A 57671-nucleotide genomic window follows, 5' to 3' on the forward strand; every position below is an offset into this window, starting at 1 on the left:
CGACACCCACCCCATACGACAACGTCGGCTCCCAAGACCACAACCAGGTCTTGGGAGCCGACGTCACGCACGGGCCCGAATTAACCAACAGCGTCCGGTCGCCGGTCCGGGCCCTCAGCCGTGACTTGGCGGGTTACGGCCGTGCGGAGCGGCTCCGTACGACCGCGAAGGCGGCTGCCGCGAGGCCGAGGACACCGGCGACCAGTCCGGCGATGCCGAGCCCGCGGGCCGTGGAGTCGGCGGCGCCGGCGGCCTTGGCGGTGGCGGCAGCGGTCTTGGCCGACGACGGAGCGCCGCTCGCGTCACCGGCCGCCAGCTTGAGCACCGGGGCCGGGTTCTCGGGCTCGCCGCCGCCGGCCGGCTCCTCGATCCAGCGCACGACCTTGCCGTCGGAGTAGGTCTGCAGGGTCTTGAAAACCAACTGACCGGTGTCATCGGGCAGTTGACCGAAGGCTACGTTGAAGTCCTCGTACTGCCCGGCGCCGATCCTGCCACCGCTGAAGGTGATCTCGGACGCGGCCTCGGTGATGGTTCCGTCGTCGGTCTTGACCGGAGTCTTGAGCTTGGTGGTGGTGACCTTGGCGGTCCAGCCGTCCTGCGGGTGCACGAGCACGCCGAGCACGGGGTGGTCGGTGGGCAGGAAGACCTGCACCTTGGTCGTGGAGGCCGTGTCCTCCTCGTTGGGGACACGGAAGGTCAGCACGCCGTCGGTGGCTCCCTTGGCGTAGCTGTCGGGGTGGACGGTGACGTGCGCGGAGGCGGCACCGGCGGCGAACAGGACTGTCGCGGCGGCGAGGGCGGCAACAGCGCCGACGCGGCGCGCGGTGAGACGTGATGCGGACATGGGTGAGTCGATCTCCGTACGAGTGACAGGTGAACCGTGCGGACAGGTGTCAGAGCGAGTACGGGATCGGGGTCGGGGGTCCGCGTCTGCTGACCGCGTGCCGCAGGAGGGTCAGGCAGGGCGGTCGGGGGGCCGTCGGCACGCGTGGGGCGTGATCGACAGGGGCGGGCAGGGGGGTATCACGCCACCAGGCGACGAGGCCGGGGACGAGCGCGCCGGCGCGACGCAGCAAGGACCACAACGCGGCCTCGCCCCGCCGCAGCCACCAGGAGGCGGCCAGCGCGGCGAGGAAATGGGCGGCGGTGGCGTGGGCGGTGAGGTGCGCGTGCGCGCTCGCGTGGACGTCACTCATGGTCGCCGCGTGGGCGTGCATCGAGGCCATGCTGCGGCCGGGCATGGCCGCGCGCCCGGCAGCGGGGTGGGCGGCGTCGAAGCCGAGGTGCAGCCCGGCCTGGGTGAGCAGCATGGCCACGCCGATACCGGCCTGCGACCGCTCCCGTGCGCCGAGCACCCAGCCGAGCGCAACCACGGCGGCGAAGGCGGCCGCATCCGCCCACAGCGGCGGCATGTCCCCCATGGCGAGCCCGTGCCCGGCGGCGGCGAGCAGCACACACACCGCGGCGAACACCACGGCACGCAGACCTCTCACCGCCGGGGACGCGCTCACGGTGAGGGATCCTGCCACGGTTGGGTGATACGTGGGCAGGCGGTGCCCGGTTCATTCACATCGCTCTGGGCCGGGAACCTCAGCTCCTCACCCGCGGCGCGACGCACGTACGCGGGGTGACAGGAGTTTCACGGAGGTGTGTGAGCCGACCATCCACGGCCTCGCGCTCAGTAGAGGCGTACCGTTGGCCCCGCTGACGGGAGCCACCGGCACGCCTCAAGTCCGCTTCAGCGCGCGGCCGCGTATCGCACGAACCGCGCCCAGCCGTCCCGGCCGACGGCGAAGTCGGGGCGCGTGACGTCCTTGGAGTCGCGCACGTGCACGGCCTGCTCGGTGACGGCGACCTCGATGCAGCTGTCCCCCTGTGCGCTGCTGTAGCTGGACTTGAACCAGTCGAGTTCGGACGTGGTCATAGCGCTCCTCGCATCCGCTCCAGTAGGCCCACGGAGTCCTTCGGGGAGAGGGCCTGCGAGCGCAGTCTTGCATAGCGCATGTGCAGTCGGCTGACCTGTTTTGGGTCAGCGATCAAGCGGCCGTTCTCTTGCCCTTCGGAGTACCCACGCCAACTGCCGTCAGCGGTCTCCAACAGCTGGATCGGCCCAGCCATGCATGCGTGGTGCTCGGCGTTCGCAGGCATGATCTGAAGCGTAACGTTCCTCGGCGCAATGGCCTCCAGGACGTGGTTGATCAGGTTGCGGGTCACGTCCAAGCCGCCGAGACGGCGCATGAACACTGCCTCTTCAACGATGAAGTCAAAGGCGGTGTTCGGGCGCTCTGCCAGCAACCGTTGCCGCTCCAACCGCGCCTGAACTGTCGTCTCCAACGCGTCATCCGAGAGAGGTGGGATGTCGTTCTCGCAGAGAGCACGCATGTACCCCTCCGACTGCAAAAGCCCCGGCACCAACCGGCACTCATACGTACACAGACTCACCGCCACCTTCTCCAGCCTCGCCCACCGCCGGAACCAGGCCGCCAGCCCCGCCTCCCCCCCGCGTCAGGAACTTCGCCGCCCTCCTCAGCGCCCCGGTGTTGCCCAGCGCCTCCTCCGCCCGCTCCACGAAGGACTCGTCCGGCATCCGCCTCCCCAACTCCACGGACTCCACCGTGTGTTTGGAGAACCGGACCAGCTCCGCGAACTCCGCCCTACTGAGCCCCGCATGCTCCCTCAGGGCCTGGACGACCGCCCCGAACGTGCGCAGACTGTCGGAGGGGTCCGGCTCCCGCTCCGCCTCGCAGACCGCGACGTCCTCGACCTCACTCGCGCCAACAGCCATCCCCGGCCACCTCCAGGTGCGTACGTACCGTGCTGCGCCCCGCGCCCGACAGCACCCAGAGTGACGGCATGATCCCCGTACCGTCCACCGATCGTGCCCGTACGCTGACGCACCGTACGGGCCGCACCCCTGGCTCACACACCCGCGCGCCCGTCACGGTGGCCCCATGAAGACCCCCGTGCCCCAACTCCCGGCGGCCCTGCACACGTTCTCCCAGTTGTTGTCGTCCACCCGCAGAGGCGCACGCCTGGCCCGGCTGCTCGCCACCGAACAGCTCCGCGCCTGGGAGGTATCACCCACCGTCATGCAACGCGCCGAGCAGATCGTCGCCGAGTTCGCCGCCAACGCGGCCCTTCACGGCAGGGTCCAGGGCCGGGACTTCCGCCTCGCCCTCACCCTCGACGCCGCCGCCGGAATGCTGCGCATCGCGGTCAGCGACGCACGCGGCGACCAACTCCCCGCACCTACCACGGCAGTCCGGCCGGAGGAGGAGGCCGAGTCGGGCCGCGGCCTCCTCCTCGTCACCGCCCTCGCCGACCGCTGGGGCACGGAACCGTACCCGCCCGCCGGCAAGACGGTCTGGGCGGAACTCGACCTCCGCCGACCAGGCTGTCCCGGCGTCCGGTGACTGCATCTCCACCCTGTTCAGCCCCCAGCTGTTCCACAACTACGTGGCGACCTACACCTTCAACGCGGCGAAGTACCCGCAGGCCGCGTCACACGCCTGGCTGATCCAGCACAAGCTGGCCAACCACCCCGGCAGCCAGGCCGACAGCAAGCCGCTGTGCTTCCTGCCCGACGGCGACATCAGCGGCAACCGGACCGTGATCTGCCCCACCGGATGGGCGGCGGCCAACGGCGACACCAGCGCCCTCAACGGTACGACGGACAAGCCGAACTGCGATGAGTACGCGTTCAACTCCACCTACAACACCCTTGCGAGCAAGCAGGACGGCGCCGTGCACCTGTTCAACATCGACGGCCTCGTGCCGACCTGGAAGGAGGTCTGCGGACGTTCCGCGATCTCCGGAAGCGACAACAGCGGTTCGATGGCCGGGTTCGCGACCTTCAACGCGAACCAGCGTCTGCTCGACCGGGACCCGTACTGGCTGAACACGAACATGAGCGCGGCGTGCTCCGATGACAGCACGACCGTGAAGTGCACCATGACCGCGAACAACCAATAGCATCGCTTTGCTGAGAGTGGGCCGCCGCGCCGAGAGGGCGCGGCGGCCCCGCCGCTACCGGTTCACAGGGGCGAGGGCAGGTGCACCGCGGGCAGCAGCCCCTGCTCGATCTCCCGACGCGGCAGCGACAGCCCGAGATGTTCGCCCACCGCACCGAACAGCCGCCTCGCCAACTCCTCGTCCTCGTCCTCGTCCTCGGGGTCCTCGCAGCCGGGGAAGGTCTCCCGCACCGCCCCGGCCTGGCGCATGGCCGCATCCAGTGCGGCGAACGCCCCGAGCCGGTCCGTGAGCGGGAACGCGGTCTCCAGCAGGCTCTCGCCGGGCTCGATGGACCTCATTTCGCCGGCTGCGTCGCCGTAGTACACCCACGGGGACTCGTGCAGAAAGCGATCCAGGCAGATGAGTTCGTCCCCCTGACCCACCAGGGTGTCCTGGCCCAGCCGGTCGAGGACGATGAGGTGCCAGGTGGACCGCTCGACCTCCAGGACGTACGCCCACTCGCCGCTGCGGCCGAACATCGCCACACTGTCGCCCGGGTCCACGCTCAGCCTGTCGAAGTCCTTGAAGAGTGCGGGCCGTTCGGCCGTGCGGCGGTCCGCGCCGAGGCGGACCACGAAGTCCACCGGGTCCACGCCCCGCACCGTCGTGAGGCAGATGTCCGAGAGCATCCCGTCCTTGACGATCGCACCGCTGTACCAGTGCTCGCCGATCCACCCCAAGCCGTCCGTCATCGCGCCGACCCCTCTCCTCACTCCTGGCCCACACGCTACCGAGCCTCGGAACGGCTCGTGCGGGTTGAGCCGGGCCGGCGAGGAAACCGACCGTGAGCCGTACCGGCCGCCCAGGCATTCGGGCGGCCGGTACCGTGCCCACCGGCCCGTCGGCCGGGCCCGGCTCAGGCGGCCCGGCGGGTCTGGCCGCGGTGGGTGCGGACGAGGTCGGCGTACCGGTGGCCGCTGCCCTTGATCGTGCGCACCTGGGTGCGGTAGTCGACGTGGACCAGGCCGAAGCGCTTGTCGTAGCCGTAGGCCCACTCGAAGTTGTCCAGCAGGGACCAGGCGAAGTAGCCGGCGAGGGGGGCGCCCTTGCGGGCGGCGGAGGCGCAGGCGGCGAGGTGGCGCTCCAGGTAGTCCTGGCGTTCGGGATCGTCGATGCTGCCGTCGGGGCGGACCACGTCCGGGAAGGCGGAACCATTTTCGGTGACGTGGATCTTCCGGGCGCCGTAGTCCTCGGTGAGCCGCAGCAGCAGCGTCTCGATGCCGTTCGCGTCGATCTCCCAGTCCATGCCGGTGCGCGGTACGCCCTCGCGGCGCACAGCGCGGACGTACGGCGCCGGGGCGTCGGGGGCGTCGGCGACGTGCGCGGGGAAGTAGTAGTTCAGGCCGAGCCAGTCCAGCGGGGTCGCGATGGTCGCCAAGTCGCCCGAGTAGAGCGGGAGTTCGGTGCCGTACGTCTCCACCATGTCGGCCGGGAAACCGCGGCCGTGCACCGGGTCGAGCCACCAGCGGTTGACATGGCCGTCGTGGCGGCGGGCGGCCGCGATGTCCTCGGGGCGGTCGGTGGCCGCGTGCACGGTGGAGAGGTTGTTGACGATGCCGACCTGGGCGCCGGGCGCGGCGGCACGGATCGCCTGGGTGGCGAGGCCGTGGCCCAGCAGCAGATGGACGGATGCGCGTACGGCGGCGGTGAGGTCCGTCCAGCCCGGGGCCATCTTGCCCTCCAGGTGGCCGATCCAGGCCGAGCAGCTGGGCTCGTTGAGGGTCGTCCAGAGCTTCACGCGGTCGCCGAGGCGGGCGGCGACGGCCGAGGCGTACTCGGCGAGCGCGAAGGCGGTGTCCCGCTCGGGCCAGCCGCCGCGGTCCTGGAGGACCTGCGGCAGGTCCCAGTGGTAGAGGGTGACGGACGGGGTGATGCCGGCCTCCAGCAGGGCGTCCACGAGCTCGTCGTAGAAGGCCAGGCCCTTGGGGTTCACCGGGCCCGTGCCGCCGGGGACGACGCGCGGCCAGGCCACCGACAACCGGTAGGCGTTGACGCCGAGTTGCCGCATCAGGCCGATGTCCTCGCGCCAGCGGTGGTAGTGGTCGCAGGCGACGTCTCCGGTGTCGCCGTTCGCGATCTTCCCCGGGGTGTGCGAGAAGGTGTCCCAGATCGAGGGCGTACGGCCGTCCTCGGCGACGGCCCCCTCGATCTGGTACGCCGCGGTGGCCGTGCCCCACAGGAAGTCGTGCGGGAGTGCGGCGAGGTCGATGCGTTCGGACACGGAAGTCCCTTCGGAATGCGGGGTGTTGGTCACTCGGGTCACTTGACGGCGCCTGCCGTCAGACCGGCGACGAGATAGCGCTGCAGGAGGAGGAACCCGGCGACCACGGGCACGCTGACGACCAGCGAGGCGGCCATGATCTGGTTCCAGTAGACGTCGTTGAGGGTGGAGTAGCCCTGGAGGCCGACGGCGAGGGTGCGGGTGGTGTCGTTGGTCATGACGGACGCGAAGAGCACCTCGCCCCAGGCGGTCATGAAGGCGTAGACGGCGACCGCGACGATGCCGGGGACCGCCGCCGGTACGACGATCCTGAGCAGCGCGCCGAGCGGGCCGCAGCCGTCCACCAGGGCCGCCTCGTCCAGGTCGCGCGGCACCGAGTCGAAGTACCCGATCAGCATCCAGATGGAGAAGGGGAGGGAGAAGGTGAGGTAGGTGAGGATCAGGCCGCCGCGGGAGCCGAACAGGGCGATGCCGGTGGCGTTGCCGATGTCGACGTAGATCAGGAACAGCGGGAGGAGGAAGAGGATGCCCGGGAACATCTGCGTCGACAGGACCGTCACCGTGAAGACCCGCTTGCCGCGGAAGTCGTAGCGGCTGACGGCGTAGGCCGCGAACACGGCGATGACCACCGAGCAGACCGTCGCCGCGCCCGCCACGATCAGCGAGTTCACGAAGTACTTCGCGAGCGGGACCGTCGACCAGATGTCGATGTACGGCCGGATGGTGAGCCCGCTGGGCAGCCAGCGGAACCTGCCGGTGACGTCCGCGAGCGGCTTCAGCGAGCTGGAGACCATCACGTACACCGGGACCAGCACGAATCCGGTGAGCAGGGTGAGGAAGATCCGGCGGGACCAGATGAAGGAACGCGGGGGCGCCATGGGCGAGTTGCGCGTCGGTGAGGCGAGGGGCGGGCTAGACATCGGCGGCGGCCCTCCGTCCGCGCGAGGTGAACAGCAGGTACCCGCCCGTCACGACGAGCAGGAAGAGCAGCAGCAGGACGGACATGGCGGAACCGGTGCCGAAGTTCCAGGTGACGAAGGACGCCTGGTAGATGTGGACCGAGATGAGGTCGGCGGCCTCGGGGGCGGACTTGCCGAACAGCACGTACGGCGTGTTGAAGTCGTTGAACGTCCACAGGAAGAGGACCAGCACCAGGACCTGGTTGACCGGGCGCAGGGACGGCAGGGTGATGCGGCGGACCTGCTGCCACATCCCGGCGCCGTCCAGCGCGGCGGCCTCGTACAGCTCCCGGGGGATGTTCTGCAGTCCGGCCATCACGATGAGGAAGGCGAACGGCCAGCCCTTCCACACCGACACGGTGAGCAGGGCGTAGAAGCTGTTGTCGCCGATCAGCCAGAACGACGGTTTGCCGGTGAGGTGCAGCTGGTCGTGCAGGACGTGGTTCACCAGGCCGTTGTCGTGCTGGAACATGAACACCCAGGTGATGACGGCCGCGTAGACCGGCAGGGCGTACGGCACCAGGAACAGGGCCCGGAGCAGGCCGCGGCCGCGGAAGGTGTCCTGCATGAAGACCGCGGCGGCGGTGCCGATCAGCCAGCACAGGCCGACCGACAGCAGGGTGAAGCCGACGGTGACGAAGAACGAGTGCAGCAGGGCCTGGCCGACGGGCGCGTCGAAGTTCACCGACGCCTTGTAGTTGCCGAGGCCGGACCAGGGGGCGGTGCTCCAGTCGCGGATGTAGAACTGGGTGAGCTCCTTGAAGCTCATCACGATGCCGATGACCATCGGCACCAGGTGGACGAGGAGTTCGAGCAGCAGGGCGGGCAGGAGCAGCAGATACGGCAGGGAGACGCGGCGCAGCCGCCCGGTACGGCGGCGCGGTCCGCGCGCCGCCGTACCGGGGGTGGTGTGCCGCACCGGCTCCTTGAAGGCGGTGGTCGTCGTCATGGTCCCGCTCACGCCGCCGGCATCTGCTGCTGGGCCTTCTGCAGCGCGGCCTTGACCGAGTCGGTGGTCACCGCGCGCCCGGCGGCGGCGTCGGCGAACAGGTCCTTGACGGCCGTACCGACCGCCGTCTCGAACTGCGACTCGGACGCGACCTGCGGCAGTGCGGCCGCGCTGGTGGTGAAGGTGTTCTTCAGCACGGTGTTGGCAGGTGTGCTGAAGGCCGCGTCCGCCTGTGCGGACTTCACGGGCGGGATGGTGCTGTAGGCCTTGTTGAGGATCTTCTGCTCCTCGTCGGAGGTCATGAACTTCACGAACTTCGTGGCGCCGTCGAGGTTGTGGGTGTTCTTGAAGACGGCGAGGTTGATGCCGGCGACCATCGAGTCGACCTGGGTACCGGGGCCGGGGGTGCCGGAGATCACCGGGACGGGCGCGATGCCGTAGGCGTCCTCGCTCATGCCCTGGGACTTGAGGTTGGCGGAGGCGGACTGCCACAGCAGCATGGCCTGCTTGCCCTTGGCGAAGTCGCTGACGGACTGGTTCTGCGCGTACTCGGCGTCGCCGGTCGGGATGACCTTGTCCTTGGCCATGAGGTCGACGTAACTCTGCACCGCGTCCACCACCTTGGGGGCGGTGAAGTCCGGCTTGCCGTCGGCGGTGAAGAAGTCGGCGCCGCGCTGCTTGGCGAAGACGAAGACGTGGTGGATGTTCTCCGCCGGGTTCGAGCCCTCGGCGCCGAGCGCGGACTTGCCCTTGGCCTGTATCTTCTTGCCGTCGGCGATCAACTCGGCCCAGGTGGCCGGTGGTTGCGTGATCCCGGCGTCGGCGAAGATCTTCTTGTTGTAGTAGAGGGCGTACGCCATCGAGTAGAGCGGGACCGCGGCGGGGTCCTTGCCCGCCGCGCCGGTCGAGCCGAGCGCGGAGTCGACGAACCGGTCCTTGCCGCCGATCTTGGCGAAGTTCCCCGTGTCCCAGGGCAGCAGGGCGCCGGTCGCCTGCAGGGAGGCGCTCCAGGTGTTGCCGATGTTCAGCACGTCCGGGCCCTGACCCGAGGTGGTCGCGGTGAGGATCCGGTTGAGCAGGTCGGTCCAGGGCACGACCTCCAGCTTCACCTTGATCCCGGTCTGCTTCTGGAACTTGTCGAGTTCGGGCTGGAGGACCTGCTGGTCGACGGCGATGCTGGCGCCCTGGTTGGAGGCCCAGTACGTCAGCGTCTTCGGCGAGTCGTTGGACCCACCGCCGCTGGACGAGCCGCCTCCGCAGGCCGTGGCCGCGAGGACGAGAGACAGGGTGACGGCGCCTGTGGCCGCGGCTCGGATGCTGCGCATGGCTCCTGGTGTCCCTTTCCGGGAGTCGAGAACCTCGAGGTCGCTCACGGAAGCCGACGCCCGCGCCGGTCCTCGACGACCCGCGCGGACCGGCGAGGGCCGGCGAGGGCCGGCGAGGACCCGTTCGGCCCCCGAAGCCCCTCATGGCTTAATTTAGGACGTGAGTTAAACCTCCCGGGAAACGCTCGTCAAGAGATCCGGCAGCGTCGAAGGGCCGAACAGGCCGGAAAAGCACGGAGAAACGCCGGAGAACAGGGGGGCCGGGTGGCGGCGTTGGGCAGTCGTACGGCGCCTGACCTGCGGCGGGAGAGCCGGAGCGCCGTTCTGCAACGGTTGTGTGCCGACGGGCCGATGAGGCGGCACGCGCTGGGCCGGCGACCGGCCGGCCTGCGCCGGCTGGGCGATCACCGGCACCCGGTTCCCACCGGCCGAAGCCGACAGCACCATCGCGCGCCGGCAGCGCACCGATCTGGTGCTGCCCCGGCGCACGACGTGCTGCAGTTTCTGCCTCTCCTGATCGGTCAGTCCGCGTACGGGCCGCGGCGGCCGCACTCGGGCGGGAAGGACGGCCCGTCAGGCTGCGGGGACGGGCAGCAGCCGGTAGGCGTCCCCTGCTGTGATCACGCGGCCGGCTGTGGGAGGCGCGAAGTGGGTGCCGAGGACGAGGGTGTCCGTGTCGGCCAGGGAGCCGAGCAGTCGGCGGCGCGTGGCCTCGGACTGCTGCGGGTCGATGTCGACACAGGCCCCGATGGCGGGGTGGGCGAGCTGGACCGGGTGGTGGATGCAGTCGCCGGTGATCAGCGCCTTCTCGCCCCGGCTGGTCAGCTCGACGGCGACGTGGCCGGGGGTGTGGCCGGGCGTCGGCGTCAGGCGTAGGCCCGGGGCGATTTCCACGCCCGCGGCCGGGACGTCGACGAGGTCCAGCAGACCCGCCTGCTCGACCGGGATCACGGAGTCGCGGAACATCTGTGCGCGCGGCTCGTCCATGTCGTACGTGGCCCAGAACTCCCGCTCGGTGCGGGAGGTGAGGTAGCGGGCGTCGGGGAAGGAGGGGACCCATTCGCCGTCGACCTCCCGCGTGTTCCAGCCGACGTGGTCGGCGTGCAGGTGGGTGAGGATCACCAGGTCGACGGAGTCCGGGGCGAAACCGCCGTCGGTGAGGCGCTCAAGGAAGTCGGTGTGCAGGTTGTGCCAGGCCGGGTTGGCCCGCTCCTTGCCGTTGCCGATGCCGGTGTCGACGAGAACACGCAGCCCGTCGACGACGAACGCGAAGCTGTGGCTGTCGAGGCGCAGGATGCCTTCGTGGTCGGCGAATTGAGGCTGCAGCCAGTCCTGGCCGGCCACCACCTCGGGGGTGGCGTCGGGCAGCAGCCACGGTCCGGTAGCGGGCGGCAGGAGAGTCTCGTCGATGCGGTGGACGGTGATGTCGCCCACGGTCCAGGACGGGACAGGGGCGGGGGAAGTCCGCATATTTTCGTCGTTCCTCTGTTCTCTCCGGAGAAGGAGTTCGTTCTCGTCAACGAAGATGTTCGTCTGCTCGACGCATTCGGCGTCGCCTTGTTCGGGTCCGCGACCGTTACGGTCACGTGGCGTCACCGTCCACGCAATCGCCGCAGCGCCGTTCACACCCCGGCACCGCTTCCGGCCTTCAGGCCGAACTCGGCGTCTTCGACGTGGCCGTCGCAGCCCAGGCCATCGAACGCGTCGCCCAGCCCGATGATCTCGCGGGCGCGACTCCAGGCAGCTGATGGCGCGCCGCCACTCCTCGATCTGGCCGGTCGGGAACGTACAGCGCCCCGCGCGAGGTCACGCCGTCGGGCGCCGTGAACTCACGCGTCTCCCGAGGGGCCCGCACCACCCGCCGCGTCGGCTGGTGGTGCGGGCCCCAACCCGCTAGTGGACCTGGACCGGTCGCGGCGCCGGGGCATAACCGGCCGGGCGGGTCGTGAAGGTGCCGCGGCCCTGGGTGCGGCTGCGCAACCGGGTGGCGTAGCCGAACAGTTCGGCCAGTGGCACGGTCGCGGTCAGTACGGCCGCGCCGCCACGGGTCTCGGAGCCGCCGACCCGGGCACGCCGGGCCGCCAGGTCGCCGAGGACCGAGCCGACGGCATCCTCCGGCACGGTCACCGTGACCTCGGCGACCGGTTCCAGCAGGGCCGTCGCGCAGGCGCGCAGGGCCTGGCGGAGCCCGAGCCGGCCGGCGGTGCGGAAGGCCGTGTCGGAGGAGTCCTTCACATGGGTGGAGCCGTCGGTGAGCGTGACCCGCAGCCCGGTCACCGGGTGCCCGTCCAGCGGCCCCTCGGCGAGCGCGTCCCGGCACCCGGCCTCGACGGCGCGCACGTACTCCTGCGGCACATGGCCGCCGACCACGAAGGAGCGGAACTCGAAGCCGGTGGCGCCGACTTCGGGCCCGAGAGGTTCCACGTCCAGCACGACATGGGCGAACTGCCCCGCCCCGCCGTCCTGTTTGACGTGCCGGTACACGAACCCGGTGACCGTCTCGACGACCGTCTCCCGGTAGGCGACCCGCGGCCGGCCCACGGTGACCTCCGGTCCCCCGTCGCGGCGGATCTTCTCCACCGCGACCTCCAGGTGCAGTTCGCCCATCCCGGACAGCACGGTCTGCCCGGTCTCGGCGTCGGTGCGCACCACCAGCGAGGGGTCCTCCTCGGCCAGCCGCGCCAGCGCCGTCGCCAGCCGGCCGGTGTCCGTGGCGCGCCGGGCCTCGACCGCGACCGACACCACGGGCTCGGCGGACACGGGCGGTTCCAGGAGCAGCGGGGCTCCGGGATCGCACAGCGTGGAGCCGGCCCGCGCCGACTTCACCCCCGCGAGCGCGACGATGTCACCGGCGACCGCCCTCTCCAGCTGGGCGTGCCGGTCCGCCATGACCCGCAGGATGCGCGCCACGCGCTCGGTGCGCCCGGTGCCCGGGTCCCACACGGTGTCTCCCTTCTCGACGGTGCCCGAGTACACGCGCACGTAGGCCAGCCGCCCGGTGGCGCCCGCGTTCACCTTGAACACGAGCCCCGAGAACGGCACTTCGGGGTCGGCGGCGCGCTCCTGCTCCGAGCCCTCGTGGACACCCCGTACGGCGGGGACGTCCAGCGGTGAGGGCAGATAGGCCACGACCGCGTCGAGCAGCGGCTCGACGCCGCGGTTGCGGTAGGCGGAGCCGCACAGGACGACCACGCCGTCCCCGGTGCGGGTGAGGTCCCGCAGGGTGGCGGCGAGGGTGTCGGCGCCGAGCGTCTCCCGGTCGTAGAACTCCTCCAGGGCGGCCGGGTGCAGCTCCGCCACGGTCTCCTCCAGCGCCCGTCGCCGCCGTACCGCCTCCTCGCTCAGCGACTCGGGCACGGGCCCCTCCACGGCCGTACCCGAGCCGTCGGCCCAGACCAGCGCACGCATCCGTACGAGGTCCACGACACCCGTGAACCCGTCCTCCGCGCCGATGGGAAGCTGGACGACGAGCGGTACGGGGTGCAGTCGCTGCCGGATGGACTCGACGGCCCGGTCCAGGTCGGCGCCCGCCCGGTCCATCTTGTTGACGAACGCGATGCGCGGCACGCCGTGCCGGTCCGCCTGCCGCCACACCGACTCGCTCTGCGGCTCGACGCCGGCGACGGCGTCGAACACGGCGACCGCACCGTCCAGGACGCGCAGTGAGCGCTCGACCTCGTCGGCGAAGTCGACGTGGCCGGGGGTGTCGATGAGGTTGATCCGGTGTCCGTCCCAGGCGCAGCTGACGGCGGCGGCGAAGATGGTGATGCCGCGGTCGCGTTCCTGCGGGTCGAAGTCGGTGACGGTGGTGCCGTCGTGCACCTCGCCCCGCTTGTGGGTGGTGCCCGTCGCGTACAGGATCCGCTCGGTGACGGTGGTCTTGCCCGCGTCGACGTGGGCGAGGATGCCGAGGTTGCGGATCGCGGCGAGGGTGGTGGTGTTCGTGCGCACGGCCCAGGGCCTTTCTGCGGATCAGGCCTGACGTAGAGGCCTGGATCGGGGAAAAGGGCAGCGCGATCACCCGTGCGTCCGGGGTTCAGCGGGGCGTCACGGGTCTCCGGTGCCGGCCGCGCAGCGGGCACCGGCCGACAGAGGACACGAGGATCACCTCGTACCGGGAACGGGGAGCGACGACAGCGGTGCGTGCGTGCACGGCCGGGCTCCCCTCTGTGTCGGACGACAGCGCCGCCGTACGGTCCTGGCGGCGCTCGGTACGGCATGAAGGTACGAGACGGACGCGGCCGGGGCACGTGATTTTCGCGGTACGTCAGCGCGCATGGGGTATCGGAGGCGTGTGGAAGGCTCGTTCCCCGGTGAGCGGAGGCAGTGCCCCGGCCAGGCGGCGGAGCCAGTCCTCCGCCGTTCCCCGCACGGCGGGGTGCCGCTCCTGGAACGCGGTCCAGTCCACGTCCCACCGGAGCACCGCGGCCGGGTCGAGGGCATGCGGGTCCGCGGCGGTCGCCGCCCCGTCGAAGACCTTCCGCAGCAGGCGCGGCGGAAGCGGCAGGGTGTCCTGGGCCTCGGCGAGGAGGACCGCGTCGTACAGGTCCTTGCCCTGTGCGCGGCGTCCGTCCCGGCTGTCGGTGTGCAGCCACAGCAGCTTCCAGGCCAGGGACAGCTCACGGCTCGCCGTGCGCACCGGGACGGGGCTTCCGCCGTCGCCGCGCGGTATCAGCGTCCACACCGGGGGCTCGGGCAGTCGTTCGTCGCGGGCGAAGTCCAGGCGCGCCTCGCCGGGTGGCAGGCCGTCCGCGCGCCAGGGGATGAGCAGGCGCACACCCGGCGTGTCGTACTCGGCGTAGGTCCAGGTGCCGTCGACGCGTGCGTTGTCCGCGTCGAGGAGGAGACCGGGGGCGGCCTCGGGGTGCCGGGCCACGCGTTCGAGCAGGTCGGCGTACGGGGGTCCGGTGTCCGCCGCGTCCTCCTCAGACAGCCAGTGCAGCCCTTCGGGCGGGAGCACGGGCCGCTGTCCGCCGGTGTCGAACTCCTCGTACGTCCACATCTCGTAGCGTGCGGCGCCGTCGGCGGCCTCGGGCCACTGCTGCACGACGTCGATCCGGTCGACGTACGGAAAAGGGTCCAGCGCGTCGACCCCGGCGGGCTCCTCCAGCACCACCCAGTCCAGATCGGCCGGTTGGCGCGCCGCGTCCCCCAGCCAGGCCGGCATGACCATGCTGCCGCGCAGGACCAGGGTTCCGCTCCACGGCGCGTCCGCGACCAGTCGCAGGACGTGGTCCAGCGCCGCGCGTCGGGGATGCGTCGTCCGGTCGGGCCCGCCCTGGCGTCGGTCTGGAGTCACATGGGAGACCGTAACGCTCGCCACTGACAAGACGTTTCCGGGCCCAGGTTGACCCTCGACCTTGTCGAGGCCTCAGAGTTCGGGGTGTGGAGAGCGAGATGCGCGGCATCGGAGAGATGGCCCGGGACAGCGGACTGAGCGTGAGCGCGCTTCGGTTCTACGACCGTGCCGGTGTACTGGTTCCGGCTTGGGTGGACCCGGTCAGCGGCTACCGCTGGTACGAGCCGGAGCAGTTCGAGGAAGCCCGGTTGCTGGCCCGTCTGCGCCGGGCCGGCATGCCCCTCGCGGACATCCGGCTGGTCCTGGCCGGCTGGTCCGGGGCGGACACGGACCTGGTCCGCGGGCTCTTCCAGGCGCACCTGCGCCGCCTCGAACTGGGCCTGGCCGACGCCCGCAGCGAGCTCTCCACACTCCGAGACCTCCTCGACCGCAGGGAGAACCCCATGACCGCACTCCGCAGCACCACCGCCCGGCCGTCCGTCCCCGCGCAGGAGCTGGCCGCCGCGCTGGACGCGGTCCGTTTCGCGGCCGGTACGGACCCGGATCTGCCGATGCTCGGCGGAATCCTGTTCGACCTGGAGGGAGGCGAACTGACCCTGGCGGCCACCGACCGCTACCGGATGGCGGTCGCGCGGGCCGCTGCGACGGGGCACGACGGGCCGCGCGTGCAGGCCCTCGTGCCGCTGCCGCTCGCCGATGCGATGCGGGCACTGCTGCGGGGCGAGGAGCCGGCGCGGCTCACCGTGGACGGTGGCCGCGTGTCGCTGGAGTCCGCCGACCGTCAGGCGGCCGGCCCCTGCCTCGACCACGACTTCCCCGACTACCGCCGCCTGGTTCGCCCGCCGGCCGGCCGCCGGGCGCTCGTCGATGTCGCCGCTTTCCGCAGGGCACTGGAGACCGGGCCGGTCCGCGCGAGCCAGATGCGCGAGCAGGACGGCGAGTCCTACGACGTCAGCGTGCTCAGGTTCGCGGACGACGGCACGGTGACCCTCTGCGAGGACGGCCAGGACGACCAGGAAAACGTCGGCGTCAACCGGGAGTTCCTGCTGGACGCGCTCGCCGCCGGTGCCCGCAGCGAGCTGGTCCTGGAAGTCGGCGCCCCCACGGCACCGCTGGCGATCCGCCGGCCCGACGACGAGCACACGTTCTCGATCCTCATGCCGGTCCGTCTCGAGGACTAGAACGTGTCCTCGGCCGGGGAGCGCCCGGCGGAAAAGCCGACGACAACTTCCCTGCCGTGATGCAGGGTTGGCGCATGTTGGATCACATCGCCATCCAGGTGCACGACATCGCCGACGTGTCCGCCCTGCAGAGCCGCGGCATACCGGTGGTCGCGGTGGACCGCCGCCCCCGCGGGGCCGGGGTGGACGCCGTACTGGTGGACAACGAGGAGGGCGGTGCGGCCGCCACGAAACACCTGCTGGCCCGCGGCTACCGGCGGATCGCCTGCATCACCGGCCCGCGGGGCGCCTCCACCGCCGAGGAACGGCTCGCCGGCTACCGCAGGGCACTCCAGGAGTTCCTGGACGACGACCCGGGTACTCCCGCCAAGGAAATGAATCTGTTGCGCGACTACACCCGGCACGCCGACTTCAAGTCCGAGGGCGGGCGCACGGCCATGGCCGATCTGCTCGCGTTGCCGCAGCGGCCGGACGCGGTCTTCGCGGCCAACAACCTGATGGCCGTCGGGGCCCTGCAGGCGGTGCGCGAGGCAGGCCTGCGACCCCCGCGGATCGGTGTCGTGTCGTTCGGCGAGGTGCCCTGGGCGCCGCTGGTCCAGCCCGGCCTGACCACGGTCCAGGTGCCCTCGTACGACCTGGGGCGGACGGCGGCCGGACTGCTGCTGGACCGGATCGCCGGGCAGGAGCGGCCGTTGCGCACCGTGGTGCTGCGCAGTTCCCTCCAGGTGGGGCAGACCACGGCGGGGCCGGTGTGAGCCGAGAGCACCGTGCCGTCAGCTCCGCGGTCCCGGTCGGGGCACGCCCGCGGGGCCGGCGAACGGGTGCACACCGCCGTCGGCCCGGGTCCCTACTCCCCGAGCAGCAGCCGCTCCAGCGCCGCCCGTGCCCGCGCGTCGGACTGTGCGCGGGCCGCGACCGCGACCGCGAGCTCCCGTATCCACTCGTCGAGCGCCACCGGGCGCCGCGAGAGCACCGTGCCGTCAGCTCCGCGGTCCCGGCCGGGGCACGCCCGCGGGGCCGGCGAACGGGTGCCCCCCGTCGGCCCGGGTCCCTACTCCCCGAGCAGCAGCCGCTCCAGCGCCGCCCGTGCCCGCGCGTCGGACTGTGCGCGGGCCGCGACCGCGACCGCGAGCTCCCGTATCCACTCGTCGAGCGCCACCGGGCGCCGCGAGAGCACCACGCCGCGGACCTCCTTGCACACCTCGCCCCGAGGATGCGTCCCCGCCAGGTCGAGCACGAGACGCTGCTCGCCGAGGAAGACCTCGACGCGCTCGATGCGACCGTCGCGCCCCGCGAGCCGGTCGGCCAAGCGCCGTTTGCGCTCCACGGCGACGGAACCCGGCGGCAGCGCCTCCGAAAGGGTCCCGGTGAGCACCTGGGCGTAGACCTCGATGTCGGCGGCGTCCCTGCGCAGCGCGGCCGTCAGCAGGTCGATGGAGTCCGGCTCCCCGTCGGGCTCGAACGGGACGGGGTCGTGTGGCGAGGTCATCGCGGGGCCTCTCGTGGTGTGCGGTCGTGCCGGGTCTGCTGGGCCGGGCGCTCAGCCGTCCAGGCTGAGCACCATCGTCGGGCGTTCGATGACGTGGTCCTCGCGCAGTGGCCGCACGGCCGTGCCGATCGCGAAGAACTCGGTGGTGTGACCGCCCCACCGGTGGTTGTGCGCGTTGAGCTGTACGCCGACGACGCCCTCCGCCCGCAGCTCCTCCGCCTCGTGCTGCATCCGCGTCATCGCCAGCTCCCGCGCGTCGTACAGCGCCTGCGTGAACTGCTCGATCTCCACGTTCTTGCCGATGTTGGAGAACATCTGCCCCATCCGCTGGTGCGCGATGTGGTAGACGCAGGTGCCCATCACCATGCCCAGCGGGGCGTAGCCGGCCCGGATGAGCGTCCAGAAGTCCTGGCCGTTGAGGTCCGAGGTGAACGGCTGCCCCTTGGGGTTGCGCCAGCTGCCGCCGTTGCCGCCCGGCGCCGGGTGGTCGGCCTTGACGGCGGTACCGATCGCGATGAACTCGGCGATGTCGGTGCCGAATTCACGGGCCTCGACGCTCAGCCGCACGCCGACGATGCCGTCCGCGCCCAGCTGGGCCGCCTCCGCCTCCATGCGGGTCATCGCCAGCTCACGGGCGTGGTACATCGCCTGGCTGAGCGTCGTCAGCTCCTGGTTTTTGCCCCAGCGGCCCAGCTGGATGCCCACGTGGTAGATCGAGCTGCCCAGGACGAGGCCGATGGGCCGGAATCCCGCCTCGCGCACCAGCAGGAACTCATTGACCGACAGGTCGCTGGTGAAGATCGAACCCGGCTTGCCCGGCTGCAGCTCGGCCAGCCGCCGCATCGCGTCGGCGGGCACGCCCTGGGCGGATGCGGCGCCGGGGGTGCCATCGGCGGGGTTGAAGACGGTCATGAACAGGTTCCCCTCATCGCATTTCGGTGGCGGTGCGGCGCATGGTCCGCCGGCGTCGTTCCGGGTCGAGCGGCATCACGGTGAGTGTGCGGGGCGGCTCCTGGCGTGCCGTGAAGCGGGCGACGGTGGTGCCCAGCAGCGTCGCCTCGGCCACATGGTCCTCCTGGTCGTTGTTGCCGCTGCGCATGCAGGGTTCGCCCCAGATGCGCAGACGGCCCGCGGAGAGGATCACACCGTCGCCGCCCCGCCGCCCCGTCTGGCCCTCCAGGTGCGCACGGGCATCGGAGCGCACCGCCTGAACCAGGTCGCTCCAGCCGCTGACCTCGGTGTTGCTCCACGAGCGCGTCTGTGCGCGGGTGGTGTAGTCGTCGTGGCACACGCCGACGGACATCCCGTACAGCAGCTCGACGGGGACCCACCCGGCCGTCACCAGCTTCGCGAACCCCTGGCCGTCGAGGTGGCAGGTGAACGGCTGCGGCGCCCGAACCGTTCCGGCCGCGCGCACGGCGGTCCCGACCACCTTGAACTCCAGGCAGTGGGGCTGCGCCGCGAAGGGCGCGACCGTCAGCTGCGCCGCGACGACGCCGTCACCGCCGAGGGCCGAACACTCCGCGGTCATCCGGTCCAGGGCCGAGCGACGGGCGCGGTCGAGCACCTCCACGAGACCGGCGGACGGGGCGCCGCGCCCGGAGAGGGCGACGCGCGCGCAGGTGCGGCCGGGGGCGTACCACACGCCCGCGTAAAGGCAGTCGTGATAGCCCCAGTACCGGCCGCTGCGGCCCACGTGGTAGACGGCCGAGCCCATGACCTGGCCCACCGGCTCGAACCCCACGGCGCGCAGTGCGGCGAACTCACCGGTGGACAGAGCCGAGGACCATGTTCCGCTGCTCCGCACCTCCGCGATGCGTGCGGCTGCCGCCGGGGGCAGCCCGGCCCCCGTCCATTCCCCGCTCATGGACACCAACTCCCCGCTCCGTGCCCTGTCCAAGGGCATAGCGGTTCGAGTCTATGCCCGGCCCCCGGGGCGCCGGACCCGCCGGGTGGCGGCTACGTCGCGGGCTTGGTCAGCAGCAGTTCCGTGTTGTGGTCGCCGGCTGTCCCGATGCGGGTGGCGGGGGTGGCGTAGGGGTCGTTGTAGGCGAGCTCGCGGTAGAGGGCGGCCAGACCGCGGTCGGAGGTGTCGGTGAAGTCGGTCGCGTAGGGTGCCGCGGACTCGATGAGCGTGGTGAACAGCGACAACGTGCCGTCCTGGTTGTCCGCGATCTCGATGATCCGGGCGTGGTGCGGGTAGTCGACGTGGGAGGCGGTGTTGATCTCCCAGAAGGCGCGCTCGGGGACGGTGTGGCCGTGCGGGATGATCTGGTTGGTGTGGGTGTGGCCGTTCACCCAGGCCACGACGTTCGGGAAGCGCTGGAGCAGCGCGACCAGTTCGTCGCCGCTGTGGCGGCCCTCGAAGAGGTTGTACGGGTCGGGCAGCAGGTTGCCCATCGTGCCGCTGGTGTGGTGGCTGAAGACGACGACGAGGCGGCCGCCGGACCCGCCGCGCACCACGCTGCCGTCGCTGTCGTACCAGTGGCCGCTGTGCGCCTTGAGGACCGACTCCAGCCAGTTCAGCTGCCCGGTGCCGAGTGAACCGTCGGCGAATCCGGCCCGGTTGGTGGTGTCGAGGCTGATACCGAGGACGCCGTCGGCGAGGTCGAAGGTGTAGTAGAGGTGTCCGCTGCCGGCCGAGTCCTGGGTGAAGCCGTGGCCGACGGGCCCGGCGCCGGTGTACGCGGGGTTCAGATGGGCCTTGGCGAACTCGGTGGGCGTGAACGGGTGGCGGCGCTCGTCGGGGGTGACCATGCGCAGGGAGCCGCCGTTGGTCAGCAGCCGGCTCAGCAGGATCACGGCCTTGCCGGGGTCGTGCAGCAGGGCGTCCGCGAGCTGGGCGGCGGTCGCGTCGTCGCAGCCCTCGACCTTGCGCGAGCCGGTGTACAGATCGTTCAGCAGGCCGAGGTCGGGCAGGCTGCCCTCGGTGCTGTCGTCGTGGTTGCCGACCGTGGTGTACCAGGGGACGGTCAGGCCGGGCGCGTCGAAGGGGCGTATCGCGCCGGACAGGAGACCGGGGATCTGCGGCAGCCCCTTGGCCTTGTAGGCGTCCTGGAGGGACGACTCGGGGTTCCAGTACTGCGCGCTGCCGGAGTTCTGCACGCCCTCGTAGCGCGCGAGGTCGCCGCTGTTCGGGGTGATGCGGCCGCCGCTCATGACGGTCAGGTACCAGTCGAGTTCGATCCGCTCGTGGTTGTCGGTGTTGTCGCCGGTGGCCATGACCAGGCTGAACGGCAGCCCGGTGTAGGGGCCCTGGCCCACCGCGTTGACGCGCTCGACGAGCGATGCGGCGCCCCGCACGGTCAGCGTCTCCTGCGGGCGATGCGCGCTGTCGATGAACCGCGCCAGGTACTCGAACCGGACCGGTGACTCGGTGTCCGTCAGGTGCAGGTCGGTGAACTGCACGAAGGAGGCGAGCCCGGTACGGCGGTCGTCGCGCCCGGATGCGGCGCCGGCCAGTTCGGCGCGCACCGCCAGGGGCCAGCCGGGGCCGGCCACGAGCCGCTTGTACGCCCCGTCGCCGACGGGCGTGGCGGCCTGTTCGAGGGTGGTGCCGTCGATGCGTACGGCTCGCGCCGCCGTGGCCGCCAGGGCCTGGTCCTGCGCCAGCGCCCGGCCCGGTGTCAGCACCGGCCACAGCGCGGCCGTCGCGGCCGCCGAAGACATCCCTGTCACGAACCGACGCCGACTGATCCCGCTCATGAATCCCCCTGTCGCTGACGGCACTTGAGCCTCGCGTCCGACCGCCGGACGCGTCCGCCGCGACAGCCTTACCGACGAGTAGGCGTGTGTCCAGAGTGTGGTGGGAAACGGAGGGGAAACAGAAGAGACGAGGTTAGCCCGCCGGGATGATTCACCGGTGCCGGAGGGTGAACCCTGCACGGTGGGTCCGCGTCAACGGCGGTCGTCGGCGTTCGGCCGTTAGCGTCGGCTCCTGTGCCGTTGAGCTATGCATTCGTGAACCTCAAACCGGGTGTGGGGAAGACGACCAGCGCCGTCTGGTTGGCCCACGCGCTGCACGCGTCGGGCCTGTCACCGCTGCTCGTGGACAGCGACCCCGCCTCTTCCGCGCTGCGTTGGAGCGAACTGGCGGGCGGCTTTCCGTTCCCCGTGCTCGCTCTTCCGGTGGGCGACGTACACCGGCGGGTGAACGACTTTCTCGACAGCCGACGGGCCGTGGTGTTCGACGCCCCGCAGCTGGAGGACCACGCCCCCATCGCCCGGGGCGTCATGCGGTACGCGAGCGAGTGGATCGTGCCCGTGACCCCGGCCCCGATCGAACTGGACCGCATGGCGCCCATCGACCGCGAAATGGACGACATGCAGTCCCTGCGCTCCCGCCCGGCCCGCGCCGCAGTCCTGCTGAACCGCACGAATCGTCCCGACGCCACGCGTACTGGTCCCGATGCCGACGCCCGCGAAGCCCTCACCGAGCGGGGCTTCGACGTGCTGTCCACGCATATCCCACGGCTCGACCTGTACTCCCAGTCCTTCGGCAGCCCCGTCGAGGTGAAGGGCACCGCGTACATGGATCTCGCCGAGGAGCTCATCAGCCGTCAGGACACGGTGTGAACCAGCGCAAGGACGCCTATCGAGCCGCGCTGCAGCGCCGACCGGACACCACCGCCCCCGCTTCCGCTCCCACCAGAGTCACCCGGCTGGACACCCGCTACGTGAAGGTGACCATCGAGCTCGACCTCGCCTTCGCCCGTGACCTCACCGGCTGGGCCGGACAACCGCTGTCCGCGCTCGTGCGCGCCGGCGAGGCAGTCCTGCGACCGCTGAGGCAGGACCGGTAGCCCGGGTTCGCCGCGTCAGGCCTCCTCCTGAGGCGGGGACCGGTCGGGGCCGTGGGGCGCGGAGTCCGGGAGGAAGAAGTCCCGGAGGGCCTCGCGGACGGGGTGGTGCTGGCGGGGCCGGACCGACGCCGCGAAGTCCTGCGCGCGTGGTCGGGGCGCTGAGCCGGCCGCGGTGGGCGGCTGCTCCGGCGTGGTCTCCGGGGACGGGTGCGGGGCCGGAGCCGGGAACGCCTCGTCTGCAGCCGGGGCGGAGGGAGACGCGATCGACATCGACAGGACCTCCCGGACGATCTCCTCGGCGCGCTCGTGGCGCGGGCGCATGTCGGAGACGGAGATGCCGTAGGGGGCCAGGACGCGCGGGAGGAGGGAGTCCTCCCACTGCCCGATGCGGCGAGGGCCCGGGCAGGACTTGGGGATGGGAGTCCAGGGGCCCGGCGAGCCGAGAAGGGTGTGGTGGGCCAGGCCCGGGTCGGCGGGGGTGCGGCAGGCTCGGTGGGCGATGGCCGGGTGAGTGCGCATCAGCCACCAGTGGAGGCGGACCAGGGCGTCCAGCTGGGCCTCCGTCCAGGGGTCGGCGACGTGCCCCTCCGTCGTGATGGTGACCGCGCCGGTGCCGTCGGAACGGAGGTTCGCGCGGTACGCGGAATCGGCGGGGGTGCTCGTGTCCAGCCACTGGGTGATCTTTCCGGTGGCGGACACGCCGAAATGGCTCCAGCCGCGGGCGCCGGGCCGACGGAAGCGTACGTCCGCGGCGGGGAGGCTGGCGTTCGCCGTATGGACGATGATCTGGGTCGGCTGGAGGGGTGAAGGCGCCTCGGCCCGGGCGAGGAGCCGGACCGAGGCGAAGGGGCAGAGGGGCACGTCAGTTCTCCTCAGTTCTCCTGGGGGTCCGCGTTCGCGTCCGAGAGCGGCGCGGCCAGGGGGCGGAAGACGCGGCGGAGCTCGGTGAGGGAGTTCTCGCCGGTGATCCAGGCCAGCGGGGCGTAGTGGACGTCGATGCCCAGCGGGAGCTCGAGGACGGGGTCGCCGGCGGAATTCTCCGGCCACTCGACGGCGCCGGTGACGGTGCGGGTCGGGACCAGCCAGAAGTCGCCGGAGCGGTAGGAGCCGCCGGGGTTGAAGTAGACCTGGAGGCCGTCCTCCAGTTCCGTCCAGGTGCCCTCCTCGACGGGCAGGGCGCCGCCGTCGGTGCGCGGGCGGTGGCCGGGGGTGCCGGTGGAGGCGTGGTCCCAGCGGCGGAGGAAGGGGTGGCGCTCGGGCAGCGCGCCGACGCCGGGAAGGGGCTCGGCGGAGAGGCGGACCCGGCGGCCGGGGAGGTCGATCTCCTCGACGCTCAGCAGGGGCGCCGGCTCGCCGCGGCTGAGGTAGGCGGAGTCGCAGACCTCGACGCGGTCCCCGACGTCCAGGGTGAGCTTGTCGTCATCGCCGAGGGTGGACAACGCGACCCAGGTGCCGGCGAGTTCGGCGATAGGGAAGGCGACACTGCCGTTCTCCCTCGACCACTTGAAGGTCGCGCCCCGCTCGGCCGTCCCGCCCTGGTGGATCTCGATGCGGTAGAGCTGGTTCTCCGGGCCGCGGTAGCGGGCGTCGGGCCGGACCAGGCAGGGCTCGTCCGCGGCTCCCTCCGGCCGCTCGGCACGGGCGGCCAGGCGGGCGGTGGAGCGCTGGGCGGCGACCCACTTCTCGAAGGCGTCGCGGACCGTGGCCGCGCCCCCGTCGCCGACGTCCAGGTCCTGGGCGGGGAGGGTGAGTACCTGCCAGACGGTCTTGACGCGGGCGGCCGTGTCCGGCATGGCGGCGCCGAGCGCGACCTCACGGATCTCGGGGTCCTCGACGGCGGTGACGCTGCGGTCCCAGACCTTGAGGTAGGCCAGGAAGGGGAAGGAGGTGGGGAGTTGGTCGCTCAGCAGCTCGGGGTCGCGGTAGGCGTCGGGCTGGTTCCAGTAGGTCCAGGTGGCGGGGGTGGGGGACGGGATGACGCCGTCGCTGTCCGCGCCGGCCGAACCACCCTCCAGCGGCAGCCCGCCGTCGGCGGGGACGGCCGGGGCCGGCTGGGGGCGGGTGGCGTCGAGCTGGATGCCGTCGACGTAGTAGCGGCCGGCACCGATGATGAGGTCGTTCTCGGGGGCGCTCTTGACGTAGGCGATGCCGAAGCCGGGGTCCTTGCCGGGTTCCCCGGGTCCCCCGTCGCGGCCGATCAGGTCACGGGCCAGGGTGCGGGAGCGGAAGAGCTCGATCGCCGCCTGCTCATTGGCGTCGGCGTCCAGTTGGACGCGGCCCTGCTGGGCGAGCACCGCGGAGTAGTGCTTTCCGGGCTGGTGGGTCAGGCGCGAGAAGTCGCCGTACATGGTCCCCCTCAACTTTCTTGTGCTGGTGCGCCGGTGGGAGGTCTGCGTCTGGAGATGGAGGGGCGTCAGGTCAGGAAGAAGACGCCCGCGTCGGTGCCGGCCGGGGCGAACTCCGCCAGGCGGGCGCGGAGGTTGTCCGTGCGCTGTGGCTGGAAGAGGTCGTGGAAGGCGCCCTGCTCGGAGCGGTCGGCGGCGCCTCGGGCGATCTCCGGGGCGCAGCCGTGGGCGAGCTGGCCGTAGGCCGGGGTGCCGTAGCGGAGGCTGGTGAAGCGTGGGCGGACCCGGTCGGTCTCGGCGGCGGCCAGTGCGGGGGCGTCCGCGCGGGCCGTCCGGCCGCTCTCGACGAGTTCCTGGACGGCCTCGCGGACCAGGTCCGGCTGGCAGCGGTAGCGGCGCGGGGTGCGCGAGCCGGGCGGCACGTAGCTGAAGCGGAGACAGCCGGCCGAGCGGCGGGCGACGTTCATCCGGCCGGTGAAGATGCAGTCCTCCGCGGTCTCGACCGCGTGCGTGTGCACCTCGCCGATCACGGTGGTGCGGTAGGCGTGCAGGACGGCGTGGGCGTGGCGGCAGTCGGGGGCGGAGAGCGCCTCGAGGTCGGAGGCGGTGGCGTCCAGGATGCTGTCCGCGATGTGGATCGGCAGCGGGTCGTCGTCAACCTCGTCGCCGACGACCAGGATGGTGCCGAGGATCGACCGCTCGATCTGGACGCAGGCCGTGGTGCGGTCGAGGACCAGGCTGGGTTCCTCGGGTGAGTGCGGTGCGCAGTGGTCGGTGAGCGACCAGCCCGGGACCAGGGTGCAGTGCCGGATGACCAGCTCGCCCAGCGGACCGGTGACGTTGACGCCGCGGCCGGTGATGAGGAGGCCGTCCAGGACCATACGGCCGCCCGGTCTGCCCGAAGTGCCGCCGGTGCCGCGGACGTTGAGGGCGTCGGGGCGGTTGCCGTACCAGTCGAGCAGGCGGATCACCGGGCGGCTGCCCTCGGCGGCGCGCAGTTCGAGGCGGTCCTCGGGGTCGAGGGCGAAGTCCAGCTGCTCCTGGTAGGCGCCGCTGTGGCTGATCTGGATGATCGCCTCGGACCCGGCCGTGCCCGCGGACTTGTCGGTGCGCCACTGCTCGTAGGCGTCGGTGATCCGCTCGAAGCGGCGGCCCGGGCCGACCCGGTAGACGGCGGCCTCGGGCGGGGTGACGCGGTCGCGCGGGTACTGGCCGCCCCCCATGTCGTCGGAGAACGCGTAGTGATAGCTGACCCAGACGCCGCGCGTGGGCGCCGAGCGGGCGCCGAAGGCGATCCGCCCGAGCTCGGGGTCGACGGCGACCTGGCCGTACCTGGGCCGGTAGTGCCAGCCGGAGAGGTCGGCCACCACGATGTCGGACAGCGGGACGGGGGTGAAGTCGTCGTCCCGCCAGATGGCGAAGCTCTTGCCCGGGCCGTAGAAGTCGCTGAGCCGGTCGGCGAGTTGACGGCGCGTGATGGAGCCCGGGACGTTGTCGATGGTGGCGATGTGTGTCGCCGAGGGCTCCGGCTCGGGGAGGGTGACGAGCGGGGTGTCGTTGCCGAGGATGGAGAAGGTGTAGTGGTTGCGGGCCCGGTCGAGGCAGTAGGCCGGGCCGCGGGAGATCGCGTACGGCTTGAGGCGCCAGACGAAGAGACCCACGCCGGCCGGGGTGACCCCGCCCTGACGTCGGGTGGAGGCGGCGCGGCGTACGTCGGCGGTGCGGGCCGAGGTGTCGAAGGGGCTGCCGAGCAGGTCGAGGGCGGCGCCGTCGCGGAGGTCGGCGAGGCGGCCACGGCGCAGGCGGCGCCGGTCGGCGGACGTCTCGTCGGCCCGGAAGAGGCGCACCGGCTGGGTGGTGGCCAGGAGCCGGGAGAACTCCACCGCGCGGGCCGGCCAGTCGGCGGTGGCCGCGCAGATCTCCTCCAGCACGGCCAGGGTGCCCTTGCGGCGGCGGTTCGCGACCGTGTCGGCCACGTCGCGGCGCGGGGCGAGGCGGGCGGCGAGGCCGGGGTCGGTGCTCAGCGTGTCCTGGTAGCCGGGGAGCACCTGGTAGCCGACGAGGTCGCCCAGGTAGGGCAGGACCCAGTCGGCGGCGGTCTCCACGAACCAGTCGTCGTACTGCTGCTCGACGGTGGTGCGGATCAGGTCGATCTGCTCGGAGATGACCGCGAGCAGCGCCCGCAGCGGCTCGCCGGACTCGGCGTCGCGGATGCGGTACCAGTCCGGGAGCAGGTCGAGCAGGCCGTCGGGGTCCCGGCTCATGCGGAGGCCTCCTTGAGGATCAGGGTGTCCGGCAGGTCCGGGGAGATCACGGCGAGCTGTGCCGGGCGGATCCCGCGGAAGACGACCACACTGCTGCCCGGCTTCAGGGGCTGGGTTCCGGTGAGGTCGGGGTTGAGGCGGAGCAGTTCGACGAGGGAGATGCCGTACCGGGCCGCGATGTCGGTCAGGGTCTCGTCCGCCGGGCCGGTCACCCGGTGGCGTTCGACCTGGTGGCGGGCGGGCTGCGCCGCCACCACGTCCTGGGGTACGGCGAGTCGGTCGCCGAGCCGCTCCAGTCCCTGCGGGGAGAGGTCGCCCGGGACCCCGGTGAAGGCGGTGACCTCGACGTGGTCGACGCCGGGCACGGAGTGGGCGGTGGCCAGCACCTCCGACAGGTGGGCGGGCTGGGCGAGTTCGCGCGCGTCGAAGCCGAAGCGGGCGAGGAGGGCGGCGCGCAGGCGGGGTTCCACCTGCTCCCAGTCGTGGTCCCGGCCGACCGTCACCTGTGCGGCGAGGAGCAGCAGGACCTTTTCGCGTACCGCGACCTCCACCGGCAGCCGGAGGTCCCCGTACTCGGCGAGCGAGGCGCGCAGAGAGGTCAGCAGACCGGAGTCGGGGGCGACCGGGATGTCGTCCACGCCGGCGACCGTGACGTGCACCAACTGGCGTCGTCCGTCGAAGAGTTGGGCTGCCCTGGCGCGGCCGATGCCGGCCCGGGCCCGGGTGAAGTCCTCGTAGTCGGGGACGGAGACCAGGCGGTCCAGGGCCGAGACGGCCAGCGGGACCTGGCGGCGCCGCGGGGTGAAGCCGGGGGTGAGGGCGCGCGTGTCGGTGGCGCGCGCCGCGCCCTCGGGGTCGGCTCCGCCGGTGGCCGGGAGCGGGTTGGTCACCCCGGTCACGCCGAGCGGGCGCGTGGCCAGCTGGGTGATCTTGCCTGCGGCGACGTTGGCGGACCTGCCGATGCCGGTCCGGTAGGTGGCCCGGACGTTCTCGTGGCCGCTGGGCAGGCGGCGCCCGTGGACGCCGTCGCCGAAGGTGACCCGGATCCGGCCGTCCTCGGTGGTGCTCGTGGTGTAGACACGGTCGTGCGGGCCGGCCGCGGCCAGGGTGTCCACCTCGTGCCAGATGACTCCGTCGACGCGGATGCGGAGGGTGCTCGCCGCGCCCTCCGGGGTGTCGGACGCCAGCCAGGTGAGCGGGGCCTGCCAGAGGACGAAGCTCTGGCCGGCCTGGCTCGCGTCGCCGCTGCCGATCGGCTCGTCGCGGGTGGCGCCCTGGGTGGCGCGGACCACGTTGCCGTGGATCGTCACCGTGGAGCGCCGGTAGCGGTAGGCGAGCGGGGCGGTGAGCATGAGGGTGGTGCGGACGGTGTCGCCGGGCAGGGCCGGGTCCACGGCCTGGACCGCCTGGGAGATCATGGCCAGCTCGCTGCCGTGTACGCCCGGGGTGCCGGGGATGTCGGTCCGTTCGCCGGAGACGACGATCCAGCGGCCGGGGGCCAGGCCGTGGTAGAGCTGGGCGAGGTCGATCAGGTCGCCGCCGACGTCGTCGGTGAGGGGCTCGTCGGCCAGCTGGAAGCTCTCGCCGCGGGCGTAGACGCTCGTGTCGCGGATGTGCGAGAGCAGGGTGTCCTTGTCGTCCAGCCACGGGTCCTCGAGGGTCAGCTCGGTGACCTTGCCGGTGATGCCGAAGTCGGCGCGGGAGAGCACGCGGACTCCGCTCACCCGGGTGATGACCCTGGAGAGCTTGGGGTCACCGGGGACGCCGCCGGTGACGCCCTTGCGGGGGCGGTCGACGGCGACCCAGCTGCCGGGGGCGATGCCCTCGTAGACCGCGTCGAGGGCGAGCACGTTGCGTGCGGTCAGGCCGAGCCGGGCGGTGAGGGTGATCTCGACGGAGGCCGGCCCGTCGTCCGCGGTTCGCTTCACCGTGATCTGGTACGCGCCCTGCGTGCCCGTCAGCTGGTCGCCGGGGGCGAGGCGGAGGTCGAGCGGCGCGGGCAGCGGCGGGTTGGGGCCGTTGCCGTCGCCCTCGTCGGTGGTGCCGGTCGCGGTGATGGTGACGTGGATGCGGCCGTCGTCGCCGGGGCGGGAGACGAAGAGGTCGCGCTCCGGGAGGTGGGCCTGCAGGCGTGCGGTGACACCCTGCTCCTGGCCGGACTCGAGGGCCCGGCGCAGCGCCGACTCGTTGCCGTTGGTGGTGAGTTCGATCCGGCCGGGGCCGAAGTCGTGCGTGCCGTCGTCGCCGGGGAGGGTGAAGTTGATGCTCACCGATCCGCCGGCCTCGACGTAGCTGAACTCCGCCCGGCGGGGCGTGGCGCCGTCCGTGTCGTAGTCGACGCGCATGCTGGTGAGCTTGGAGCCGGTGAGCGGCCAGTCGGTGTAGCGGACGACGCGGCCCGTGGCGTCGTAGACCGGCTTGAGCGGGGCGGTGGCACCGAAGGGCGTCCCGGTGACCCGCATGGCCTGGGCGTCGAGCAGGGCGAGGGGTGCGCCGAGGTCGACGTTGGCCCAGGCGGCGTAGAGGCCGTCACCCAGCCGCGGGTCGAGCGCGGTGAGCAGCCCGGCGCCGAGGTCGGAGCCGGGGGCGTAGCTGCGCTCCGGATCGCGGGACAGGGCGCGGGCGTCCGAGGGGAGGGCGGCCGGCGGGGTGCGCAGGGCGGAGAGCAGCGGGCCCAGCCCGGAGAGGGCCGGGTCGATCACATCGCCGGGGCAGTCCCCCGGCTCGCTGCCGGGAACCCCAGGACCTGACGCCACGCCTGGCATGGCCGCCGCCGCGGCGGTGTGTGCGCCCGTCCCGGCGGCGGGCTGCGGCGGTTGCAGGCCGAGGGCCTGCGCGCGCAGCCGGGTCAGTTCGGTGTCCAGGGCCTCGAACCAGTCGGACACGTCCCGGTAGTCCTGTCCGTAGGCCTTGGCCTCGCGCAGCCGGGCGAGGGTCCGGGTCAGCCGGTCGGCGAGCTTCGGCGGGGTGTCGAGGGTGTCCAGCTCGCTGCGGAGCGGGGCCAGCACCTGGTCGTCGAAGTCGCTGACGATACGGCTGTGTTCGGGCCAGGGGTTGGGGTTGTGCTCCCCGCCGGGGGTGATCCAGCGGGTGAGCTCGCTCTTGATCCCCTGGAGGGAGGGCAGCGAGGCCTGCGGCAGGCCGATGGCCGTGGTGCCGCTCTCCCGGTCGACGCTGACGCCGGGGACCGTGAGCAGTACGCGCTGGCGGCGGTCGGCGGCGCGGTCGGCGCTGAAGATGAAGAGCAGCTGGTCGCCCTGCTTGATGTTGTTGGTCGTACCGGCGGCGAACAGCCGGCTGCGCTTGGCGAGTTGGTCCACCGACAGCTGGTAGGGGCGGCGCTGGAGCACCCTGAGCTCGTTCCAGGCCCAGCGGGCGGTGAGGTCCTCGGCGGTCTCGAAGGACTGCGGCTCCTCGCCCTGGCCCGGGACGCTCTGCGAGCGCGTGCCGCGCGGGACGACGACCGCGGTCTCCTGGCCGCTGCGCGGATCGCGGTCGACGGTGTACGCCAGATAGGTCTCGGCGGCGACGCCCGGGCGGGGCTTGTGGCCGACCAGGCCGCCGAGCAGGGCGAGCGATCCCTCCTCGGTGGCGGTGCGCAGATAGCCCTCGTTGGCGATCCGCTCCGAGTAGAAGGTGAGCACGTCGCCGACCACGGCGGCGGCGTCGACCAGCGCGATCGCCGGGTCGTCCGGGGTGCGCACGGTGAGGCCCCGCAGGGCGGGGTAGGCCGGGCCGGAGAGCCGGTCCAGCATCGCGGAGACGAAGCGCCCGTACTCCCCCACCCGGTAGCGGACCGCGTCCAGGCCGGGCGGGTTGAACACCTCGACCGGCGTCGCCGGGTCGGCTCCGCCGCCGGTGCAACCGCAGTGGCACGGGGTGCCGGTCATCGGCCGCCTCCGATCTCGATGGTGAGCCGGCCGTTCTCGGGCCGGGCGGAGTCGTTGTCGCAAGCGGCGACCTCCAGCGCGCCGACCGGGAGGATCCCGGCCGCCAACTCGCCCTGGTCGCTGCGGAAGAGGCGCCGCAGACGGGTCACCTTGGCGCTGAGGACGCCGGGTACGGCCGCCACGGCGGCGACCAGGCGGCTGACCCGGACCGGCTCGCCGAAGGTCAGGGCGTCCGGGTGGAAGAAGCCGAGCCTGCCGTCGGGCAGACGGCGGTTGCCCAGCACCCTGCGTACCTCGGCCAGCACGTGGCCGAGCTGGTGGGCCTGGTCCACGCAGACGGACAGTGCGAGGTCGACCGGGACCTGCAGCGCGGGGCGCACCACCAGCTCGTGCCCGATGCGGCGGTAGGGCAGCAGGCTGTGCTCGACGGCCTGCAGCAGAGCCTCGCCGGGCTCGGGGAAGTCGACGGCTCCGGCGGGCCCTCCCGCCACGATGGCCGTCGGGCGCTGCACCGCCTCGACGGCGATGTGCATCTCCTGGCCGCTGCCGGTCCAGCGCAGTTCGGCCGCGGCCCGGCGCACGCCCGGAACCCGTGCGGCCAGGGTCGCGTAGTCGCCGGGGGTGACGGCGCGCCTGAGCTCGCGGTGCGGGGCGAGCGGGGCGAGTCGGCGGACCTCGTCGACCGCCTCGGGCTGGGTGCCGCCGACGGCGGGGAGCGGGTTGCGGACGGCCGTGACCGCCTCGAAGGCGGCCCGGCGGGAGCGCGCGCCGCGGCCGCTGTCGTCGCTGCGGCGGCAGACGACGAGGTGGTTGATCGCCTCGGCGCCGACGTTGCCCGACGCTCCGTTGCCGACGCGGTAGGCGACCTCCAGCGTGGCACCGGGCGGGGGCGGCGCGCCGTGCCTGCCGTCGCCGAAGCGGAGGGCCAGGCGTCCGTCGTCCTCGACCTCGCCGACCATGTGGTGGCCGCGCCGGCCGTCGGCGAGCAGGTCGCGGCGGGGAGTCCACACTCCGTCACCGGCCTGGGCGCGGACGGCGGGCAGCGCGGAGCGCGGGTCCTGGCGCAGGCCGTCGGCGGCCGGTCCGGCGAGGACCGGGTCGCCCGGCTCCAGCTCGGCGGCGTAGCGCTCACCCCAGCTCTGGGCGATCTCCCAGGCCACGTAGCGGTTGAGCACCGTGCCCGCGTGGGCGCGGGCGATGAGCACCTCCAGGCGGCGGAGCTTGCCGGCGAGGAGGCGGGTCCGGCGGTCGTAGAGCTCGCGCAGGGCCCGGCCGGGGTGCTCGTCGATGCGCAGGCGCTGGATCGTACGGGCGCCGAACACCACGGTCAGCTCGTCGATCTCGCCCTCGGTGGGCGGCTCGCCCTCCTCGGCGCGGCGCCACAGCTCCTCGATCCGCTCGCGCAGGCCGGTGGGTATGGCTGCCAGACGGGCGGCCTGGCCTGCGGCGATACGAGCGGGGTCGGGGTAGGGGGTGGCCTGGGTGACGGGGGTGTGGCGCAGGACCGGGCGGAAGCGGGGGGCGATCGACGGGTAGGTGGACTGGGCGAGCAGCGTCTCCAGGGCCGTGGCCTGGGCGTCCGCGGTGGAGGGCTGGACGCGTTCCTCGACCGTGGTGCCGGGGGCGAGGACGACGGATATGCCGGCGCGGGCGACGGCGTCCGCCCCCAGGAGCGGTTCCAGTTCGCGCACCTGGTCCGGTGTCATCGGCCGTCCCCGGCGGGTCTGGTCGAGCAGGGCGTGGACCGCCTCGCCCGCGGGGCTGCCCTGGGTGCGCTCGTCGGAGCAGCCGAAGGCAGTGGGGCCGCAGGGCCTGAGTTCGGCGGGCGCGGGCGGGACGGCGAAGCGCTCGGGGGCGCCGTTGCAGAAGGTGAGCGAACGGCCGTGGTCGACCAGGACGACGTTGCCGCGGGCGACGCTGACGTCCGTGATGAGTGCGCAGTCCAGTCCGCCGCGGGCGGACAGAGACAACGGGAAGGTCAGGGCGTCCCCGGGATCCCAGGTCACGTCGAGGATCGGCTGCTCGTAGAGCTCGTCCTCACCGGGCGTGACCGAGGTGAGGCGGACGACCTGGCGGTGCGTGGGGTCGGCGCCGGCGGGCGTACCGGTGCGCGGGCCGAGGACCTCCTCCAGGACGAGCAGATCGCCGGGCCTGAGCTTCAGCCCGCGCTTCGGGGTGTCCATGAGCGTCGCCGAGGTGGCGCCCTTGGGCAGCACGCACTCCTCCTCGCCCCAGGTCCAGAAGCGGATCTCGTTGTGCTCGGGGCGGAGACCGAGGTCGGCACCCGGGTTCAGCGGCTCGAAGACCTCCAGGCCGACGGGAAGGTCGGCGAGGGCGTCCAGGTCCTCGTCGGCGATGACGGTGCCGAAGTCGGGCCGCTCCTGCGGGCCGAGACGGGACAGGTCGATGGCCGCGAAGCGGAACTCACCCTTGGACAGCGTCAGTTGGCGGTCGGTGCGAAGCGCCACGAAGGTACGGGCATTGCAGCCGTCGTGCATCGCGTAGTCGGTCAGGCGGACATGACGGCGGACCGAGACGCGGCGGCGGGCAGTGGCGAGGTACGCCTCGGTGGCCACCGCGTCCTGGTGATAGGAGAGCTGGTCGCCGGTGTAGGCCAGCAGTTCGACGAGGGCCGTGCCGACGTCCGGGGCGTGGCGCTCGACCCAGCCGGGGGCGGTCAGGCTCATCCGGTCCAGGATCAGGCGGCGCAGGCTGTCGTAGTCGCGCGCGGTGTAGTCGATGACCGGGCGGCGGGCGTACCGCGGGGCACAGTCCTCCTCGTCCTCCTCGCAGTCGTACGGGCTGGGCCCGCCCTGGGTGAAGGTGAACCCGGCGGCGGCGTACCGGACGTCGAAGCCCCGGCGCGGCCGCGTCCCCGGCCGGCCGAAGGCGTCGGTCTCGACGACGCGGAGGCGGTAGGGCGCGGTGTCCCCCACCTTGTCCAGGGTCACGAACATCCGGTCATCGAGCTCGGGGTCGTCCTCGCGGACGATCTCGACCGCCAGGGCGTGGATGTCCCGGATGCGGCGGCCGCCCTCGATGCGGATGTGGTGGTGTGTCAGGTGGCTCGGTGCCTTGCCGAGGAAGGTGACGACGAGCGTACGGCCGTCGTCGCCCGGCTCCACCTCGTCCACGCCGTGCAGGCGCGCGGCGCGGACGGCGCCCCGGCGCTGGTCGGTTCGGCAGTCTGGGCTGCTCACGCGGCTCCCCCGCTCCCCTCGAACACATCGGTACGGCGCGTTCCGGTACGCCGGACCGTATAGGCCAGGTGCACCCGCACCACGTTCTCCTCGCTGACCACGTCGAGCGCGTCCACCTCGATCACGTCGCCGAGCCAGCGCTGCAGGGCGGCCTGGACGGAGAGTTGGAGCGCCGAGGCCAGCTCGGGGCTGTTGGGCGCGAAGACCAGGTCGAGCAGCCCGCAGCCGAAGTCGGGGCGCATGACCCGCTCCCCCGGGCTGGTGAAGAGCAGCTGCTCGATCATGTCACGGACGTGCCCGTCGTAGTCGGTGTCCGCGGTGCGGCCGCGGTTGTCGACGTGGAAGGGGAAGGCGATGTCCGTACGGGGCGGGTACGGCTGCGGAGCGGGCAGCTGGATGACGCGCTCGGCGTGGGCTCCGGCCGAGGCGGCTGCCGCGGTTCGGCGGTTGCGCGGGCTCATCGTCCCACCACCCGTTGCTGCACGATGGTGACGTTCGGCGGGCCCTGCGGCGCGCCGACGGCCGTGCCGCACAGCGCCGTCGAGTCCTGGAGCAGGGCGGGCGAGCCGTTGATGCGGATGCGCGCGGAGCTCCCCGTCCAGCGGATCGTCGTGCAGGGATGGGGATTTCCGCCGGCGGCGAAGGTGCAGCCGGTCACCGTGTAGACGTCGGCCTCGGTGGCGGCCGGGCTGCCGTCGACGAGTACCCGCGACTGGGCGGGCAGGACGTTCGCCTGACCGCCGTGCGGGCACATCACCGTGGCACCGATGGTGACAAGATTTCCGGACACGTGAACTTGGCCTTCCCCCGTCGGAGTTCAGGTGACGCTGAGCGCGTCGTTGTTGATGGTCACGGTCGGCCCCACGAGCGAGATCACCGCGCCCTGGCCGTTGCTGATGTGCACCCCCGTGTCGTCGATGACGATCGACGCGCCGGAGGGGTGTTTGAGGGTGATGCCCTTGCCGCCGGGTTCGTCGGAGAGGACGATCTGGCGCCGGCCGGGCGTCTGGAGCACCACGTTCGGGTTGTTGGCGGCGGTGACCGCGTCCTCGGGCACCTCGTGCGCCGCTCCGTACCAGCACCCCGTCCAGATCGGGTAGCTGGGGTCGCCCTGCTCGAACTCCACCCACACACCGGAGCCCACCGGCGGCAGATGGAACTGCCCCATTCCGGGGCCGGCCAGCGGGAAGCACGGCATGGCCCAGGTCGAGGGCACGTCACCGAGCACGTCCGGGACCTGGACCTGCAGTCGGCCCACGACCATGGGGTCGGCATTGCTCACCACGGTGCCCCGGTACTTGCCGAGGTAGCGGGTGGGTTCAGCAGCCATTCTCTGTCTCCTAGGGGACGACCGTCGGCTCGAGCGCGATCAGCCCCTCGCGTGCAAGGGTGAAGTTCTGCGTGTACGAGCCCCGTTGCAGGTTGTGGGTCACGGACTTGACGTAGTACCGGCCGTCGTAGGTGATGCCGGCACCGCGGACGCCGACCAGCTCACGGGCGCGCAACAGGTATCCGTACCGGACGACATCCAGCTGACCGGAACCGGTGACGGCGTCGGCGGACTCCGCCGCCTTGGCGAGTGCCTCGGCGATGCCCTGCCCGCTGTCCTTCTTGGCGGTGTCCGCGATCACCGTCTTCTTCAGCGCGGGCGCCGGGCGCTGCGCCAACTGCGGCCGCAGGATACTCACTTCGGGCACCGGCAGGATGGACGAGACGCGGGTGGCCGGCAACTGAATACGCGCCTCCGGCTGCTCCCGCGCCGTCCCGTCGAAGGCGAAGGTCAGCTGGTCGACGTTGGACAGCCCGTCCATGTTGACGTTCAGCGCGTGCTGCGGTTCACCGAGGCGGACCTCGGGCCCCCAGTAGGCTCGGCTCTGCCCGGGGACCGGGCCGGGGTCGAGGTAGAAGGCGTAACCGTTCGCCTGCGCCAGCTGGTTGACGTAGGCGAGGTCCGTCCCCTTCTGGAAGTCCACACGCTGCGTCGGCATCGGCGTCTGCGGGATCAGCTCAGGGACGACCAGCGGGCTGATCCCGTACTGGGCGTACTGGGCGATGATCGCGTGCACGCGGGCGGCCGGGGACATCGCCGGGTACGGGACGGCGGCGCGCTCCTCCAGGTCCATCAGGACGGTGAGGTCCTCCCCGGTGACGGTGAGCGTCGACTGGCCGGGCTGGTTGGATATCCCGACCTCCTGACGGATGATCACACCGTCCATCAGCACGGTGGGGGTGCCCTGGACCGTGACCGTGAGGATGACGCGCGTCTTGGGATCGAAGGAGCCGCCCGGCAGCAGACTGTTGCTGATCAGACCGTCCTTCGCCAGGTCGAACGCCAGCTGGAAGCCGCTGCGCTGCCCCGAAGCCATCGTCACCTGCACGGACAGGAGCGAGTCCGCGACCTCCTGCGCGACGGGCACGGCCAGTTGCGGGCCCATCATCAGCGTCAGGTGGATCGGCCCGGTCGTGATCGGACCGTTCTCAGCCATTCGCCCCTCCGGGCACGCCCGAGGGGAGCGTGATACGGATCCGACGACCCGGCTCGCTGGTCAACTCCCGGGGATCCAGCACCGGGTTGGCGTCCGCGATCCGCCACCACTGCTCGGCGTTGCCCAGGTAGCGGGCGCCGAGGAGGTCGGGGCGGTCGCCGGTGCTGACGGTGTGGGTGGTCAGGTCCGCCATGCCCTCCGGGTCGGGAAGGAGGCGGCGACGCAGATACGTGATGTCATGACCGTCCGCTTCCGTGAACCGGGCGGTGCCCAGCCCGTAGTAGCGGCTCGACCGCGGATAGGCGGTGGTCGCCTGCGTGAGCGCGATCGCGTCCAGCGGGTTCTCCAGCGACGACATGGTGATCAGATCCCTCCCAGTCCGCTTCCGCTCAGCCCCAGCGTGCTGAGCCGCCGGGGCGCGGCGGGACCCGCCAGCCGCTCCTTCTGCGCCAGGTACGCGAGGTAGAGCTCGTACCCCCGGTTGGTCACCGGCAGGTCACTGACCGTCAGGACTCGCAGAGTGATGGCCACTTGCGCCCTGATCGGGTTGAGCTCGACGTCGAACGCCTCCTCGGTGATCGAGAACTCCGTGAGCCTGACGGGTACGACCCGCTTGTTGCCCCACGTGAAGAGCGTCAGCGGGGCTTCGACCGGGGTGATCTCCAACGTGCCGCGGGCGGCAAGCGCCTCGAGCTGGCGCAGGCTGGCGCTCGACGGGCTGACCAGCATCTCCAGCACGGCGAGCTGCGGATGAATCCCGTTCGGCGCCGCCACGTCCAACTGATCGGTCGCGTCGATCTCCGCGGTCAGCTTCCATGTCTCGACGGCCGGCCCCTTGAGCCGCAACGCCTCCGTCCGGTCCCCCGACTGGTTGTCGGCCCCGGCCGCCTGCGGCGCGATGCTCCGCTCCAGGCTGTCCGGGTTGAACTGGAGAACGATGATCTCCTTGGGGGTTCCGCGCTGGGGGTCGATGATGACGAGGCCGGAGCGGATGGGTTTGGGTATGTCTGCGTAACCAGTCATCGTCCGCTTCTCCACATGACTTGCTTCCCCTGCCTCGGATCGCACCCCATCAGCTACTCCGTTCCATGAAGACGGATCCCCTCAAGCAGGATCCTGGCGTTCTCCCGCACCCTCGGCTCGGGATCACTCCGCTGGATCTCTCGCACGATCTCCACCAAGGCTGGGCGCGGCCAGTAACCGGTTGCGATCACCACGGACTGACGAATCCCCGGATCCGGGTCGGCAGCCACATGTCGCAGTTGCTCGGCCACGGCTTCCTCACGCTGTCGCTGCTCCTCTGGATTCTCTGCGGCGGTAAGCACCGTCGCATAAACAGCGACAAGCCGCGCGTCCCGGTCGACCGCCCCGGTGAGCGCATCGACAACCTCGTCGAACGACCAGCAGGCAAGCGACTCCCTGATTCGCTGTTCATAGGCTTGGGCAGCTGCACCGCGAAGGGTCATGTAGGCCAGACCGATAGGACGATCCTCCACATAGTGGACCTCCGTCGACTCGTCGTCGGACCGCCAGATGTCCACGTAAACGTCCGCCTCTTCGTCGCCCATCTCGAAGAGGTTCAAATCCATTTCCCAAACAGCGAGTTCAACGTCGTCCCGACTGACCTCCGGCTTGAGCACGCATCGCCTGTCGAATCCCGTCATCAACACGCCACCTCTCCCTAGTGCAGCCCGTAGGACCTTAGCAGAAAGTCGGATATCAGCTTGCGCCCGGCTTGTTCTGCACCAGCTTCGGTAGCGCCCACGATGCCCTCGTTCTCGGTGACGGCGAGCACCCACTGTTCCGCCATTTGTTCCTCACGGCGCCTCAATTCGGCTCGCTCCTCCGGAGTTCCGCCGTACGCCTGCGTCCCTGGACTCTGGCCTGCGTCTTCCGCTTCGTTGCCCCGAGTGGCTCGCATCGCCTTGAGCATGGACATCGGAAATCTGCCGCGTTGGCCGGTCACTTCCGTGCCCTCGTACTCGGCGAAGGCCTGATGCAGCGTCATACCACCGCGCCCCGGACCGCGTTGCACGAGGTCCATTGTCATCGCCGCGTAGCCCAGGTTCGCCGGGTTGCGTGTGGACTCGCGGATGTATATCAGGAAGTGGGCATTGCGGAACAGCGCCTGTTGCCCCTCAGTGAGGGATCCGGGGAATCGACCGGTCTTGTGGTAGGCCCGCAGGATGCTCGCGATCCGCGCGTCGCTGAGCTGCGTGGCGCGCAGGGCCTCCGCAATTTTCGGATAGCTATCCACCCCTCGGGTGAACGCATTCAGTTGGCCGGGCGTATTCCATTCCTTGGCAATGGACCGTTCGCTGCCCACCCGATAGAACTCGTCCTTCCACAGCGGCGGCCGATACGGCGATATCGTTCGCTCGTCACCCTTCGGCGTTGAGATGTTCAATTCGTTTCCACGCTCGCGCAGGTACTGCACGGCGGCAGGAACGTCGCTCGGCCCCGTCAGCTCCAGCGGTTGCGCTCCGCTGCCCGCCTTGGACACCCGCATCCGCTGGGCTCCGGCTCGTACGTCGGCACGGCTCAGAAGTTCACCGGCGATTTCCTGAACCAGCTTCCGCAAATCTGCGCCGGTCAGCCGGAATCCCCCGCCAGCGAGCGCCTCGGGGTTGAGTACCGCCGTGATCGAGAAGTTCCGACCCGCGTTGGCGAACAGATTCGTCAGGCGATACCACAGGCGCATGCCCTGCAGAACCCCACGCAGCACGAACCCGGGGAGCCCACGACCGAGCAGTCGCTCGAGAATCGGCCTGATGCGCGCCACGACTTGGGCCAGCCGCTCAGCCTTCGCCTGCGGCGAGTTCTCCTTCTTGTGGCGCTCCTCGTGCTTGCGCCGGCGATCTTCCTTGCGCTTGTTCCACCAGTCGCGCAACTGGTCGCGCTTGCGCTTGTAAGCGTCGTAGACCTTGTGCGCACCGTTGCGGATGGCGCGGCCCAGCTTGCTGTTCTTGAGTTTGCGGCCCAGGGCGCGGGCCGCGTTGCGGGCCTTGGCCAGGGCACCCTTGACAGCGCTCTTGGCGCGATTGAGGACGCGGCCTGCGCGGGAGACCGGGCGCTTGGGGCGGGCGGGTTCCTTCGGCTTTTCGGGCTCGCGAGCCTTCTTGGGCTGCTCCGGCTCGTGCGGCTTGGTGGACCTGGCGTCGTGCTCCGGCTCGTGAGGCTTCGTGGACGTGGGCTCCTCGTGCTCGGCGGGTCGCCTGGTGTCGGTCGGCCGCTCGTCGGGGTGGTGCGTCTGAGGACGCTCCTCCTCGGGATGACGGGGCGTCGCATGGGGCTCGCCCGGACGCTCGTGGGGATGCTCGCCGAGGGTGGACTCGGCGGGGCGGCGGCGGGACGGGAAGCGTTCGCGGACGGACGAGAGGGCGTTGCGCAGGCCCGTGCGGGCGCGGTTGACGGCGGTGCCGACGGCCTTCCTGGCGCCCTTGCCGGCCTTCGCGAGCGCCTTCATGATCTTCTGGGCGAGGGCCTTGAGCTTGGAACCGACCGCCTTTCCGGCGCCCTTGAGCTTGGAGAGGAGGTACTGAGAGACGAACTCGAGGAGGGCGACGACACCGGCAGCGACCGCCTCGGCGAAGAGGCAGGCGGCCGGGCCCGCCTTCACCGCCTTCAGGAAGGCGAAGAACTTGCCGAAGGCGGCGATGATCTTGCTGATGGTGCCCCAGGCGGCCATGAGGCCCTGGATGATCGTCAGGATGGCCCCGGCGGCGGGCACGATCATCGAGATGACCTTCTCGATGATGATCTGCGCGAGCATCATCGGGAGGGCGGAGATGATCGCCTTCCAGGCCATCTGGCCGATCTTCTTGAGGGAGATGCAGCCCTTGATGAGGATGTTGAGGAGCGTGGAGGTCAGCCCGACGATGGATTCGACCTTCTGGTCGAACCAGGCCTTCACCGCCGTCTTGATCGCGCCCCAGAGGTGGTGCTGGATGCCGTCCATCGCGGCGGCGCCCATCTTGTGCAGCCAGCCGCCCGGGTCCGGGGCGATGTCCGCGATCAGCGCCGCGAGTTGGCCGAGCGCGGCGATGGCCGCCTTGACGAAGTTGATCGCGGCCTCGACCGCCGCCCGCACCTGGTTGATGATGGCCTTGAGGGTGGCCTCGGCCAGTTTCAGCAGCGCGTTGAGCGCGGCGCCCAACGCGTCGAGGAGCGCGTTGACCGCTGCCTTGAGGGCGTCGGCCAGGGCGTTGACCGCCGCGATGGCGGCGTCGCGCAGGGCCTCGATGGCCTTGCGGAACTTGTCACGCAACGCCGGGAACGCGGCGAGCAGGACGTCGCAGATCTTGATCAGCGCGTCGGCGACGGCCTTGATCAGTGCCACGGCAAGCTTGCGGCAGGTGTCGATGACCGAGTCCGCGAACTTCTTGAAGCCGTCGATGATGTCGTTGACCAGCTTGCGGAAGAAGTCGAAGATCTTCGTCACCGCGGACAGCAGGGCGTTGAAGGCATCCTTGATCTTGGACGTGATCCAGCCGAACCAGCCCGAGGACTCGTGCTTCTTCTTCTCCTTCTCGTCCTGGGCCTTCTTCTGCGCCTGCTCACGGTTGTCCTGGATCTTCTTGTTGTCGCTGGTCTGCCGGTCCTTGACCTGCTTGTTGCTGTCGTCGCGCTTGGAGAGGATCTTCTGGTTGTTCTCCGTGTGCGACTGATCCGCCTGCTTGTCGGAGTCGGCGATCTGCTTGTCCTGCTCGGAGCGCCACTGGTCCCGCGCCTGCTTGGCCTGGACGCCCACCTCACCGCGCTTGTCGGTCTGCCTCCTGGCGTTGTCCGCGGTCTCCTTGTCGATGTCCGACTGGTTCTTCCTGCGCGCCTCGACCTGCTGCTGCCGGTTCTTGGCCTGGGCGCTGCCCACCTGGCCCTGGCCCTGACCGATCGCCTGCTTGATCTGCGGGCCGCGCTGCTGCTGGACGACGGTCGCCTCGCCGGGCTTCAGCTGCGCACCGGCCCTGCCCTGGCCACCGCCGCCCTGGCCGCCGGCTCCCCCGGGGACGTTGCCCTTCAGGGTCTCCTGGGGAACGTCCGGGTAGATCTGGTCCTCTCCCAGCGGCTTGGCCGCGTCCTGGCGGCCGGTGTCCTGGATCGCGGACGTCTTGTCGTTGTACTTGCCGGCCTGCTGGTCCGTCAGCTTCGGGTCGGCGTCGCCGGTCAGCTGCACCTGGGGGGCCGGGCCGACGGTGACGTTCAGCCCGGGGTCGGTGGACGGGACGTCGTTGACCGCGTCCTGCATGTTCTGGACGTCGTGCGCGTCGGCGTGGCCCGCGTCGGTGTCCGGGACGTTGGGGGTCTGGACCTCCTGGGCCGGGTTCTGGCCCTGTACCTGCCCGCCGTCGGCCTTCTGCTGCTGGCCCTGCCCCGGCGGGGCCACCCGGTCCAGCTGACCCGACACCTGGGGGGCCGGGGCCTCTTCCGTCGGCCTGCCCTGCAGGGTCTGCGGCGCGCCGGAGGGGCGCTGCGCGGTCGGCGGGGCGGCCTGGAGCTGGGCCTGCTGCCGGCCGATCGAGTGGTCGACCGCGCCGTCGGCGCCGTTGAGGACGGTGACCGTCTGGTCCGGCGGCACGCTCGCGGCCGTACCCAGAGCGGCCTGCGGGTCCTGGTCGGAGACGTTGGGCGGGGCCGGGCTCTTCTGCTCCTGGGCACCGCCGCCCCCGCCTCCGCAACCGCCACCGCTGCCTTCCGGCTTGTCGGCCTCGGTGCTGGGCTGCGGGGAGCCCGCGCAGGCGCCGCCCCCCGGTTCGAGCGAGGCGCCGGGAGCGGGCTGGGCGCCGAGGGCGCCCGGGGTGTCGGCCTGCTGGTCGGCGGGACCGAGGGCGGGGGACTTCGCGGCGGCGCGGGCAGGAGCGGCGGCGCCGGGCGCGGCACCCGGTCCCGCGGCCGTGCCCGTCGGCTCGGGCGCGCCGACCGGGCCGGCGGCGGCAGCCGCGGGGGCAGGTGCGCGGCCCGGGGTCGGCCCCGCCTCGTGGATCGACCCCTGTGGGGTGCCCGCCGGTCGGGGCGAGTACGGCGCCGCGGCGGGCCGCGCGGAGGCGCGGGCGGAGGCCGGCGCCGCGGGGGCCGGGGCGTGCTCGGCCTCCTGGCGCTCGTTGTGCTCGGCGGCGCTCTCCTGCTGGGCGGGGGCGGGGGCCGTGCCTTCTTCGGTCCGCGGACCGCGTGCCGACGTACTGTCAGCCGGTTCGCCGGACTCGGCCTCCGGCTTCGCGGCCGGGGAGGCGTCGTCGGCGGGTTGGGTGTGCTCGGGGTCCGGACCGACCTCCTGCTCGGCCGGCTTCTCGGTCTGGAGGTCGCGCTCGGTGCGGTCCCCGGCCTCGTTCTCGGCGACGGGGCCCGGCTGCGGGGCCGACTGCGGAGTACGGCGACCCGGAGCGGGCGGGGCCGTCGCGGCGGGAGGCTCGGCGGGCTCGTCGTCCTCGCGCTCGCTCTCGCGCGCCGCCTGGACCTGCTCCGCCTTGGTCGGGGGCGGCGCCGGGAAGCCGGGGACCTCGGCGGGGGCCGGGGCGGAACCGTCGTCGGGCAGGTGGATCCGGTCGGCTGTCGGGACGGCCGAGACGTCGAGGTCGGCGGAGGGGACGAAGTCCTCCGGCTTGAGCGCGGTCTCCGCCTCGCCGGTGCCGGCGGACATCTCTGCGCCGTGCGGCCCGTCGACCTCGCTGTCGGCGCCCGGCTCCAGGCCCTCGGGCTGCTCCTGCTCGGGATGCTCGCCGTGCTCCTCGTCGTCCTCGAGGACGCCGTGGCGGACCAGCGAGCCGCCACGGTCCTCGGCGGTCTTGTCGACCTCCTCCGGGCGCACGGGACCGGGCTGCGGGGTGGGCAGGTGGTCCGGGTTGTGCGGCTTGCTGCCGGCGGCGGGCTGCTGGGTCGCGGACTTCCGCTCGTGCTCCGGCGAGCCCTCGGCCTTCGCGGCGGCGGGCTTGTCCTTGGGGTCCTTGCTCTGGTCGGTCTTCTGCTGCTGGGCCTGCTGGTCCTTCCTGTCCTGCTGGTCCTGCTGGTCCTTGCGATTCCTGTCCTGGGCGTCCTTGCCGTCGGTCTGCTGCTGGGCGGCGGTTGCGCCCTGGGCCTGGTCCTGCCCCGGCTGGGCCGCCTGCGCCTGGACCCCGGTGGCGGCCTCGGGCTGGGCGGATGCGGACTGGCCGGCGGTGGTGCCATCGGGCACCGGAGACTCGGAGGACGCAAAGGTGCCGCCCCCGGTGCCGCTCGAGGACGAAGTCCCGCTCCGCTGCCGGGAGTCCTGCTTTGCGGGCCCACGCTGCCCGGAGGGCTTGCGCTTCTTCAGCTCGTCCTGGTGGTCGCGTTGCTGCCGGTGCTCTTCCTCGTGCCGCTGCTCGTGCTCGGGTCGCTGCCGGACCCGGCCCTCCTCCGGCTCCCGGGAGGAACCGTCCGGGCGCCGGCGCTCGCGTCGGCGGCCCTCGGCCGCGTCGTCGCGGTGCTCCTGCTCGGTCTCGCGGTGGTCCCGTTCGCGCACCTCGTCCTGGTCGTGCTCGGCCTCGGTCCGGTCGACCGTGTCCGTGACCGGGACCGGGGCGAGCGGGGTGTCCAGCCCCTCTGGCAGGTGCGAGGTCTGCTCGGCGAGGGCGAGGACGCGCTGGTAGTCGGAGGACGGCAGGCGGAGTTCGAGCTTGGCGAGCACCGCCTGCTCCAACTCGGGTGCGAACCGGACCAGTTGCCTGCGCACACGGCCGGAGGAGTCGGTGGGGTCGCCGCGCAGGGAGCGGAGGATGCCGGCGGTGAGCCGGTCCACCAGAGTCGCGGGGTCGAGGCGTTCGCTGCGCAGCCGGTCGGCGTCGACGCGGGCGTAACGGAGCCAGCCCGGGGTGGCGGAGGCATCGCGGGTCACCTCGGGCGTTTTCGCGTCCGCGCCGCGCGCGCCCTGTTCGGCCTGCTGCTCGACGGCGTCGGTCGGCAGGCTGACGCCGCCGAAGTCGCGGCCTGCGCGCAGCCGCCCGGGCTGGTCCGGGGCCTGGACGGTGTGCAGCAGCTCGTGGGAGAGCAGGCGGCGGCCGTCGTCGGTGCCGGGGCGGAAGGCGCCCTTGCGGAAGAAGATCTCCTGGCCGACGGTGACCGCGTCGGCGCCGACCAGGTCGGCCAGCGCGGCGGAGTCCTCGTCGGTGTGCACGCGCACGCGGCTGAAGTCGTGGCCGAGCCGTGCCTCCAGCTCCCGGCGGACGCCGGGGTCCAGGGGGTGTCCGGCTCCGCTGATGATCTCCTTGGGCTCGGGCGTACGGGCGGAGCGCTGCGGCTTGCGGGCCTTCTGCTTGGTGCCGCCGCTGCTGCTCTGCCGGCTCTGCGCGGGCGCGTGGGTGCTGCTCAACGGCGCCCCCTGCGGTCGTTCGCGGCACCGGCACCGGACAGGCCGGCGTGGACCGCGCGGGCGAGGGCCTCGCCCAGGCGGCGCGGGTTGCCGGTGGCGGGCAGCTCGGGCAGGCCGGAGAGGAGGTCGAGTGCGCGGTCGCCGTCGGCGAGCAGGGCGGCCGGGACACCGCGCTCGCGGACCAGCCGGTCCAGCTCGCCGTGGAACGCCTCGCGGACGCGGTCGGCATCGCGCGCCGTCAAGTCCACGCCGTCGAAGGCGAGTTCGCCGATGTCGATGCGGATCGCCGTCGGCGCGGCGGGGGTGGGCACCTGCCGCCTGCCGGCGGTCGGGTGGTGCCCCTCGCGCGTGATGTGCACGTTGTTCAGATCCACCCGTCCACCTCCGAAGGCGTCAGGGAGCGTTCGAGCTTGAGGTACTCGGTGCGCGCCGCCGCGAGCATGTGCTGCATGCGCACCGGACTGCCCTCCTCGGCGGCGAGGAAGGCGCCGGCCAGTGCGATGTTGCGGATGGAGCCGCCCGCGACGGTGAGCTGGGCGAGCCGCTCGGGGTCCAGGCCCTCCGTGGGTGTCCGGTCCGGGATGACACGGCGCCAGATCTCGGCGCGCTCCGGCACGGACGGGAAGGGGAAGTCGACGACGAAGCGGATCCGCCGCATGAAGGCGTTGTCGAGGGCCTTCTTCATGTTGGTGGTGAGGACGGCCAGCCCGCGGTAGGCCTCCATGCGCATCAGGAGGTAGCTGACCTCGAGGTTGGCGTACCGGTCGTGGCTGTCCTTGACCTCGCTGCGCTTGCCGAAGAGCGAGTCGGCCTCGTCGAAGAGCAGCAGGGCGCCGCCGCGCTCGGCCGCGTCGAAGACCCGGCGGAGGTTCTTCTCCGTCTCGCCGATGTACTTGCTGACCACCTGCGAGAGGTCGATGACGAAGAGGTCCACGCCCAGCTCGCCCGCCATCACCTCGGCGGCCAGCGTCTTTCCGGTGCCGGATCCGCCCGCGAAGAGCGCGGTGACGCCGAGTCCGCGGCGCAGCACGCTCTCGAAGCCCCACTCCTGGTGGACGGTGCCCCGGCGCCGTACGTGGGCGACGATCTCGCGGAGGATCGCGCGCTGGCGTTCGGCGACGACCAGATCGTTCCAGCCGGCGCGCGGCTCCACCCGGCGGCCGAGCTCGTCGAGGGCCATGCGGGCCTCCACCAGGCCGGCACGCCACGCCAGTCGGGTCGAGTCGCTGCCGCCTTCGCCGTCGTCCGATGAACGCCGTACCGACGTCGCCGCCGAGCGGATGACGTGTGCGGGCAGCGAGAACTGGGCGACCAGCCCGCGCAGTCCGCTCTCCGTGATGTTCGGGAGATCACCCAACGCACCGGCCCAGACGTCGAGTTGCTCTTCGGCGCTGAGCGCCGGAACGGTCACTCGCTCGGCGCGGGCGCGAGCGGTCGCCGGACGCGGGTCGTCGGCGGAGAGCACCAGCGGTACGGCGAGACCGGCGGTCAGGGCGTCGACGGCGGCCGAGGCGTCCCGGGCGGACAGCCCGGACGGCGCCTCGCCCAGCGAGACCGACGTACCGTCGTGCGACTCCACCAGCAGGGCCGCGGGCAGCAGCACCGCCTCCCGCTGCCACAGCCGGGCGAGTTGGTCGCGCTCGCCGGGATCGGTCGGGAGGTCCTCGGCGGAGACGACGTACAGGGTGAGCCCGGACTCCCGGGCCGCGGCGGCGGCGATCTCCCAGCGGGTCTGCCGGTCGCCCCCGACCAGCTCGACGTGCGGCAGGGTGTCCAGCTCGGCCGCGGCCCAACTCGCGGACACCTCACCTGCGGTGCGCAAGTGCGCCGGCGGCAGGGCCTGCGTCGGCGTGGCGATCCGGGTCAGCAGCCCGTGCAGGCGGACGTCCAGATAGTCGACACCGACGAGGAAGTGCAGGATCCGCTCGTCGATCCGGATGCGGGAGGCGGTGAGGGCGACGGTCCCGTCGCGGTCGTCGAGTTCGAGCAACCGCCAGCGGCGCAGCGGGCCGACCGGGGCGAGCGCGCTCCAGTGGGCGTCGTCCAGGGCGGCCAGGGCGAGTGAGAAGGTCGGGTACGGCCGCGCCGGGTCGCCACCGGCCGCGGCGCAGCGGCTCGCGGTGGTGGAGTCCAGCTCCGCTGCGGCGGCCAGGACGAGGATGTCGCGCTCGAAGGGGCTCAGGCCGAAGCAGGAGCAGAGGGTGTCCAGGGCGCTGCCGGGCTCCGGTTCCGGGCAGGCGGGCAGCTCGGTCCGGGCGGTGCCGCCGCCCTCGCGCCCGGACGCGTGCGCGTCCAGGCGGGCCAGCACCGCCTCCACCGCTACGGACAGCGCCTTGTGGTGCAGATCGCCGTCGCCCGGCACCTTCGCCGTCTCCCCTCCCATGTCCGTGACTCCGCTCCCGCTCAGCCCATGTCCGGCACGGCGTGCACGGTGCGGGTCTTGACGGGCTTGGGCTCGACCGGTGTCGCACGGCCGTCGATCATCACGGCGATGCCCTGGTAGATGAGGGAGAGGGCGTAGGGGGTGTTGTTCTGGTAGAGCATCCCCCAGAGCTTGGACGTGTCGTCGATGTCCAGCGCGGTGGGTGTGAAGCGCACCCGCTGCGGGGAGTCGGCCAGGTCGGTGCCCTGGAGGTAGGGCTGCTCGGCGGCGGCCTCGATCATCGCCCTGGACAGCACCGGGCTCTCGTGCAGGGTGCGCACCACGCAGCCCAGCAGGCGCTGCGGGACCAGCTCGGCCTCGTCGCCGTAGAAGCTGATCAGGTAGTGCAGGTCGAGGGCGGCCGAGGGCCGGGTGAGCACGGTGCCGTCGGTCGCTCGGGTGGGCGCGTCCGTGTTGCGCAGCGAGGCGTTGGGCGTCACCTGGTACAGGAAGACGGTGATCGTCGGCTCGGCCGGCGGGTCTGTGGGCGGCTTGCGCGCGGCGACGTCGACGGCGAACGGGATGTCGGGCGCCAGCGACTGCGCGATCTGCTGGCGCAGCGCCTCGGTGACCGTGGCCACGGCGAGCGTGTTGCTCATCGCTGGGCCTCCCCGCGGGACAGGTACTTCTCCAGGCTCAGCACGGGCGACGGACGACCGGACCGCTGCGGACGCTCGGACGGGCGCGCGGCCGCGGCAGCGCGTGCGGCGGCGCGGACCTCCAGCCGGCCGATGCTGATGTGCACGGTCCGCTCGGGCGTGCGCCGCCCGGCGTCGTCGCGGGCGGACCGGCGTCCGGCGAGGGGGGCGGCCGGGCGGGCCGCGGGGCGCGCGGTCTGCGCGGGAACGGCGGCGACGGGGCGTGGGGCGGTGTCCTGCCGGGCCCCGGAGGACTCGGAGGGGACTGTCCTCTCCGAACTCCGCCGCCCGAAGTCCGCCGCTCGCCGCGACGGATCACCGCGCCCGTCCTCCGCGGCGGGCCGCCGGGCGGGCCGGGCGGACGGTTCGGGGGTGGGCTGCGGTACGGCGGCGGGAGTCAGTACGGAGCGCTGCTGGGCGGTCTGCTCGCGAAGCGCCAAGGGCAGCTGCTGGACCGCAGGCTGGACGGGCGTCAGGTCGCGACGCGGCGCGTCCTCAACCAGCTGGCGGAGCAAGGTCGTTGACTCCGTCCGCCGCGCGGTCTCCGTCGGCTCCCGCTCCTCGAAGTCCGGTCCGAGTGGGTCGACACGCGTCCCGAAGGCGTCCATCCGCTCGAACGGACCCGGCAGGCGCGGGCGCACTCGCACCACACCGGTGTCCGCCGCGCCGTCCGCGCCGCCGGAGGGCGCGGCCGCGGGAGCCGTCCGCCCCACCAGGCGGTCGAAGTGGTCAGGCATCCGCACACAGCTCCAGGTAGTAGCGGCGCCGCAGCGGGCTGAGCGCCAGGATCTCGGACTCGCTCCAGCCGTAGTGGCCGGCGAGCAGATGGACGTCCTGCAGGGTGCCCCGCGCCCAGGCGTCCAGTTCGGCCCACAGGTACGAGGCGATGTCCAGTTCGGCGGTGGCCGCGTGACCGCAGGCCGGGCAGGCCAGGTTGAGCCGGACGTCGGCCCCCGGGTCGGCCTCGGCCGCGGCCTGGGCGACGCGCTGCCGCACGTGCTCGGGCAGCGAGTCGGCCGCCACCTCGGTTCCGGAACGTTCGGCGTGCAGCACGCAGCGGGCGACCAGATCGGCACCGGCGGCATCCGCGGAAGGCGATGCCTCGACGACGGCCAGGTCCCCGGCCGTCGGCAGCCGGAACCGCACCGTCCAGTCGTCGACCTCGACGGCAAGCGGTCCGTCCGCGATCTCGGCGGCACCGGCGCCGATGACGTCCTGCACCCCGAGCGCGAACTCCATCTCCTCGCCGCACTGACGACACGTCACCCGCAACTCGAGCCGTTCTCCGAAGAGTTCGCGCCGGAGCGCGAACAGATCGGCGTCGCGGTGCCCAACCGGGACCGACAGCAGTTCCTCGCTGTCCGCCGCCGGCCGGGCGGCGGAGTGCAGCAGCAGGGCGCGCTTGGCGTACCCCGCGGCCAGCCCCGCCTCCCAGATGGCCAGCAGGGCGGCCGCACCGAGGGATGCGCCCGCCGGTCGTTCCGAACTCACAGTCGACTACGCCGGGTTGGTGTACGAGGGTTCCTGCGGCTCCGGGACCGACCAGTCCCGGTCCCAGCCCTCGCACTCCAGCTTGAGACTCTGGATGGCGACCGCGTTGGCGTTGGCGTCCATCTCGCCGAGCACCTGGTACTCGCTCGGCCAGGCCCGGAACACCTTGTGCGCGACGGCGACCTGGCCGGCCTCGTTGAGCACCTGGATGATCAGGTCCTTGCGGAAGTCGGCGAGCGAGACCTCGGAGCCCGGACCGGCGCCGACCTGCCAGACCTTGTTGGCCCAGCGGTCGAACTCCGGGTCGTGGGTGACCCCGCGCTCCAGGGTGATCGCCTCGAACTCGGTGCGGCCCGGGGACTTCCGCGGCGAGCTGGGGTCGCCGCCGTTGCGGTGCTTGACCACCTCGGTGGTCCGCTTCATCGGGCTGATCTTGCTGATGCCGGCGACCACCCGGCCGTCCCATACCACCAGGAACTTGAAGTTCTTGTAGGGGTCGAATCGCTGCGGGTTGACGGTGAACTCGGCCATGAATGCTGCTTCCTAACCCCTGAACCTATGCCTCGGACTGCCCGGCCATCTGCTCGATCTGGACGACCACGAACTCCGCGGGCTTCACCGGAGCGAAGCCGACCAGCACATTGACCACTCCGCGGTCGATGTCCGCCTGCGTGGTCGTCGAGCTGTCGCACTTGACGAAGTACGAGGTGCGCGGAGTCGTCCCCTGGAACGCCCCCTGCTGGAAGAGTTTCTGCAGGAAGGACTCGACGTTGAGCCGGATCTGCGACCACAGCCGCTCGTCGTTCGGCTCGAAGACCACCCACCGCAGCCCGCGGTAGAGGCTCTCCTCGAGGAACAGCGCCAGCCGCCGTACCGGGACGTATTTCCACTCGGACTGCAGTGCGTCCGCACCCGCCAGCGTCCGCGCGCCCCACACCACCGGGCCGACGACCGGGAAGCTCCGGGCGCAGTTGAGACCCAGCGGGTTGAGCAGCCCGTTCTCCTTGTCGGTGAGCTTGACGCCCAGCGCTCGCACCCCGGAGAGCGGGGTCTCCGTCCCGGCGGGCGCCTTCCACACCCCGCGCGCGGCGTCGGTCCGGGCGTAGACCCCGGCGACGCTGCCGGACGGCGGGAAGGAGCGCAGCCGGCCGGTGAGCGGGTCGATCAGCTCCAACTGCGGGAAATAGAGCGCCGCATGGTCGCTGCGCACCGGGTCGAACGCGGACAGACCGGCCCGCGCCGCGTCCACGGTCGACCAGGTCTGCGGGGCGTCGGCGATGACGAAGAGCCGCTTCTCCTCGGCCAGCGCCTGCGCCGCCGACAGCACGGTGAGCTGGTCCTGGATGTCCGGGTAGGCCGAAATCTCGGGCAGCACCAGGAGGTTGACGTCCTCGACGTCACGCAGCGCCTGCATGCCGCTCTTGCCCGGCTCGCTGCCGATCAGGTCGGTCGGGCCGGGCGCTCCGCCGTCCTCGCCGCCCGCCAGCGCGAAGACCGGCGGGTTGACGCCGCCCTCCAGGCCCAGGTTGTTGGCGGCCTCACCGACGAAACGCACCGTGTCGGCGGGGTCGGTGGAACCGGCCACGATCTGCAGGCGCTTGCCGAAGGCGGTGACGGTGGTCCCCGCGAAGACGCGCCGGCCGGGGGCGTCCGGCAGCGCGCGCAGCTTGCGCTCGAGCAGCAGGGCGAGGTCGGTGACGGTGACCGGGGCCTTGCCGTCCTGCTCAGCGTCGTAGATGCGGAAGGTGCGCTGAACGTTCCCGATCTTGACCTCGATCTGCTGCGTGAGGTCGGGCAGGGTGGCGGCGAAGGGCTTGGAGACGGTGCCCACCGGGTCCGGGCGCTGCTCGGCGAGCACCTTCACCCTGATGGCGTCGGAGCCGCCGTTGACCACGGTCTCGGCGAAGTTGGCGTCGCCGGCCTTGACGGACAGCCCGGAGAAGAACTCGCCGACGCCGCCGGTGATGTCGAAGACCCGCAGGTTGAAGGTGCTGTCCGGGGCGGTGGTGTCGTAGTCCACCGAGAGCCGCAGGCCCGCGCCCCAGGCACCGGGCTGCTCGGCGGTGACCTCCAGGACCGGGGTCTCGGTACTGCTCTCGGTCGAGTGCAGCGTCACGGTGGCCGACTTGCCCGTGCCGGCCGCCACCGCCCGGACGATGACGGCGACCGTGCCGCCGTTGACGAAGAAGTGCTGCACGGCGTAGCTGACCGGGCTCTGCGGGTCGAGGCCGCCGAACTGCCGCTCGTAGTCGGCGAAGCCGGTGATGGTGACGGGCCGGTCCACGGGTCCCCGCCGGGTGCGGCCCACAAAGGCGGTGACCGAGGTGGTCACGGTGCCGATCGTGCGGACGCTGCTGGGCAGTTCCTCGATGTAGACCCCGGGATAGGTCGGTGTCGTCGTCAATTCCCCCTCCATTCCCTTGTCGCACCCGGGGACACGAAGAAGGAGGAAGACGCACACGAACCGCCCGGCGGTGCGCAGTGCGCTGTCGCCGCCGCCGAACGTGCGCGGAGTCACGACATGTACGCGAGCACCGGAAGAGGCCCGGTGCGGCCGTTACCTGATTCCCCCGTCGCAGCCCCCACGGCACCTGTACCGCGGAGGCGTTGCGCTGGTAGTGCATGAAGTCCCTGGTGCCTGAGTGCAGGATGAGTCTCACGGTCCGATTACGCACCGGTCAAGGCATCCATCCGGCCAGTCGCGCTCATTTCCGATCAGGAGCTGATATCTGCACGCCTTGACCCAATCTCCTTCACAACTGGACCTGAGACTCGGCCAGTTGAGGGATCGTCAGCCGCCTTCCGGGAGCTTGGTGTAGTCGATCGCGTGGCTGCCCGCGGCGGGAGCACCCGCAGGTGCGTAGGTCGGCGGCTTGGCCGCTCCGAGGAACCAGCCCCAGCGCGCGCCGTAGCGTTGTTCCAGCACACGGAAGACCGCGTAGTAGACCGTGCCGAAGCCGGTGGTGAGCGCGGAGTTCACGGTGGCGTTGTCCAGATGGACGCCCAGCCGGGCAGCCTGCAGCACGACGAAGGCCACCAGATAGGGCACGAAGGTACGCCAGAGGGACAGGGCTATCTGATACATGACGGTTTCCTGAGTCTTTCGCGGCAGAGGTCACTCGACGGCGAAGCCGTGCGCATGGCCGAGCCTGGTCAGCGAGTCCTTGCCGGGGATGCCGTCGGCCATCATCCCGGTGTAGCCGTAGCGCTTCTGGAGCTCCGAGTAGGCGGCGACGGTCTTGGTGCCGAAGGAGCCGTCGACCCACTTGCGGTCGAGCAACCCCTCGTCGGACAGGGCGAGTTCGACGGTGAGCACATGGTCCGGGTTGCTGGTCGCGCCCTGCGGGGCGCCCGGGTCGCGCCGCGCCGAGTCGACCACCTTGGCGTGCGCGACCGTGGCGAGCGGGATGGCCCCGTGCAGCAGGGCACGCAGCGAACGCTCGCCGGGGACGCCGTCGGCGTCTGCGCCCGAGTAGCCCTGACTGCGCTGGTAGTCCGCGTAGTTGAGGGTGTCGGCGTCGGTCCACTCGGGGCCGGGGCCCTGGTGGTAGTGCTTGCCGAACCCGGCGCCGACCAGTGCCCGGCCGACCGCGGTGACGTGCATGCCCTTGGCGCCGAAGCCGTATTGCAGGCCACCGAGGGTCACTTGACGGCGTGTGGGCTGATCGGGCTGTGGCTTCGGCTGCGGCTTGGGCTGTGGCTTCGGCTGCGGCTGCGGCTGCGGCTGCGGCTCGGGGCTGGTGCCCGAACCCGACGGCCGTGGCGCTCCCTCGCGCACCCACGCGTAGAGCACAGGCCCGGGGCAGGCGGTGGCATACCCGTCCCGGTGGCCCTTGATCTCCGGGCCGGCCGGGCCGTGCTTCTGGCAGTACTCGATCGCGTCCCGCAGGCCGTTGAGCTGGTCCCAGGTGGGTGTGGTGGACCCGGAGGAACCGACCAGCGCGCAGACCGCGTAGTGCGCCTCGTTGAGCGGTACGTTCCCGTTGGCGCTGTTGCGCCGCTCCAGTCCCCGGCCTTCGAAGACCACGCCGTGCTCACAGACCACGAAGCTGTAGCCGATGTCGGACCACTTGTCGAAGTCCATGTGCCCGCTCTGGATGCGTCGCACATAGGCCGCGCAGGTGGAGTGCGGGCCGAAGGTGTAGGACGTGCCCAGGTAGTGGATCTTCACACCCTTGCGCGGCTCGTGGTAGGGGATCGACCCGTTCGGCTCCCGCCAGGGGCGGGCACCCCAATCGGCGCGCGAGACCAACTGCAGCCCGTGCCAGGGCGGTTGGGGTTTCGGATGCGGTGCGGGCTTCGGCTGCGGCGTGGGGCCCGGCTCCGCCGCCGCGCCCGCCCACTCCCTCAGCTGCTGCATCGTGCCGTGGTACACATCGATGTCCATCGGCCGGTCGGTGTACTGATGGAACTTCCACGGAGACCGGATCCTGGGCGCGCCCGGTGTGACGTAGTCCGCTATCCAGAGGAATTCACCCGCGTTGTCATCCGTCCGGAACCAGTAGTCGCGGTCGACGTAGAGGCCGACCCGGTTGTCCGGGTAGTGCCGCTTCACCGCCGCCAGCCACTGGTTCTTCACCTGGGTCGCGTGCGCGTCACTCACGTTCTGGCCGTACGGCTCGAAGTCCAGCGCCAGCAGCTCGCCCTGCGGCACATGGCCGACCACCCGGCAGAAGTGGTCCACCTCGTCCGCCACCGCGTTCTCCGCGTGCAGGAAGTGGTAGTGCCCGACCACCAGACCGCGGCGTCTGGCCTCGGCCAATTTGCGCTTGTAGCTGCTCTGTTCGGTGTGCGCTCCCTCGGTCGCCTTGATGAAGACGAAGCCCGCGTCCCCCGGAATGCCCGACTGGAAGTCGGACACGTCGTACCCCTTGGCGTAAGCCATCGACAGTCCTCCCGTTACCCGGATCCCCGCCAGGCCTCTGCCTGGCGACGGCCCATGGGTAACTCCCAGTAAAGCCGCACCCCAGCCCCAACGTCACGCAGCCCTCAGGACTTTCATCGGTTTTCATCCGTAGACATGGGCGGTCTTCACACGTCTTCCACATGGGCGTGCGGGCGGTCAGGGGGCGGTGGGCCGCCGGGACCGGCACATGGAACAACTCCCCGCTCCGGCAAGGAAGTTCGCCACCAGGTGCCGGGGCTCCCAGTACCCAGGTCGCCCGACGGCGGTTGCGGGCAGCCGGCACTCCCCTACATCCGGCGGAGTAGTCACGATGGCTCCCCCCGCAGGATGACCGCGGCTGTGCCATGGGCGATGCTGTGGTCCGTGACAGCTGATCTTCGCCAGGCCGGAGCCGGAGCCGGAGATGGGAATGGAGACGGAGACGGAGACGCGGGCACCCGTCCGGCGTCCGCTCCGCCGTCCCTCCCTGCCGAGCACGCGCAGCGGCCACTCCGCTCCCGGCCGCGGCGATGGCTGCGGCGCGCCGCGCTGGGCTGTGCCCTCCTGCTGGTGGTCGTCACGGCGGCCTCGTTCGTCTACAACGCCGTCACCGCCGGGCGCGCCACGCCGCCGCGCGGGCTCAGGTACGTGCAGGCCGCCGACATCCGCACGCGCTACCAGACCTGGGGTACGGCGGGCCCGCCGGTCGTCCTGGTGCACGGCGCCTTCGAGTCCGTCGACACCTGGTCACGCCTGGCCCCGCTGCTCGCCCGGGACCACCGGGTGTACGCGCTCGACCTGACGGGAGACGGGTACAGCGAGCGCCACGGCCCGTACACCGTGGACCATTTCACCCGGCAGCTCCTGGGCTTCCTGGACGCCATGCACCTGGGCGGTCCGGGCGAGCGCCCGCTGCTGGTGGGGCACTCCAGCGGAGCCGCCGTGGTCACCGAGGCGGCGCTGTGGGCCCCCGGCCGGCTGGGGGGTGTGATGCTCCTCGACGGCGACGCCCTCGACACGGGTGCCGGGCCGCCGCCGGCCCTCAAGTACGTGCTGATCGACCCGTACCGCACCAGCCTGCTGCGGCTGGGACTCGGCATCGACGCGGTGATCCGCAGCGTGTACGACGCCCAGTGCGGGCCTGCCTGTCCGCACCTGGACGCCGCCGGGCTGGATCAGTGGCGACGCCCGCTCCGGGTGCCGGGCGCGGAGAGCGCGCTGTGGAGCATGCTGGCCGCGGGTGTGCCGGGTCTGCCCGCGGACCGGGTGGCCCGGCTCGCCGGGGTGCGCCTGCCCAAGTCGGTGGTGTTCGGTGCCCAGGACGACGTGTTCACCCGGCGGACGCCGCAGGAGACCGCCCGGCGCATCGGCGCACCGCCTGCCACGCTCATCACGGGCGCCCGGCACCTGTCGATGGTCTCCAGCCCCGAGGCGGTCGCGGCGGCCGTGGACAGACTCACGGCGGCATCGATCGCGGCATCCCGGTGACTCCGCCGCCGCCCCGGTCCGCCCTCCGCATCGGGACTCCAGGTGGTCGCCCCAGCTGAACACCGCCGCAACGCCGTATCCCCGGCCCGCACCGACCAGTACCCTGTTCGCCACTGTGCGTGAGGATGTGCAGACGCTACGCGGGGGAACAGGGCGGATGAGTGTCCGGGAAATGAGGCCTCAGGGCCGACAGCCAGTGCGGCGGGCCGAGGACGAGGACGAGCAGCGGCGGCTGTCGGTGTTCCACCTCGTCGGCCTGGCGGCTGGGGGCATGATCGGTTCCGGCTGGCTGCTGGGGGCGGACGACGCGTTCCGGCGGGCCGGTTCGGACGCCTACCTGGCCTGGGTGTTCGGCGGCCTGCTCATGCTGCTGATCGCCGCGGTCATGGTCGAGTTGGGCACCGTCGCCCCCAAGACGGGCGGGTTGATATTCCTGCCGCTGCAGAGCAGCGGCGCGCTGGTGGCGACGGTGGTCGCGGCCGGCCTGTGGATCTTCTACGCGATCAACCTCTCCAGTGAGGCCGTCGCGATGACGAGGGGCCTGTCCTGGAAGGTCCACGGGCTCCTGGACCCTTCCCAGGCGCTCACCCTCAAAGGCTGGGGCTATGCGCTGGTGTTCATGGCGGCGATCTCCGCGGTGAATCTGGTGGCCCCGCGGATCTTCTTCAGGATCAACTCCTGGCTGACGGTGGTGAAGGTCGTCATCCCCGTCCTGACCGTCGCGCTGCTGATCGTGGCCGGCTTCGACCACCGCAGTCCCCACGCGGGTGGCGGCGGCACCGGAAAAGGCGCGGGGGCCGCCTTGGCAGCGGTCGTCGGCAGCGGCGTTATCTTCGCCTACGTCGGCTTCCAGGGACCGCTGGACTTCGCCGGGAACATCAAGCGGTGGGGTCGGGGAATCGGCGAGGCGGCCCGGCTCCGCAGGGCGGTCTTCGGCACGATCGCCGGGGCGATGGTCCTGTACATCTCGCTTCAGGTCGTCTTCACGAAGTACGAGGCGTCCTACTGGAGTCCGCCCGGCGTCGAGCCGTCGCCCTACGCCCAGTTCGCCTTCGCCCTCTCCCTGTGGTGGCTCGGGTGGCTGCTCAGGATCGGCGCCGTGATCTCGCCCATGGGTGCGGGACTCGTCTTCGCCCATGCGCTCACCCGCGAGGTGGCAGCGCTCAGCCGGGCCCATCTCACGCACCGCGGCCTGCAGACCGCCCGCAAGGCGTCCCTGAAGCGGCGGTACGACGTGTACTGGCTGGTCCTGGTCGTCGACTTCTTCGTCGCGAGCATCGCGTTGCTGGCGGTCGGCGGCAGCTGGAGCTCCCTCGTCGCGATCACCGGAGTCCTGACACTGGTCGTCTACGCCGTCCCGGGCGTCGTCCTCGTGTCGCTCCGCGACCACCTGACCGGCTGGTCCCGCCTGCGGCGCGGCGTCCGCGAGGTCCTGGCGCGGGCCGGTTTCGCCTTGATCGCGCTCATCCTCTACGGGGCGGGCTGGGCCCCCCTGTGGCGGGGCATGGCGACCCTCGCGGTGGGCTGCGCCCTGCTGCTGTGTCTGCCGGTCCTGGCCCGCCGGCTGCCCGCCTTCGGCCGGATGTACGACGCCAAGGTGCACGTGACGGTGTTACGGCACTGGCGCACCAGCCCCGCGGCCCAGGCTGCGCTCTGGCTGGTCGGTCACCTCGCGGTGCTGACGCTGCTGACGCTGCTGGGCGATTCCTCGGTCGGTGTCCTCCCCAAGCTCCTCGGGGGTCTCCTGGCCGTCGCTGCGGCACTCGCGGCCTTCGAGGGCCTGGTCGACGCGTCCAGACGCCACATGGCCGAAGTGGCGCCCATGCTGCCGACTCCGGGCTCCGGCCCCGCCACGGCCGCTAACGCAGCGAACGAATGACCTCCGTGGCCTCCGCCTCGTATCCCCTGCCGCGCAGCTCCTCGACCGCCTCCTCCCGACGGTGCGTGTCGGACCAGCGGCCCACCGTGGCGCGGAGCAGGAAATGCCTGTCCTCTTCCGCCATCGT

The 57671-nt window shown here is 71.8% G+C and carries 47 protein-coding genes and 2 pseudogenes (1 of these 49 running past the window's edge); 8 read left to right on the plus strand and 41 right to left on the minus strand.

From position 1 onward, the window contains the following. Positions 1-133: 133 nt before the first annotated feature. The 4 genes and pseudogenes from ACWDEN_RS35485 to ACWDEN_RS35500 all read right to left on the minus strand — a co-directional run bounded on the left by ACWDEN_RS35485 (position 134) and on the right by ACWDEN_RS35500 (position 2785). Entirely contained in the window at positions 134-844 is a 711-nt protein-coding gene (locus tag ACWDEN_RS35485) for a YcnI family copper-binding membrane protein (protein WP_450862022.1), read from the minus strand. A gap of 49 nt (positions 845-893) precedes the next feature. Then, positions 894-1511, minus strand: a complete 618-nt coding sequence (locus tag ACWDEN_RS35490) for a hypothetical protein (protein WP_450862024.1) — start codon at positions 1509-1511, stop codon at positions 894-896. 227 nt (positions 1512-1738) lie between these two features. Then, on the minus strand, positions 1739-1924 hold the full coding sequence (locus tag ACWDEN_RS35495; RefSeq protein WP_351603158.1) for a DUF397 domain-containing protein: 186 nt from the start codon (positions 1922-1924) through the stop codon (positions 1739-1741). Continuing rightward, positions 1921-2785, minus strand: a pseudogene (locus tag ACWDEN_RS35500) (helix-turn-helix domain-containing protein). The gene ACWDEN_RS35495 and the pseudogene ACWDEN_RS35500 overlap by 4 nt, the downstream one beginning before the upstream one ends. A gap of 166 nt (positions 2786-2951) precedes the next feature. Here ACWDEN_RS35500 and ACWDEN_RS35505 point away from each other — a divergent pair. Together ACWDEN_RS35505 and ACWDEN_RS35510 are read left to right on the plus strand one after the other, a co-directional pair. Further along, positions 2952-3413 (plus strand): ATP-binding protein, encoded by a 462-nt coding sequence (locus tag ACWDEN_RS35505; protein ID WP_351603156.1) that lies wholly within the window; start codon positions 2952-2954, stop codon positions 3411-3413. Between the two features lie 43 nt (positions 3414-3456). Next, positions 3457-3972 (plus strand): hypothetical protein, encoded by a 516-nt coding sequence (locus ACWDEN_RS35510; RefSeq protein WP_351603154.1) that lies wholly within the window; start codon positions 3457-3459, stop codon positions 3970-3972. 62 nt (positions 3973-4034) lie between these two features. On the opposite strand, the gene ACWDEN_RS35515 is transcribed toward ACWDEN_RS35510, so the two are convergent. The 9 genes and pseudogenes from ACWDEN_RS35515 to ACWDEN_RS35555 all read right to left on the minus strand — a co-directional run bounded on the left by ACWDEN_RS35515 (position 4035) and on the right by ACWDEN_RS35555 (position 14764). Continuing rightward, a complete protein-coding gene (locus ACWDEN_RS35515; protein ID WP_351603152.1) occupies positions 4035-4703 on the minus strand; it encodes a hypothetical protein in 669 nt (222 codons plus the stop codon). 164 nt (positions 4704-4867) lie between these two features. Beyond that, entirely contained in the window at positions 4868-6232 is a 1365-nt protein-coding gene (locus tag ACWDEN_RS35520; RefSeq protein WP_351603150.1) for a GH1 family beta-glucosidase, read from the minus strand. Between the two features lie 38 nt (positions 6233-6270). Continuing rightward, entirely contained in the window at positions 6271-7110 is an 840-nt protein-coding gene (locus ACWDEN_RS35525) for a carbohydrate ABC transporter permease (RefSeq protein WP_351603324.1), read from the minus strand. A 34-nt stretch (positions 7111-7144) separates the two neighbouring features. Further along, complete coding sequence (locus ACWDEN_RS35530; RefSeq protein WP_351603148.1) at positions 7145-8140, minus strand: carbohydrate ABC transporter permease; 996 nt, start codon at positions 8138-8140, stop codon at positions 7145-7147. An 8-nt stretch (positions 8141-8148) separates the two neighbouring features. Then, the gene (locus tag ACWDEN_RS35535) at positions 8149-9465 is read right to left on the minus strand and encodes an ABC transporter substrate-binding protein (protein WP_351603146.1); all 1317 of its coding nucleotides are present in this window, start codon (positions 9463-9465) and stop codon (positions 8149-8151) included. A 360-nt stretch (positions 9466-9825) separates the two neighbouring features. Continuing rightward, a pseudogene (locus ACWDEN_RS35540) lies at positions 9826-10017 on the minus strand (IS630 family transposase); the annotation flags it as partial. Between the two features lie 21 nt (positions 10018-10038). Beyond that, the gene (locus ACWDEN_RS35545) at positions 10039-10935 is read right to left on the minus strand and encodes an MBL fold metallo-hydrolase (protein ID WP_351603144.1); all 897 of its coding nucleotides are present in this window, start codon (positions 10933-10935) and stop codon (positions 10039-10041) included. Between the two features lie 423 nt (positions 10936-11358). After that, entirely contained in the window at positions 11359-13416 is a 2058-nt protein-coding gene (gene fusA / locus ACWDEN_RS35550) for an elongation factor G (RefSeq protein WP_450862029.1), read from the minus strand. Positions 13417-13732: 316 nt separating this feature from the next. After that, a complete protein-coding gene (locus tag ACWDEN_RS35555; RefSeq protein ID WP_351603138.1) occupies positions 13733-14764 on the minus strand; it encodes a nucleotidyl transferase AbiEii/AbiGii toxin family protein in 1032 nt (343 codons plus the stop codon). 98 nt (positions 14765-14862) lie between these two features. Here ACWDEN_RS35555 and ACWDEN_RS35560 point away from each other — a divergent pair, with 98 nt between their 5' ends. Further along, the gene (locus ACWDEN_RS35560) at positions 14863-15945 is read left to right on the plus strand and encodes a DNA polymerase III subunit beta family protein (protein WP_351603136.1); all 1083 of its coding nucleotides are present in this window, start codon (positions 14863-14865) and stop codon (positions 15943-15945) included. Between the two features lie 74 nt (positions 15946-16019). Beyond that, positions 16020-16700, plus strand: coding sequence for a substrate-binding domain-containing protein (locus ACWDEN_RS35565; protein ID WP_450862032.1), 681 nt, complete (start codon positions 16020-16022; stop codon positions 16698-16700). Between the two features lie 92 nt (positions 16701-16792). Here ACWDEN_RS35565 and ACWDEN_RS35570 read toward each other — a convergent pair whose 3' ends face one another. The 5 genes from ACWDEN_RS35570 to ACWDEN_RS35590 form a co-directional block, all read right to left on the minus strand. Then, on the minus strand, positions 16793-16918 hold the full coding sequence (locus tag ACWDEN_RS35570) for a hypothetical protein (RefSeq protein ID WP_450862034.1): 126 nt from the start codon (positions 16916-16918) through the stop codon (positions 16793-16795). Between the two features lie 78 nt (positions 16919-16996). Then, positions 16997-17434: a hypothetical protein gene (locus tag ACWDEN_RS35575; protein ID WP_450862036.1), complete on the minus strand. Its 438-nt coding sequence runs from the start codon at positions 17432-17434 to the stop codon at positions 16997-16999. A 51-nt stretch (positions 17435-17485) separates the two neighbouring features. Next, on the minus strand, positions 17486-18346 hold the full coding sequence (locus ACWDEN_RS35580; RefSeq protein ID WP_450862037.1) for a heavy metal-binding domain-containing protein: 861 nt from the start codon (positions 18344-18346) through the stop codon (positions 17486-17488). A gap of 13 nt (positions 18347-18359) precedes the next feature. Next, positions 18360-19301, minus strand: a complete 942-nt coding sequence (locus ACWDEN_RS35585; protein ID WP_450862039.1) for a heavy metal-binding domain-containing protein — start codon at positions 19299-19301, stop codon at positions 18360-18362. 92 nt (positions 19302-19393) lie between these two features. Next, positions 19394-21139, minus strand: a complete 1746-nt coding sequence (locus ACWDEN_RS35590; protein ID WP_450862040.1) for a TIGR03767 family metallophosphoesterase — start codon at positions 21137-21139, stop codon at positions 19394-19396. Positions 21140-21394: 255 nt separating this feature from the next. On the opposite strand from ACWDEN_RS35590, the gene ACWDEN_RS35595 reads away from it, so the two are divergent. Both ACWDEN_RS35595 and ACWDEN_RS35600 read left to right on the plus strand, forming a co-directional pair. Next, positions 21395-22009, plus strand: coding sequence for a nucleotide-binding protein (locus ACWDEN_RS35595; protein WP_450862042.1), 615 nt, complete (start codon positions 21395-21397; stop codon positions 22007-22009). After that, positions 22006-22236: a hypothetical protein gene (locus ACWDEN_RS35600; protein WP_351603122.1), complete on the plus strand. Its 231-nt coding sequence runs from the start codon at positions 22006-22008 to the stop codon at positions 22234-22236. Before ACWDEN_RS35595 ends, ACWDEN_RS35600 begins: the two co-directional genes overlap by 4 nt. A 15-nt stretch (positions 22237-22251) precedes the next feature. Here ACWDEN_RS35600 and ACWDEN_RS35605 read toward each other — a convergent pair whose 3' ends face one another. From ACWDEN_RS35605 to ACWDEN_RS35710, 22 genes are all read right to left on the minus strand, one after another. After that, positions 22252-23097, minus strand: a complete 846-nt coding sequence (locus ACWDEN_RS35605) for an N-acetylmuramoyl-L-alanine amidase (RefSeq protein ID WP_450862044.1) — start codon at positions 23095-23097, stop codon at positions 22252-22254. Positions 23098-23108: 11 nt separating this feature from the next. Then, on the minus strand, positions 23109-24596 hold the full coding sequence (locus tag ACWDEN_RS35610) for a DUF6519 domain-containing protein (protein WP_450862046.1): 1488 nt from the start codon (positions 24594-24596) through the stop codon (positions 23109-23111). Between the two features lie 53 nt (positions 24597-24649). Then, complete coding sequence (locus tag ACWDEN_RS35615; protein WP_450862048.1) at positions 24650-26845, minus strand: hypothetical protein; 2196 nt, start codon at positions 26843-26845, stop codon at positions 24650-24652. Next, positions 26842-30735: a putative baseplate assembly protein gene (locus ACWDEN_RS35620; protein WP_450862050.1), complete on the minus strand. Its 3894-nt coding sequence runs from the start codon at positions 30733-30735 to the stop codon at positions 26842-26844. The genes ACWDEN_RS35615 and ACWDEN_RS35620 overlap by 4 nt, the downstream gene beginning before the upstream one ends. Beyond that, positions 30732-33935, minus strand: coding sequence for a putative baseplate assembly protein (locus ACWDEN_RS35625; RefSeq protein WP_450862052.1), 3204 nt, complete (start codon positions 33933-33935; stop codon positions 30732-30734). Before ACWDEN_RS35625 ends, ACWDEN_RS35620 begins: the two co-directional genes overlap by 4 nt. Then, positions 33932-34396, minus strand: coding sequence for a GPW/gp25 family protein (locus ACWDEN_RS35630; RefSeq protein ID WP_450862054.1), 465 nt, complete (start codon positions 34394-34396; stop codon positions 33932-33934). The genes ACWDEN_RS35625 and ACWDEN_RS35630 overlap by 4 nt, the downstream gene beginning before the upstream one ends. Beyond that, positions 34393-34725: a PAAR-like protein gene (locus ACWDEN_RS35635; RefSeq protein ID WP_450862056.1), complete on the minus strand. Its 333-nt coding sequence runs from the start codon at positions 34723-34725 to the stop codon at positions 34393-34395. The genes ACWDEN_RS35630 and ACWDEN_RS35635 overlap by 4 nt, the downstream gene beginning before the upstream one ends. A gap of 27 nt (positions 34726-34752) precedes the next feature. Continuing rightward, on the minus strand, positions 34753-35265 hold the full coding sequence (locus tag ACWDEN_RS35640) for a phage baseplate assembly protein V (RefSeq protein WP_351603109.1): 513 nt from the start codon (positions 35263-35265) through the stop codon (positions 34753-34755). A 10-nt stretch (positions 35266-35275) separates the two neighbouring features. Then, a complete protein-coding gene (locus ACWDEN_RS35645; RefSeq protein WP_351603108.1) occupies positions 35276-36421 on the minus strand; it encodes a hypothetical protein in 1146 nt (381 codons plus the stop codon). Then, positions 36414-36779: a hypothetical protein gene (locus ACWDEN_RS35650; RefSeq protein ID WP_351603106.1), complete on the minus strand. Its 366-nt coding sequence runs from the start codon at positions 36777-36779 to the stop codon at positions 36414-36416. Before ACWDEN_RS35650 ends, ACWDEN_RS35645 begins: the two co-directional genes overlap by 8 nt. A 5-nt stretch (positions 36780-36784) precedes the next feature. Next, positions 36785-37444 carry a CIS tube protein gene (locus tag ACWDEN_RS35655; RefSeq protein ID WP_351603105.1) on the minus strand — a complete coding sequence of 220 codons (660 nt, stop codon included), beginning with the start codon at positions 37442-37444 and terminating at the stop codon, positions 36785-36787. Positions 37445-37497: 53 nt separating this feature from the next. Then, a complete protein-coding gene (locus ACWDEN_RS35660; RefSeq protein WP_351603104.1) occupies positions 37498-38085 on the minus strand; it encodes a HEAT repeat domain-containing protein in 588 nt (195 codons plus the stop codon). 17 nt (positions 38086-38102) lie between these two features. Further along, positions 38103-44741: an eCIS core domain-containing protein gene (locus tag ACWDEN_RS35665; RefSeq protein WP_450862059.1), complete on the minus strand. Its 6639-nt coding sequence runs from the start codon at positions 44739-44741 to the stop codon at positions 38103-38105. Then, positions 44738-45115: a hypothetical protein gene (locus ACWDEN_RS35670; RefSeq protein WP_450862061.1), complete on the minus strand. Its 378-nt coding sequence runs from the start codon at positions 45113-45115 to the stop codon at positions 44738-44740. Before ACWDEN_RS35670 ends, ACWDEN_RS35665 begins: the two co-directional genes overlap by 4 nt. After that, positions 45106-47124: an ATP-binding protein gene (locus ACWDEN_RS35675; protein ID WP_351623319.1), complete on the minus strand. Its 2019-nt coding sequence runs from the start codon at positions 47122-47124 to the stop codon at positions 45106-45108. The genes ACWDEN_RS35670 and ACWDEN_RS35675 overlap by 10 nt, the downstream gene beginning before the upstream one ends. A gap of 20 nt (positions 47125-47144) precedes the next feature. Beyond that, positions 47145-47762 (minus strand): DUF4255 domain-containing protein, encoded by a 618-nt coding sequence (locus ACWDEN_RS35680; protein WP_450862063.1) that lies wholly within the window; start codon positions 47760-47762, stop codon positions 47145-47147. Further along, complete coding sequence (locus ACWDEN_RS35685; protein ID WP_450862065.1) at positions 47759-48538, minus strand: hypothetical protein; 780 nt, start codon at positions 48536-48538, stop codon at positions 47759-47761. The genes ACWDEN_RS35680 and ACWDEN_RS35685 overlap by 4 nt, the downstream gene beginning before the upstream one ends. Further along, positions 48531-49292, minus strand: a complete 762-nt coding sequence (locus tag ACWDEN_RS35690) for a T4 family baseplate hub assembly chaperone (RefSeq protein ID WP_351617278.1) — start codon at positions 49290-49292, stop codon at positions 48531-48533. The genes ACWDEN_RS35685 and ACWDEN_RS35690 overlap by 8 nt, the downstream gene beginning before the upstream one ends. 6 nt (positions 49293-49298) lie before the next feature. Then, positions 49299-49823: a phage tail protein gene (locus ACWDEN_RS35695; protein ID WP_351617280.1), complete on the minus strand. Its 525-nt coding sequence runs from the start codon at positions 49821-49823 to the stop codon at positions 49299-49301. A gap of 25 nt (positions 49824-49848) precedes the next feature. Then, entirely contained in the window at positions 49849-51708 is a 1860-nt protein-coding gene (locus ACWDEN_RS35700; protein WP_450862102.1) for a phage tail sheath family protein, read from the minus strand. Between the two features lie 375 nt (positions 51709-52083). After that, complete coding sequence (locus ACWDEN_RS35705) at positions 52084-52377, minus strand: hypothetical protein (protein ID WP_351617282.1); 294 nt, start codon at positions 52375-52377, stop codon at positions 52084-52086. Between the two features lie 30 nt (positions 52378-52407). Further along, the gene (locus tag ACWDEN_RS35710) at positions 52408-54177 is read right to left on the minus strand and encodes a peptidoglycan-binding protein (RefSeq protein ID WP_450862068.1); all 1770 of its coding nucleotides are present in this window, start codon (positions 54175-54177) and stop codon (positions 52408-52410) included. A gap of 570 nt (positions 54178-54747) precedes the next feature. Here ACWDEN_RS35710 and ACWDEN_RS35715 point away from each other — a divergent pair. Together ACWDEN_RS35715 and ACWDEN_RS35720 are read left to right on the plus strand one after the other, a co-directional pair. Further along, positions 54748-55665 (plus strand): alpha/beta fold hydrolase, encoded by a 918-nt coding sequence (locus ACWDEN_RS35715; protein ID WP_351617287.1) that lies wholly within the window; start codon positions 54748-54750, stop codon positions 55663-55665. 172 nt (positions 55666-55837) lie between these two features. Further along, the gene (locus ACWDEN_RS35720) at positions 55838-57544 is read left to right on the plus strand and encodes an APC family permease (RefSeq protein ID WP_351617290.1); all 1707 of its coding nucleotides are present in this window, start codon (positions 55838-55840) and stop codon (positions 57542-57544) included. Here ACWDEN_RS35720 and ACWDEN_RS35725 read toward each other — a convergent pair. Continuing rightward, a protein-coding gene (locus tag ACWDEN_RS35725) for a hypothetical protein (RefSeq protein ID WP_351617293.1) crosses the window boundary here: on the minus strand, positions 57525-57671 show its 3' portion. Its footprint extends 1575 nt past the window's final position; only the last 147 of its 1722 coding nucleotides appear in the window; its start codon lies off the right edge, out of view — the gene reads right to left on this strand; the stop codon is at positions 57525-57527. The two genes, ACWDEN_RS35720 and ACWDEN_RS35725, sit on opposite strands and share 20 nt — an antisense overlap.

It is taken from the genome of Streptomyces sp. NPDC001153, from assembly GCF_053598315.1.

What these genes read in the sequence shown, in the direction of transcription:
- ACWDEN_RS35675 (WP_351623319.1), bottom strand. Translation starts at nt 47,124, where the DNA reads ATGGGAGGGGAGACGGCGAAGGTGCCGGGCGACGGCGATCTGCACCAC.
- ACWDEN_RS35495 (WP_351603158.1), bottom strand. Translation starts at nt 1,924, where the DNA reads ATGACCACGTCCGAACTCGACTGGTTCAAGTCCAGCTACAGCAGCGCA.
- ACWDEN_RS35525 (WP_351603324.1), bottom strand. Translation starts at nt 7,110, where the DNA reads ATGGCGCCCCCGCGTTCCTTCATCTGGTCCCGCCGGATCTTCCTCACC.
- ACWDEN_RS35655 (WP_351603105.1), bottom strand. Translation starts at nt 37,444, where the DNA reads ATGACTGGTTACGCAGACATACCCAAACCCATCCGCTCCGGCCTCGTC.
- ACWDEN_RS35615 (WP_450862048.1), bottom strand. Translation starts at nt 26,845, where the DNA reads ATGAGCCGGGACCCCGACGGCCTGCTCGACCTGCTCCCGGACTGGTAC.
- ACWDEN_RS35680 (WP_450862063.1), bottom strand. Translation starts at nt 47,762, where the DNA reads ATGAGCAACACGCTCGCCGTGGCCACGGTCACCGAGGCGCTGCGCCAG.
- ACWDEN_RS35565 (WP_450862032.1), top strand. Translation starts at nt 16,020, where the DNA reads ATGTTGGATCACATCGCCATCCAGGTGCACGACATCGCCGACGTGTCC.
- ACWDEN_RS35700 (WP_450862102.1), bottom strand. Translation starts at nt 51,708, where the DNA reads ATGGAGGGGGAATTGACGACGACACCGACCTATCCCGGGGTCTACATC.
- ACWDEN_RS35660 (WP_351603104.1), bottom strand. Translation starts at nt 38,085, where the DNA reads ATGACGGGATTCGACAGGCGATGCGTGCTCAAGCCGGAGGTCAGTCGG.
- ACWDEN_RS35705 (WP_351617282.1), bottom strand. Translation starts at nt 52,377, where the DNA reads ATGTATCAGATAGCCCTGTCCCTCTGGCGTACCTTCGTGCCCTATCTG.
- ACWDEN_RS35560 (WP_351603136.1), top strand. Translation starts at nt 14,863, where the DNA reads ATGCGCGGCATCGGAGAGATGGCCCGGGACAGCGGACTGAGCGTGAGC.
- ACWDEN_RS35575 (WP_450862036.1), bottom strand. Translation starts at nt 17,434, where the DNA reads ATGACCTCGCCACACGACCCCGTCCCGTTCGAGCCCGACGGGGAGCCG.
- ACWDEN_RS35535 (WP_351603146.1), bottom strand. Translation starts at nt 9,465, where the DNA reads ATGCGCAGCATCCGAGCCGCGGCCACAGGCGCCGTCACCCTGTCTCTC.
- ACWDEN_RS35685 (WP_450862065.1), bottom strand. Translation starts at nt 48,538, where the DNA reads ATGCCTGACCACTTCGACCGCCTGGTGGGGCGGACGGCTCCCGCGGCC.
- ACWDEN_RS35640 (WP_351603109.1), bottom strand. Translation starts at nt 35,265, where the DNA reads ATGGCTGCTGAACCCACCCGCTACCTCGGCAAGTACCGGGGCACCGTG.
- ACWDEN_RS35620 (WP_450862050.1), bottom strand. Translation starts at nt 30,735, where the DNA reads ATGACCGGCACCCCGTGCCACTGCGGTTGCACCGGCGGCGGAGCCGAC.
- ACWDEN_RS35530 (WP_351603148.1), bottom strand. Translation starts at nt 8,140, where the DNA reads ATGACGACGACCACCGCCTTCAAGGAGCCGGTGCGGCACACCACCCCC.
- ACWDEN_RS35585 (WP_450862039.1), bottom strand. Translation starts at nt 19,301, where the DNA reads ATGAGCGGGGAATGGACGGGGGCCGGGCTGCCCCCGGCGGCAGCCGCA.
- ACWDEN_RS35710 (WP_450862068.1), bottom strand. Translation starts at nt 54,177, where the DNA reads ATGGCTTACGCCAAGGGGTACGACGTGTCCGACTTCCAGTCGGGCATT.
- ACWDEN_RS35650 (WP_351603106.1), bottom strand. Translation starts at nt 36,779, where the DNA reads ATGTCGTCGCTGGAGAACCCGCTGGACGCGATCGCGCTCACGCAGGCG.
- ACWDEN_RS35630 (WP_450862054.1), bottom strand. Translation starts at nt 34,396, where the DNA reads ATGAGCCCGCGCAACCGCCGAACCGCGGCAGCCGCCTCGGCCGGAGCC.
- ACWDEN_RS35695 (WP_351617280.1), bottom strand. Translation starts at nt 49,823, where the DNA reads ATGGCCGAGTTCACCGTCAACCCGCAGCGATTCGACCCCTACAAGAAC.
- ACWDEN_RS35485 (WP_450862022.1), bottom strand. Translation starts at nt 844, where the DNA reads ATGTCCGCATCACGTCTCACCGCGCGCCGCGTCGGCGCTGTTGCCGCC.
- ACWDEN_RS35645 (WP_351603108.1), bottom strand. Translation starts at nt 36,421, where the DNA reads ATGGCTGAGAACGGTCCGATCACGACCGGGCCGATCCACCTGACGCTG.
- ACWDEN_RS35505 (WP_351603156.1), top strand. Translation starts at nt 2,952, where the DNA reads ATGAAGACCCCCGTGCCCCAACTCCCGGCGGCCCTGCACACGTTCTCC.
- ACWDEN_RS35590 (WP_450862040.1), bottom strand. Translation starts at nt 21,139, where the DNA reads ATGAGCGGGATCAGTCGGCGTCGGTTCGTGACAGGGATGTCTTCGGCG.
- ACWDEN_RS35545 (WP_351603144.1), bottom strand. Translation starts at nt 10,935, where the DNA reads ATGCGGACTTCCCCCGCCCCTGTCCCGTCCTGGACCGTGGGCGACATC.
- ACWDEN_RS35720 (WP_351617290.1), top strand. Translation starts at nt 55,838, where the DNA reads ATGAGGCCTCAGGGCCGACAGCCAGTGCGGCGGGCCGAGGACGAGGAC.
- ACWDEN_RS35580 (WP_450862037.1), bottom strand. Translation starts at nt 18,346, where the DNA reads ATGACCGTCTTCAACCCCGCCGATGGCACCCCCGGCGCCGCATCCGCC.
- ACWDEN_RS35515 (WP_351603152.1), bottom strand. Translation starts at nt 4,703, where the DNA reads ATGACGGACGGCTTGGGGTGGATCGGCGAGCACTGGTACAGCGGTGCG.